This is a genomic window from Virgibacillus byunsanensis, from assembly GCF_042675965.1.
Classification (GTDB): Bacteria; Bacillota; Bacilli; order Bacillales; family Amphibacillaceae; genus Virgibacillus_R; species Virgibacillus_R byunsanensis.
This window is the reverse complement of the sequence record NZ_JBHTKJ010000034.1, coordinates 1-57,671: the sequence shown is the minus strand read 5'-3', so window position 1 is coordinate 57,671 and position 57,671 is coordinate 1. Positions and strand designations below refer to the sequence as shown.

58 protein-coding genes, 1 tRNA gene and 1 riboswitch are annotated in these 57,671 nt (G+C 36.8%); of the genes, 32 read left to right on the top strand and 27 right to left on the bottom strand.

The window, feature by feature from the left end:
• Positions 1–15: 15 nt before the first annotated feature.
• Together ACFQ3N_RS12980 and ACFQ3N_RS12975 are read right to left on the bottom strand one after the other, a co-directional pair.
• The gene (locus ACFQ3N_RS12980; RefSeq protein WP_390362959.1) at positions 16–1,245 is read right to left on the bottom strand and encodes a polysaccharide deacetylase family protein; all 1,230 of its coding nucleotides are present in this window, start codon (positions 1,243–1,245) and stop codon (positions 16–18) included.
• Between the two features lie 32 nt (positions 1,246–1,277).
• A complete protein-coding gene (locus ACFQ3N_RS12975) occupies positions 1,278–2,024 on the bottom strand; it encodes a hypothetical protein (protein WP_390362958.1) in 747 nt (248 codons plus the stop codon).
• 273 nt (positions 2,025–2,297) lie between these two features.
• Here ACFQ3N_RS12975 and ACFQ3N_RS12970 point away from each other — a divergent pair.
• Positions 2,298–2,372, top strand: a tRNA-Asn gene (locus tag ACFQ3N_RS12970).
• A gap of 85 nt (positions 2,373–2,457) precedes the next feature.
• Entirely contained in the window at positions 2,458–2,895 is a 438-nt protein-coding gene (locus tag ACFQ3N_RS12965) for a CBS domain-containing protein (protein WP_390362957.1), read from the top strand.
• Between the two features lie 57 nt (positions 2,896–2,952).
• Here ACFQ3N_RS12965 and ACFQ3N_RS12960 read toward each other — a convergent pair whose 3' ends face one another.
• The 4 genes from ACFQ3N_RS12960 to ACFQ3N_RS12945 form a co-directional block, all read right to left on the bottom strand.
• Positions 2,953–3,072 (bottom strand): DUF4023 domain-containing protein, encoded by a 120-nt coding sequence (locus ACFQ3N_RS12960; RefSeq protein ID WP_390362956.1) that lies wholly within the window; start codon positions 3,070–3,072, stop codon positions 2,953–2,955.
• A gap of 66 nt (positions 3,073–3,138) precedes the next feature.
• Positions 3,139–4,212: a sulfite oxidase gene (locus ACFQ3N_RS12955; RefSeq protein ID WP_390362955.1), complete on the bottom strand. Its 1,074-nt coding sequence runs from the start codon at positions 4,210–4,212 to the stop codon at positions 3,139–3,141.
• 264 nt (positions 4,213–4,476) lie between these two features.
• Positions 4,477–5,379 carry a TadE/TadG family type IV pilus assembly protein gene (locus ACFQ3N_RS12950; RefSeq protein WP_390362954.1) on the bottom strand — a complete coding sequence of 301 codons (903 nt, stop codon included), beginning with the start codon at positions 5,377–5,379 and terminating at the stop codon, positions 4,477–4,479.
• Positions 5,380–5,529: 150 nt separating this feature from the next.
• Positions 5,530–5,856 carry a DUF192 domain-containing protein gene (locus ACFQ3N_RS12945; RefSeq protein WP_390362953.1) on the bottom strand — a complete coding sequence of 109 codons (327 nt, stop codon included), beginning with the start codon at positions 5,854–5,856 and terminating at the stop codon, positions 5,530–5,532.
• 223 nt (positions 5,857–6,079) lie between these two features.
• Here ACFQ3N_RS12945 and ACFQ3N_RS12940 point away from each other — a divergent pair, with 223 nt between their 5' ends.
• The 9 genes from ACFQ3N_RS12940 to ACFQ3N_RS12900 are packed head-to-tail and all read left to right on the top strand — an operon-like array spanning position 6,080 to position 13,188.
• Positions 6,080–6,274 (top strand): Flp family type IVb pilin, encoded by a 195-nt coding sequence (locus ACFQ3N_RS12940; RefSeq protein WP_390362952.1) that lies wholly within the window; start codon positions 6,080–6,082, stop codon positions 6,272–6,274.
• A 55-nt stretch (positions 6,275–6,329) separates the two neighbouring features.
• Positions 6,330–6,839: an A24 family peptidase gene (locus ACFQ3N_RS12935; protein ID WP_390362951.1), complete on the top strand. Its 510-nt coding sequence runs from the start codon at positions 6,330–6,332 to the stop codon at positions 6,837–6,839.
• The gene (locus tag ACFQ3N_RS12930) at positions 6,836–7,216 is read left to right on the top strand and encodes a TadE family protein (protein WP_390362950.1); all 381 of its coding nucleotides are present in this window, start codon (positions 6,836–6,838) and stop codon (positions 7,214–7,216) included. Before ACFQ3N_RS12935 ends, ACFQ3N_RS12930 begins: the two co-directional genes overlap by 4 nt.
• Positions 7,216–8,148, top strand: coding sequence for a pilus assembly protein TadG-related protein (locus ACFQ3N_RS12925; protein ID WP_390362949.1), 933 nt, complete (start codon positions 7,216–7,218; stop codon positions 8,146–8,148). Before ACFQ3N_RS12930 ends, ACFQ3N_RS12925 begins: the two co-directional genes overlap by 1 nt.
• 24 nt (positions 8,149–8,172) lie before the next feature.
• Positions 8,173–8,778, top strand: coding sequence for a Flp pilus assembly protein CpaB (gene cpaB / locus ACFQ3N_RS12920; RefSeq protein WP_390362948.1), 606 nt, complete (start codon positions 8,173–8,175; stop codon positions 8,776–8,778).
• Complete coding sequence (locus ACFQ3N_RS12915; protein WP_390362947.1) at positions 8,778–9,965, top strand: AAA family ATPase; 1,188 nt, start codon at positions 8,778–8,780, stop codon at positions 9,963–9,965. Before cpaB ends, ACFQ3N_RS12915 begins: the two co-directional genes overlap by 1 nt.
• On the top strand, positions 9,965–11,296 hold the full coding sequence (locus ACFQ3N_RS12910; protein ID WP_390362946.1) for a CpaF family protein: 1,332 nt from the start codon (positions 9,965–9,967) through the stop codon (positions 11,294–11,296). The genes ACFQ3N_RS12915 and ACFQ3N_RS12910 overlap by 1 nt, the downstream gene beginning before the upstream one ends.
• Complete coding sequence (locus ACFQ3N_RS12905) at positions 11,296–12,255, top strand: type II secretion system F family protein (protein WP_390362945.1); 960 nt, start codon at positions 11,296–11,298, stop codon at positions 12,253–12,255. The genes ACFQ3N_RS12910 and ACFQ3N_RS12905 overlap by 1 nt, the downstream gene beginning before the upstream one ends.
• A 3-nt stretch (positions 12,256–12,258) precedes the next feature.
• A complete protein-coding gene (locus ACFQ3N_RS12900; protein WP_390362944.1) occupies positions 12,259–13,188 on the top strand; it encodes a type II secretion system F family protein in 930 nt (309 codons plus the stop codon).
• A 26-nt stretch (positions 13,189–13,214) separates the two neighbouring features.
• Here the strand turns inward: ACFQ3N_RS12900 and ACFQ3N_RS12895 are convergent, their stop codons facing one another.
• Positions 13,215–13,646 (bottom strand): hypothetical protein, encoded by a 432-nt coding sequence (locus tag ACFQ3N_RS12895; RefSeq protein WP_390362943.1) that lies wholly within the window; start codon positions 13,644–13,646, stop codon positions 13,215–13,217.
• Positions 13,647–13,660: 14 nt separating this feature from the next.
• On the bottom strand, positions 13,661–14,791 hold the full coding sequence (locus ACFQ3N_RS12890) for a cation:proton antiporter (protein WP_390362942.1): 1,131 nt from the start codon (positions 14,789–14,791) through the stop codon (positions 13,661–13,663).
• 199 nt (positions 14,792–14,990) lie between these two features.
• Between ACFQ3N_RS12890 and ACFQ3N_RS12885 the strand changes: the two genes are divergently transcribed.
• The 7 genes from ACFQ3N_RS12885 (at position 14,991) to ACFQ3N_RS12855 (ending at position 22,021) form a co-directional block, all read left to right on the top strand.
• Positions 14,991–15,194 (top strand): CDGSH iron-sulfur domain-containing protein, encoded by a 204-nt coding sequence (locus ACFQ3N_RS12885; protein ID WP_390362941.1) that lies wholly within the window; start codon positions 14,991–14,993, stop codon positions 15,192–15,194.
• A gap of 262 nt (positions 15,195–15,456) precedes the next feature.
• On the top strand, positions 15,457–16,308 hold the full coding sequence (locus ACFQ3N_RS12880; RefSeq protein ID WP_390362940.1) for a DUF1028 domain-containing protein: 852 nt from the start codon (positions 15,457–15,459) through the stop codon (positions 16,306–16,308).
• 71 nt (positions 16,309–16,379) lie between these two features.
• Positions 16,380–17,024, top strand: a complete 645-nt coding sequence (locus ACFQ3N_RS12875; protein ID WP_390362939.1) for an SDR family oxidoreductase — start codon at positions 16,380–16,382, stop codon at positions 17,022–17,024.
• Between the two features lie 261 nt (positions 17,025–17,285).
• Complete coding sequence (locus ACFQ3N_RS12870) at positions 17,286–18,338, top strand: fatty acid desaturase (RefSeq protein WP_390362938.1); 1,053 nt, start codon at positions 17,286–17,288, stop codon at positions 18,336–18,338.
• 100 nt (positions 18,339–18,438) lie between these two features.
• Positions 18,439–19,572 carry a sensor histidine kinase gene (locus tag ACFQ3N_RS12865; RefSeq protein WP_390362937.1) on the top strand — a complete coding sequence of 378 codons (1,134 nt, stop codon included), beginning with the start codon at positions 18,439–18,441 and terminating at the stop codon, positions 19,570–19,572.
• Between the two features lie 2 nt (positions 19,573–19,574).
• Positions 19,575–20,174: a response regulator gene (locus ACFQ3N_RS12860; RefSeq protein WP_390362936.1), complete on the top strand. Its 600-nt coding sequence runs from the start codon at positions 19,575–19,577 to the stop codon at positions 20,172–20,174.
• Positions 20,175–20,284: 110 nt separating this feature from the next.
• Entirely contained in the window at positions 20,285–22,021 is a 1,737-nt protein-coding gene (locus tag ACFQ3N_RS12855; protein ID WP_390362935.1) for a methyl-accepting chemotaxis protein, read from the top strand.
• A gap of 83 nt (positions 22,022–22,104) precedes the next feature.
• On the opposite strand, the gene pstA is transcribed toward ACFQ3N_RS12855, so the two are convergent.
• The 3 genes from pstA to ACFQ3N_RS12840 all read right to left on the bottom strand — a co-directional run bounded on the left by pstA (position 22,105) and on the right by ACFQ3N_RS12840 (position 25,054).
• On the bottom strand, positions 22,105–22,989 hold the full coding sequence (pstA, locus tag ACFQ3N_RS12850) for a phosphate ABC transporter permease PstA (RefSeq protein WP_390362934.1): 885 nt from the start codon (positions 22,987–22,989) through the stop codon (positions 22,105–22,107).
• Between the two features lies 1 nt (position 22,990).
• Positions 22,991–23,950 carry a phosphate ABC transporter permease subunit PstC gene (gene pstC, locus ACFQ3N_RS12845; RefSeq protein ID WP_390362933.1) on the bottom strand — a complete coding sequence of 320 codons (960 nt, stop codon included), beginning with the start codon at positions 23,948–23,950 and terminating at the stop codon, positions 22,991–22,993.
• 87 nt (positions 23,951–24,037) lie between these two features.
• Complete coding sequence (locus ACFQ3N_RS12840) at positions 24,038–25,054, bottom strand: PstS family phosphate ABC transporter substrate-binding protein (protein WP_390362932.1); 1,017 nt, start codon at positions 25,052–25,054, stop codon at positions 24,038–24,040.
• Between the two features lie 193 nt (positions 25,055–25,247).
• On the opposite strand from ACFQ3N_RS12840, the gene ACFQ3N_RS12835 reads away from it, so the two are divergent.
• The 5 genes from ACFQ3N_RS12835 (at position 25,248) to ACFQ3N_RS12815 (ending at position 28,766) form a co-directional block, all read left to right on the top strand.
• The gene (locus tag ACFQ3N_RS12835; protein WP_390362931.1) at positions 25,248–25,595 is read left to right on the top strand and encodes an ArsR/SmtB family transcription factor; all 348 of its coding nucleotides are present in this window, start codon (positions 25,248–25,250) and stop codon (positions 25,593–25,595) included.
• 16 nt (positions 25,596–25,611) lie between these two features.
• Positions 25,612–26,910 (top strand): arsenic transporter, encoded by a 1,299-nt coding sequence (locus tag ACFQ3N_RS12830; protein WP_390362930.1) that lies wholly within the window; start codon positions 25,612–25,614, stop codon positions 26,908–26,910.
• An 18-nt stretch (positions 26,911–26,928) separates the two neighbouring features.
• Positions 26,929–27,348, top strand: a complete 420-nt coding sequence (gene arsC, locus ACFQ3N_RS12825; protein WP_390362929.1) for an arsenate reductase (thioredoxin) — start codon at positions 26,929–26,931, stop codon at positions 27,346–27,348.
• A 56-nt stretch (positions 27,349–27,404) separates the two neighbouring features.
• Positions 27,405–27,506, top strand: a riboswitch (SAM riboswitch).
• Positions 27,507–27,574: 68 nt separating this feature from the next.
• Positions 27,575–27,781: a hypothetical protein gene (locus tag ACFQ3N_RS12820; protein WP_390362928.1), complete on the top strand. Its 207-nt coding sequence runs from the start codon at positions 27,575–27,577 to the stop codon at positions 27,779–27,781.
• 448 nt (positions 27,782–28,229) lie between these two features.
• Positions 28,230–28,766 (top strand): D-glycero-alpha-D-manno-heptose-1,7-bisphosphate 7-phosphatase, encoded by a 537-nt coding sequence (locus ACFQ3N_RS12815; protein ID WP_390362927.1) that lies wholly within the window; start codon positions 28,230–28,232, stop codon positions 28,764–28,766.
• 23 nt (positions 28,767–28,789) lie between these two features.
• Here the strand turns inward: ACFQ3N_RS12815 and ACFQ3N_RS12810 are convergent, their stop codons facing one another.
• Entirely contained in the window at positions 28,790–30,259 is a 1,470-nt protein-coding gene (locus tag ACFQ3N_RS12810; protein WP_390362926.1) for a potassium/proton antiporter, read from the bottom strand.
• A gap of 144 nt (positions 30,260–30,403) precedes the next feature.
• Between ACFQ3N_RS12810 and ACFQ3N_RS12805 the strand changes: the two genes are divergently transcribed.
• Positions 30,404–30,544 carry a hypothetical protein gene (locus tag ACFQ3N_RS12805; protein ID WP_390362925.1) on the top strand — a complete coding sequence of 47 codons (141 nt, stop codon included), beginning with the start codon at positions 30,404–30,406 and terminating at the stop codon, positions 30,542–30,544.
• 423 nt (positions 30,545–30,967) lie between these two features.
• On the opposite strand, the gene ACFQ3N_RS12800 is transcribed toward ACFQ3N_RS12805, so the two are convergent.
• From ACFQ3N_RS12800 to ACFQ3N_RS12790, 3 genes are read right to left on the bottom strand one after another with little or no spacing between them, the layout of a single operon-like run.
• Positions 30,968–31,705, bottom strand: coding sequence for a P-II family nitrogen regulator (locus tag ACFQ3N_RS12800; RefSeq protein ID WP_390362924.1), 738 nt, complete (start codon positions 31,703–31,705; stop codon positions 30,968–30,970).
• Complete coding sequence (locus tag ACFQ3N_RS12795; RefSeq protein ID WP_390362923.1) at positions 31,659–32,429, bottom strand: DUF1538 domain-containing protein; 771 nt, start codon at positions 32,427–32,429, stop codon at positions 31,659–31,661. Before ACFQ3N_RS12795 ends, ACFQ3N_RS12800 begins: the two co-directional genes overlap by 47 nt.
• Positions 32,426–33,118 carry a DUF1538 domain-containing protein gene (locus ACFQ3N_RS12790; protein WP_390362922.1) on the bottom strand — a complete coding sequence of 231 codons (693 nt, stop codon included), beginning with the start codon at positions 33,116–33,118 and terminating at the stop codon, positions 32,426–32,428. The genes ACFQ3N_RS12795 and ACFQ3N_RS12790 overlap by 4 nt, the downstream gene beginning before the upstream one ends.
• A gap of 523 nt (positions 33,119–33,641) precedes the next feature.
• Here ACFQ3N_RS12790 and dcm point away from each other — a divergent pair.
• On the top strand, positions 33,642–34,994 hold the full coding sequence (gene dcm, locus ACFQ3N_RS12785) for a DNA (cytosine-5-)-methyltransferase (RefSeq protein ID WP_390362921.1): 1,353 nt from the start codon (positions 33,642–33,644) through the stop codon (positions 34,992–34,994).
• Between the two features lie 55 nt (positions 34,995–35,049).
• Here dcm and ACFQ3N_RS12780 read toward each other — a convergent pair whose 3' ends face one another.
• The 7 genes from ACFQ3N_RS12780 to ACFQ3N_RS12750 form a co-directional block, all read right to left on the bottom strand.
• On the bottom strand, positions 35,050–35,781 hold the full coding sequence (locus ACFQ3N_RS12780) for a PmeII family type II restriction endonuclease (RefSeq protein WP_390362920.1): 732 nt from the start codon (positions 35,779–35,781) through the stop codon (positions 35,050–35,052).
• A gap of 88 nt (positions 35,782–35,869) precedes the next feature.
• Entirely contained in the window at positions 35,870–36,583 is a 714-nt protein-coding gene (locus tag ACFQ3N_RS12775; RefSeq protein WP_390362919.1) for a hypothetical protein, read from the bottom strand.
• 146 nt (positions 36,584–36,729) lie between these two features.
• Complete coding sequence (locus tag ACFQ3N_RS12770) at positions 36,730–37,182, bottom strand: hypothetical protein (protein ID WP_390362918.1); 453 nt, start codon at positions 37,180–37,182, stop codon at positions 36,730–36,732.
• A gap of 3 nt (positions 37,183–37,185) precedes the next feature.
• Positions 37,186–39,213: an AAA family ATPase gene (locus tag ACFQ3N_RS12765; protein WP_390362917.1), complete on the bottom strand. Its 2,028-nt coding sequence runs from the start codon at positions 39,211–39,213 to the stop codon at positions 37,186–37,188.
• On the bottom strand, positions 39,210–39,383 hold the full coding sequence (locus ACFQ3N_RS12760) for a hypothetical protein (RefSeq protein WP_390362916.1): 174 nt from the start codon (positions 39,381–39,383) through the stop codon (positions 39,210–39,212). Before ACFQ3N_RS12760 ends, ACFQ3N_RS12765 begins: the two co-directional genes overlap by 4 nt.
• Positions 39,370–41,409: a DEAD/DEAH box helicase family protein gene (locus tag ACFQ3N_RS12755; RefSeq protein ID WP_390362915.1), complete on the bottom strand. Its 2,040-nt coding sequence runs from the start codon at positions 41,407–41,409 to the stop codon at positions 39,370–39,372. Before ACFQ3N_RS12755 ends, ACFQ3N_RS12760 begins: the two co-directional genes overlap by 14 nt.
• The gene (locus tag ACFQ3N_RS12750) at positions 41,385–44,651 is read right to left on the bottom strand and encodes a sigma factor-like helix-turn-helix DNA-binding protein (RefSeq protein WP_390362914.1); all 3,267 of its coding nucleotides are present in this window, start codon (positions 44,649–44,651) and stop codon (positions 41,385–41,387) included. The genes ACFQ3N_RS12755 and ACFQ3N_RS12750 overlap by 25 nt, the downstream gene beginning before the upstream one ends.
• A gap of 295 nt (positions 44,652–44,946) precedes the next feature.
• Between ACFQ3N_RS12750 and ACFQ3N_RS12745 the strand changes: the two genes are divergently transcribed.
• The 4 genes from ACFQ3N_RS12745 (at position 44,947) to ACFQ3N_RS12730 (ending at position 51,238) form a co-directional block, all read left to right on the top strand.
• Positions 44,947–45,375, top strand: a complete 429-nt coding sequence (locus ACFQ3N_RS12745) for a cell wall hydrolase (protein ID WP_390362913.1) — start codon at positions 44,947–44,949, stop codon at positions 45,373–45,375.
• A 103-nt stretch (positions 45,376–45,478) separates the two neighbouring features.
• Entirely contained in the window at positions 45,479–48,943 is a 3,465-nt protein-coding gene (locus ACFQ3N_RS12740) for a hypothetical protein (RefSeq protein ID WP_390362912.1), read from the top strand.
• 359 nt (positions 48,944–49,302) lie between these two features.
• The gene (locus ACFQ3N_RS12735; RefSeq protein WP_390362911.1) at positions 49,303–49,875 is read left to right on the top strand and encodes a DJ-1/PfpI family protein; all 573 of its coding nucleotides are present in this window, start codon (positions 49,303–49,305) and stop codon (positions 49,873–49,875) included.
• Between the two features lie 430 nt (positions 49,876–50,305).
• Complete coding sequence (locus ACFQ3N_RS12730) at positions 50,306–51,238, top strand: fumarylacetoacetate hydrolase family protein (RefSeq protein WP_390362910.1); 933 nt, start codon at positions 50,306–50,308, stop codon at positions 51,236–51,238.
• A 230-nt stretch (positions 51,239–51,468) separates the two neighbouring features.
• Here ACFQ3N_RS12730 and ACFQ3N_RS12725 read toward each other — a convergent pair whose 3' ends face one another.
• A complete protein-coding gene (locus ACFQ3N_RS12725; RefSeq protein ID WP_390362909.1) occupies positions 51,469–51,993 on the bottom strand; it encodes a CBO0543 family protein in 525 nt (174 codons plus the stop codon).
• Between the two features lie 358 nt (positions 51,994–52,351).
• On the opposite strand from ACFQ3N_RS12725, the gene ACFQ3N_RS12720 reads away from it, so the two are divergent.
• Both ACFQ3N_RS12720 and ACFQ3N_RS12715 read left to right on the top strand, forming a co-directional pair.
• On the top strand, positions 52,352–52,837 hold the full coding sequence (locus ACFQ3N_RS12720) for a hypothetical protein (RefSeq protein WP_390362908.1): 486 nt from the start codon (positions 52,352–52,354) through the stop codon (positions 52,835–52,837).
• Between the two features lie 650 nt (positions 52,838–53,487).
• Entirely contained in the window at positions 53,488–54,375 is an 888-nt protein-coding gene (locus tag ACFQ3N_RS12715; protein WP_390362907.1) for a glycine betaine ABC transporter substrate-binding protein, read from the top strand.
• Positions 54,376–54,503: 128 nt separating this feature from the next.
• Here the strand turns inward: ACFQ3N_RS12715 and ACFQ3N_RS12710 are convergent, their stop codons facing one another.
• The 4 genes from ACFQ3N_RS12710 to ACFQ3N_RS12695 form a co-directional block, all read right to left on the bottom strand.
• Positions 54,504–55,442, bottom strand: a complete 939-nt coding sequence (locus ACFQ3N_RS12710; protein WP_390362906.1) for an aldo/keto reductase — start codon at positions 55,440–55,442, stop codon at positions 54,504–54,506.
• Between the two features lie 48 nt (positions 55,443–55,490).
• A complete protein-coding gene (locus ACFQ3N_RS12705) occupies positions 55,491–55,895 on the bottom strand; it encodes a hypothetical protein (protein ID WP_390362905.1) in 405 nt (134 codons plus the stop codon).
• A 127-nt stretch (positions 55,896–56,022) separates the two neighbouring features.
• On the bottom strand, positions 56,023–56,490 hold the full coding sequence (locus ACFQ3N_RS12700) for a hypothetical protein (protein WP_390362904.1): 468 nt from the start codon (positions 56,488–56,490) through the stop codon (positions 56,023–56,025).
• 108 nt (positions 56,491–56,598) lie between these two features.
• Positions 56,599–56,739, bottom strand: a complete 141-nt coding sequence (locus ACFQ3N_RS12695; RefSeq protein WP_390362903.1) for a hypothetical protein — start codon at positions 56,737–56,739, stop codon at positions 56,599–56,601.
• Positions 56,740–57,068: 329 nt separating this feature from the next.
• Here ACFQ3N_RS12695 and ACFQ3N_RS12690 point away from each other — a divergent pair, with 329 nt between their 5' ends.
• Positions 57,069–57,593, top strand: a complete 525-nt coding sequence (locus ACFQ3N_RS12690) for a CBO0543 family protein (protein ID WP_390362902.1) — start codon at positions 57,069–57,071, stop codon at positions 57,591–57,593.
• The last annotated feature ends 78 nt before the right edge of the window (positions 57,594–57,671 follow it).

Genomic DNA, 57,671 nt, shown 5'->3' with positions numbered 1-57,671 from the left:
CTCAACCCTCCTTGGTTATTTTAGGTTCACAATTTGTAGCTCTTGTTCATGCAAATACTCAATTATTTGTGGTAAAACATCTATTACAGCTTGGGATTCATGAAACAGAATAATGGAACCAGATATATCCGTGTTATGGACGTAATCAAATAGTCGACTTGCATCATGATCTTTCCAATCTTCTGGGTCCTTATCCCAAAGTACCATTTTGTTTTCATGTTTTTTTACTACGTCTAATGTTAGATCACTTTTCGCTCCATAAGGTGGTCTGAAAAGAGTCACTTTTTCATCCGTAATTTCTTCTATTAATTGTGTTGATTGCAGTAACTCACTTTCTTGTTTTTCATAAGAAAGGCCAGAAACATTTACGTGATTCATCGAATGACTGCCAATAGAAAACCCGTTATCATTCACAAGCCGCACGTAATCAGGATGTTTCTTCATATTAATTCCTGTAAAGAAGAATGTTCCTCCAACTTGGTATTCTTTTAACACTTCCATAATTTCTAAAGAATATTCGGAAGGACCGTCGTCAAACGTAAGTGCAACATTACCATCTGGAATACTGTAGGATAGTCCCTCATCAAGTTCTACAAACGGAAGATCAGGTTCATCAGATGTATTCTTTTCAGCTGCGGATTCTATAATTGGTGAAGTCTCTTTTTGTTCTTGTAAGGAAGCAACATCGATATTTACTATCTCAGCCTTGGCAAGTGTTTGATCATCATCGCTCTTACTCAAGTAAGCATGACCTGAATATCCAAGCAATATAGTGGAGGTAACACTAATTATAGCTACGGCTGACCATAAAAATCTGCCATTTAATTTTTTTGGTTTTAGTTCAACTTTCTCTTGTTTTGTATGTTCCTTTGGAGGTTGATGCACAGTTAAAAAAGATAAGTTTTGAATATCACTTATTTGTTGGATCTGCTTTATGGTATTTAATGCGTTTGTAAATTCCTCTGAACTTGGAAAATAAATCCTGTCACTTTTATCCCGGTAAGTTCTCGTTAAAAAACTAATATGCTGCTTTTTAACCATATCCCAGGAACTGTGAAAAGATAATCTGTATTTATAACTGCCATCAAATGTCGTTGCGGCTTGTAAATGATCAGCCGTGTCTTTGTCAATCTCCCAAAGCAATTCTACATCTTCTTCAACTGATAATCTACATCGTAAAAAGACTATATCAGATTTAATATCAACAGATAAAAGTTCAATTAGTTTTGTATAATAGACTGACATGACTACCCCTTTCTTTACTGAATGACGCCGCTTTACTCGGATGAATCAGAAGAATGAGAAGCAGTTGTCTTCGGTGAAAAAGAAAAGGACATTCGTTCTGTGAAATCGTTAATAGTCTGCATTAATTCATCTTTTTCATTAAGTATAGTGTGATTTTGTTCAGCGTATTTTTGATTTTCTATTTCAAGATCTCTAACTTTCTCTTCAAGTTCTTTAATCTTTAACATACCTTGGTATTGAGCTTTGGTGGATTCTTCATTTAGTTTATTGTATTTATGTGTTTCTTTGTCTAGTTGGTTTGAAATCTTTTGATATTCATTATTTGAAGTGGTCTGATATTCTTTATAATCTTCAAGAAGCTGATCATAGCTCATTTGTTTATCGGTAAGATTACTTTCAAGATCACGTATTTCCCTATCTCTTTCTTGTATAAGCTGATCCTTTTTCACCTGGTCATGCTTGAAACGTGTAATCGTATCATTCGCTGCATTTAATTGCTCTTCTAGATCGGTGTTTTTATAAACAATTAATTGACGATCCTTTAACATATTTTCCAAAGAAACAATCATGTCCAATGTTACTTTTTCCTGATTATCCTTTGTAAATAAATGGTTTTCACTTGTTGTATCCGCTTGCTCTGTCTCTTTTTCGTTAATGATTTGCTCATCTCTGCTTTCGGTTGAAATTTGTGGTTCTACAGTAGGCTGATCATCTTGATTCTGGTTGGAAAGAACGCCTTTAAACCAACCCATCCCTTTCTTCTCTGTTTCTTTGGTCACAATATCATCTCCCGTAGTTATAATGTATAAGTTAAATCTTGAGTAGATAAAATAAGTACAAAAAATAATCCCTTCCTCTTAAATCGGTTAAGTGGGGGATTTTGTTAATAAAAATGCTGTTTTTTCTTGAATTTTGTCAATTTAGTGATTAAATTGGAATATATCTGCTGCTTCATTTACATAAATGTGTATATTTTCTCATTAAAAGCATCATAATAATTTATGTTACATTCCATAGCTAAAGAGGTAAAAATATGTAAGCTAAAAAAACATTCCACAGTAGCTCAGAGGTAGAGCACTCGGCTGTTAACCGATCGGTCGCAGGTTCGACTCCTGCCTGTGGAGCCATTATTCATAAAAAGTTATGGGTGAATTTTACCACTAATATAATTTACCATAAGGACCACCCTAGAAGTGAAAGGGAGGTTTTTTTATGGATAAACAACTACGCAACATCATGACGACGAGTGTATTTACCGTTAATGAGACACAATCTGTGCAAGAAGCAGCTGCCATTATGAGTGACAGTAATATAGGGTCATTACCAGTTGTTAACAATAATGGACAAATGGTAGGTATTATAACGGACCGCGATATAACCTTGCGTACAACAGCTCAAGGCCAAGCTGCACAAACACCGATCTCTCAAGTGATGACTGCACAGCAAATTGTGCAAGGGGAACCAGGAATGGACATTCATCAAGCAGCAGAATTAATGGCACAACAACAAATCCGCCGTTTGCCAATTGTGGAAAACGGACAACTTGTAGGAATGGTTGCATTAGGTGATTTAGCTGTGGATAACCAGTATGATCACGATGCTGAAGTAGCACTAACGAGCATTTCGACACCATCTGCACCGCAAAAATAAGACGTACACAAAAAAAGAAACCCCAAAGGATTCCCTCCCTTTGGGGTTTCATTCTTATTAGTGGCGTTTACCAGGTAGTTTCTGAGCTGGATTTCTTTTGCCTTGACGCTTTTTATTACGTTCTGATTTCTTCTTATTTTCATTAAATCTCTCCACAAACTCATGCGTATCTTCCATCGGATTCGCTCCTTGTATAGAGTGTTATAGTTTATATTTTAACCAATCAGATTTTAAACATGCATATTATTCAACTTTTACCTTTATTTGGTCAATTGCGTTATAGCCATATCCTTTTTGATTCCAAAATGGATTGGGTGGTTGAACCCTGTCATATGAATCCCGAGCTCTGGACAAAATGGTAAATTCCCCTTTTTCAGAAACCATCCAGTCAAATGACCAGGTAGACCACGTATAATCATGAACACCATCAGTATGTGCAATGGCAGCATTTGACCAGGTTTCACCACCATCCGTACTAATCTCAACTGTTGTAATCTCGCCCTTTCCCGTCCAGGCAATGCCTTTGATCATGTGTCTGCCCGTTTCCAGCTTCTCCATATGTAACGGTTGTTGAATAGTGGAATTTACATTATTAATTGTAACTAGAAAAGATCCTTCATCATTTTCTTTCTTCGGATAATACACATAATCGACTGTTTGAAAGGGTCCTTCAAAGGTCGTATTAATAATGTTTATTTGCTTGATCCACTTTACCGAAGCCATTGCATACCAGTTGGGTACCACCAGTCTAAACGGAAAACCATGCTTGAAAGGAATGGGTTTATCATTGTATTCGTAAGCAATAATGGTGTCAGGATGTAGTGCTTTTTCCAAGGGTAAACTTCTTGTATACGTATATATCTGATCCAAATCAGTTCGATTTCCGTAATCATAGCCTTCCACAATTACTTCTTTCGCATCTTTTTCCAGACCTGTAATTTCAAATAAGGTTCCTAAGGACACACCTTTCCACTTTCCCATACTAGTCGCACCTTTTTCCCATTGCTCCCCAAATACGTTAGGTTCAAAAAAGTTACGTTTATTTCCTGCGCATTCCAGGACTGTGTTTACGGTTTTAGAAGGTAACTTCAGGAGATCATAGTTTGAAAAAATGGTCGGATTCAAAACAGAACCGCCTATGGGTATCCAAAAACGCGACTGATTTAATGTCGGATATGGAAAATGATTACGCCTAAAAAACAAATGGTCAGGTGTGTGATTGGAAGGAATAAAGTGAATCGGCGTTTCCTGATTTTCCGGATACAAGCTTCGGGTAATTAAATAAGGATTATTAAAGGAGAAGGGGTCTCTGGACATGTAAAGCCTCCTATATGAATTGATAATCATATATATGCAGGGTAAACATGTCCTACTTAAATTACACTTAAATGACTATATAGGTTATTTGGAAATAAATCGCGTATTGGAAGGGACGTTTCTTGGAGGGTGTTTGTTTTCTGGGAGAGAAGCGGGTCGAGGTGTTGTCGAGGAATTAAAAGAAAAAAACTATAGATTCCTATAAAGAAGAGAAGTCCTGCTAGTTGAGGACTTCTCTTCTTTTGGGAAATATGATGAGCTAATTTACAGGATTAACTTAGATGCATACGTTCCATATTCAGAAATTTCATCACCAATTTCACCTGGTGTGACTGTTTGAATGAATTTTGCTTGTATAGCATGACCGTCATAACCAGCCATTAGCTCGAATGCTGCGAATCCCTGCACAATTACCTTCTTAGGATCGTCTGGGTCCTGCTCAATAATCGGAACGTAAATGATTTCCCCTGCTCTTGCTTCAACTGCAGATGTAACATTATTACTTTTACTTGATGCCCCTTCTTGAACATGTAGTTCTTGACCAATGTAAACTGGTGCAGGTGACCCATCTTCAATATAGGACCCAAGAGCACTATTCCCACTATTGTCTGGTTCAGGGTCAATAAAAGAAAAGTCTAGAAAGTTATACCACCCCTGTTCACCTTCGCCAGGGTCGTCATTAAGTTCCCATATTTCACCGAATTCAAGAGGTTGATTTAGTCCAATTCCAATCGGTACGACTACACCTTCTCCAACACTATTTAATTGTCCTACCTTAACCTGTGATGCAGCACTAACCTTTGACTGATTTAATCCTAGAACTGGCATCAGCATTAACGAAATATTTTCTTCTCCGCTCACCTGAATAACATTACCTTCTCCTGGAAATGTTGTGACGTATGCACCATTATCGTAATTCGTTTCTGCAATTTCTTCAGCCAGTAATTTAGAGTCTGTATGATTATAGGTTTCACTAGCTATCACTCCATCCACTATTACATCTCCCCCAGCAAGTGCAGCTGCATCAACCGCCTTCTGGAGCTGAGACTTAGCAAGGTACAGCCTACCACCATCAATAGCTAAACCCGCAAAGCCTACCAATACTATTAAAAAAATCGCAACCATGATAAGTGATTGTCCACTTTCTTCTCTGATCAACTTCTTCAACAATACCCTCCTCTCGCTAAATTGTTCTAATTGAGATAATCATTTCGTTTTGTTCTTTATTGAGAATATTATACCTTTTTTACATCTTATATACAATACACAATGAATCAATTTTGGATTCAAATGTTCTCTAAGTTTCACCCGGACTTTCTATATAAGAATCTTGTCTCCCTCACAGATTTCCCTGTTTTTAATAGTACCAGTCGGTAATTCAAGAGCAGCATGTGCAGTGATTACTGGAAGAACGATTCTCCATGGTTTTAAATTTGGAACTACTTTTACGACGGTATTTGATTGATCTAGAAAAACAACATCAATCGCAAATCGCATAAATAACATGTGAACGGAGTTACAAGGTGTAATAAGTAGTCCTTCTTCTTTAATAGGATTCTTGTAAAACAAAAGACCTCTTAATCTTGCCCAGTAATTATCAGCGTGTTTTATCTTTAACCTCAAGCTTTTTTCATTACTTTTCATAAACAAACCCCTTTCCGCCTTTTTGTTCATTATATAGAATATAATATTCTTAATAAAAAACGAAATTGTACGAAAGAATGAGGAAAACGGCGATTTGGAAAGAAAATAGACCTTTATATAGAACAAACGAACAAATTTGGGATTTTAAAACGAACAAAGGACAAGATATAATCGGTTTATGTTCTTGATATAGAACGATTAAAACTTTAGGAGGAATTTATTTATGAATCATTTAGTTAGACTTTTCAAAGAAGAAGAAGGACAGGCATTAACGGAGTATGGGTTGTTGGTGGGGTTGATTGCAGTGGCGGTAATTACTGTTGTAATTTTGTTAGGTGATCAATTAACCGATGTTTTTGAGGCAATTACAGATAAACTTGGATTAATTGAAGGTGTTCAAGATAGTGGTGGTAACTAAACCAAATAATAGCCCTGCTTCGGCAGGGCTTATTAAATAAAAAGGAGATAGTTATATGGCTAATTTAGCAGTTTTCCTCATCTTAATCATCTCCACAATTACAGATCTACGTAACAGAAAAATATTGAACATGGTAACACTACCAGCTATATTGGTCGCATTAATTTACCATTGGTTTACGACTAGTTTAGACGGATTTATTTTCAGTGGTCTAGGATTTCTAGTTGGACTTGGGCTGCTGTTCATCCCATTTATAATGGGAGGCATCGGAGCAGGAGATGTAAAACTACTTGCAGCTGTTGGTGCTTGGAAGGGCACAATGTTTGTTCTCTATACAGGAGTTTATGCTGCGATTATTGGAGGACTTATTTCATTAATTATTTTAATCAAAAGAAGACAATTCGGTTTCACACTAAAAAGCATGTTGTTTTCCATATTATATCTAAAAGGAACAAAAGGATCGCTGCAAGTTCCTAGTGATACAAAACAACCTGTTTCCATCCCATATGCAATTCCAATTGCACTAGGTGCATTATTGACATTCTTAATGGAGGCAAATCTATGAAATCACAAAAAGGTCAATCATTAGTAGAAACAGCTTTAATTCTGCCGATTTTATTAATTCTACTATTCGGTATCACCGATTTCGGTAGAATTTTTCACGCGTATTTAACTCTCGACCATGCGGGTAGGGAAGCGGCAAGGGTAGCGACGATTGGAACGGAGGATGATGTGATTGAATCAAGGATTATAGATGCCACTAGTGGATTGGATGAAGATAAGTTAGAAATTACAATTTCACCGGAAGGTAAGGAAAATCGGGATAGTGGTAGTGACGTGACAATTACATTATCATACCCAGTTGACTTTTTAACGCCAATTATTGGTCAGATTATTGAAGAATTTGATTTGGAAGATACAACTGTTATGAGGGTGGAATGATGAAAAATAAGACTAAAGCTATTTTTAGAGAACAAAGTGGAATTGCGATGATCATGGTGGCTCTTAGTATGTTTATGTTAGTCGGGTTCACAGCATTTGTAGTAGATGTAGGTGGCTTATATTTTGAGAAAAGCAGCCTGCAAAAATCGTTGGATGCTGCAGTACTTGGAGGTGCGCAAGTGTTAACGGTATCAGAGGTAAAAGCTGAAGAGGTAGCAATTGACCTTGCATCGGATAACGGATTCACGATCCCGGAAGATGACGTAACAACTGAAGTAGACACTATTAAAATACATACGACAGTAAACAAAGAACTAATGTTTGCCAGGATATTTGGTTTTGAGAATTCTGATGTAAGTGCAATTGCTGAAGCTCAAATACAAAATACGTTAACTGCAGGTGAGGGAATAGTACCAGTAGCACTCGAAGAAGGAGAGTATTCCCCTGGAGCTGAATATCCGTTACATTTTCAGGCTGGGAATCCAAATAATTCATCCATTAGCGGGAATTTTGGATTTCTTGCGATTGATGGACCTGGTGGAAATGATTTAAAGGAAGGAATTATGTATGGGGCGAAGCGGGAAGTAAATGAGGAGTTTGAGTGGACGAAAACTGGTTTATCTTGGGGGAATGTGAGGTCTGGGTTTGAATATCGTATTGAAGAAGATAATGACAAACCACATTGTCAACAGTATTCAACAGCCGATAATACATGCAATCGAATCATAACTGTCCCTCTCGTGGAAGAGTTTGAAGTAAATGGAAAGTCAATGGTGAGGATAGTTGGTTTTGCTGCTATTTGGATTGAAGCAGTAAACCCAAACGGAAATGATAAGGGTGTAACTGGGCGTTTTATAGATTACGTCAGAGGTGGAACGTTCGAACCCGGGGGAGAAGACTACGGAATTTCCGGAGTAAAACTAATAAATTAAAACTAAAATAAAGCAGGTGAACGCATGAATACGAAAAAAATCTGGTTAACAGCAATTTTATTTGGTGTAATTGCTGCTGTCATGATGTATGTCTTGGTTACAGGGAGTCCGCAAGAATCTACTAAACCAGAAAGTAATACTATTTCTGAGGAAGAGAAGGAAGAACAACAAGATCAAGAGGAAGAAGGAAACAAAGCAGTGGCAGCTGAAGAACAAACAGAGGAAGAAATCGGAAATGAAATAATCCCAGCCTCAGAGGGTGCCCGTGCGATAACAATTACGGTTACAGATGTACAAGGGGTTGCTGGTTTTATCAAGCCAGGTTCATTTGTCGATGTTGTTACGATTATGCAAGTACCTGAAGAACAAGCGGAAGAACAGCATGATTCCGCCACACTTTTATTACAAAACGTTAAGGTGCTGGCAATTGGTCATGCAGCAGATGATGCAGAAACAATGAAGCGATATCATTTAGTTACGATTGAAGTGACACCTCAGGAAGGGCTTTCCTTAGGATTTGCTTCCAAAAATGAGTTGTATCTAATGCTTCGGGAAGAGGGCGACGATCAGCTTGAACCTGATCATACACATATGCATGAAGATGACTTACATGAAGGGGTGTTTAGATAATGGTAAAAGTATACGCTATTGCTCAAAATGATGCATTGATTTCTATATTAGATAAGGGGATAGAGGATCCTGCTTATCAAGTGAATTGGGTTTCAAGTGTATCCACGATCATGGAAAAGCTGCAAGCAGATGATCATAGTATTGTCTATTTACCTTTTGCTCCATCTTATGATGTATATGGTATTTGCGAAAAGATAACCAAGCAGTATCCGCTCACAACTACCTTACTCGTTTTTCATTCAGAAGAAGAAGTGGATATGAAGCGGGCAATTCGATCAGGTGCCTCAGACGTGATTTTTCTTGCCACTCCATTAACTAAAATTAGAGAAGATATTAAACACGCAATTGCAAAGAGTGAGAAGAAGATGTCACAACAGCCGCAAATGAAGTCTACCAAAAATGCAAAGGTCATTACCGTTTCCAGTACAAAAGGCGGGGTTGGGAAGACGACTGTTGCTGTTAATCTTGCTGCTTCCTATGGCAAGAAAATGCAGAAGGTAGCTGTTATTGATTTAGATCTACAATTTGGTGATGTTGCATTATTTATGGATGTAAAACCAAAGCGAACGATATATGACTGGATCAAGGAAGACCGCGCTGGAAAACAAATTGAAAGCTTTATGACGCCATATAAAAATGGTATTTCGATACTTGCGGCTCCACAAAGACCTGAATTTGCTGAAGTCATAACGGGGGATTATGTCCGTAAGGCAATTCATTCGCTGAAACAGCAATATGACGTCGTAATTATAGATGCGTCCAGTAACATGGATGAGACAGTTATTGTGGCATTAGAGAACTCGGATCATATTTTGGCAATGACCTACATGGATTTACCAACCTTAAAAAACAGCAAGTTGTTAGTAGATACGTTAGATTCCTTGCAGATGGGGGACCGCACAAAAGTTGTGTTGAACCGGAATATGAAGGTAAAGGGTATGAAAACGGAAACGGTTGAAAAAGTGATGGGCAGGGAAATCTTTATGACTATTCCAGCCATGGAAAAGTTGATGGTAACAGCGGTGAATGAAGGAAAGCCTGTAACGTATTCCAACCCACGTTCACAAGTGTCTAAAAAAATATTCCAAATGGCGGAAACGTTATATAACCCAGAAGTCCGTAAACCGAACAAAAGGAATAAGAAACAAAAAGTGAAACATGTCGCCCATGCAGGGGGGCACGCATAATGTCTTTGCTAACAAGGCTAGGTGGGAACCAGCAGTCAGAGCACGGTAAGGAAAAAGAAATAAAACCAATAAGCACTGTGAAAAAATCAGTTGAGCTAGAGGTACGCCTGCATAACTTTCTTGTCGAAGAATTAAAAAAGCCTGTCAACCAAGGAAAGGAATTAGAGCCATTAGTCGAAAAGCTTTCAGAGGACTTTTTTGAAAAGGAAGGAAAATACCTTACCTTGGAGGAAAAGAAGCAATTAATAAACGATACGTCCCATGAGCTTACAGGGTATGGACCGATATCGCCACTACTAGCCGATCCGGATGTTACAGAAGTAATGGTAAACGGTCCTAACGAAATCTATGCAGAGGTAAATGGAAGGATCCAACGAACAACAGCTCAATTTCGCGATGATCTGCATGTAATGCGGGTGATTGAGAAAATTGTAGCGCCACTCGGTCGGCGAATTGATGAAAGTGTGCCAATGGTTGATGCTAGATTACCGGATGGTTCTCGTGTGAATGCCATCATTCCACCTCTTGCGTTGAATGGTCCAACCATTACGATCCGTAAATTTTCAGAGACACCATTTACAATCTATGATTTATTACGGATGGGTACATTAAATCAGGACATGGCAGATTTTTTAAAAGCTGCTGTAGAGGCAAAACTTAATGTTTTTATCAGTGGTGGGACAGGTTCTGGTAAAACGAGCACATTAAATGTTATTTCATCTTTTATCCCGCGTCATGAACGGATAGTGACTATCGAGGATGCTGCAGAATTGAAACTTTCACAAGACCATATCGTTTCCTTGGAATCTAGGCCAAGAAATATTGAGGGTCAAGGAGAAATAACGATTCGTGATCTTGTCCGAAACTCACTCCGAATGCGACCTGATCGGATTATTGTAGGGGAGGTTCGTAGTGCAGAAGCGTTGGATATGCTCCAAGCGATGAACACGGGCCATGATGGAAGTTTAGGAACGGGGCATGCAAACACACCACGGGATTTATTGGCAAGGTTGGAAACAATGGTCTTAATGTCTGGGTTTGAATTACCAGTTCGAGCCATTCGTGAACAAATATCAAGTGCTCTCGATATCATTGTTCAGCAAGCACGTATGAAGGATGGCTCTAGGAAAATCACTCGTATTACTGAAGTGTTAGGTCTTGAAGGGGACACAATAGTGCTTCAGGATATCTACGTTTACAACGAACGGAAAAATATAGAAACCGGTAAAGTGGAAGGTAAATTTGCATCGACTGGCATACGTCCACACTGTGTGGAAAAGCTTGAGTTAGCTGGTCATAATCTGCAAAACATATTTAAGGAGGAATGGTAATGAACGATTTGCTCCTTTATGTTTTAATAGGTACATTTTTTACAGTAACGATTATTTTCAAGATAATCGTTTCCAGTCTGGTAAACAAAGGTAAGTATGAAAACCGGTTAAAAAAATATATTACACTAAACAACTTGGAAAAAAAGAAAAAAGAACGTCCTAAACAAAAAAATACAGCCTTAACAAAAGCAAGCAATGGAGTTGAAAAGGTCTTTAATCTAAAAAAACATCAAAAAGTGCTGATGCAATCGGGTGTAGGACTTTCCATAGGCGAGTTATTTATTGGACGTGTTATGTTAGCACTTATCGCCCTGTTCGTTGGCAATTTATATGAGTTCCACTTTTTATTTATTTTAATTGGATGCGTAATTGGTTTTCAGCTACCCGTTCTATATATAAAAAAGAAGCAAAAAGCACGTATTAATAAATGTTCGGAACAGTTGGGTGAAGCACTCGGCACGATGGCAAACGCACTTCGGGCAGGGTTTAGTTTCATGCAAGCTATGAAAATGGTTGCAAAGGAAATAGATGACCCTCTAGGCCCAGAATTTTTAAAAGCGTTAGAGGAAATTAATTATGGAGTGACTGTCGAGGATGCATTTACGAGCTTGCTGGAGAGACTGCCAGATAAAGAGCTTGAAATAGTATTAAACACATTAATTATCCAACGTACCAGTGGTGGGAATTTAGCTTATTTGTTAGAGACCATGCAAGAAACGATTATTGATCGGTCACGGGTAAAAGGTGAAGTGAAAACCCTGACAGCGCAAGGGAAAATGTCGTCAGTGATCATTACGCTGTTACCTATTGCATTAGCTTTTTATATAAGGCTAGTAAACCCAGAATATTTTCAAATGCTATTTACGCATCCTTTAGGCTGGGCTATGGCTATTGCTGGATCCATTAGTATTCTAGTGGGATGGCTGGTTATTAAAAAAATTGTCCATATTGAGGTGTAAGTTATGATTTCAATTTATTTCATATTGTTCAGCACTGTATTTCTAACACTTATTATCGGGGCAACGTTAACGCAACTGTTTAAAAAGCAATTGGTAATAGCTGCTCGTACCGCGGATTATTTTGGCATCGAAGAAGGAAATGCGAAGCGCGAAAATTCAAAAAAGGAACGAAACAGCGATCTTTTTATTGTGTTGAAAAAGTACACGAACAAAGCAAAGGCAATAATCGACAAGCGGATGCCATCATCCAAAAAAAAGGAATTGGAACAACGATTACGTGAAGCGGGTTACCCACTCAATATGTCATCAACAGACTTTCGATTTCTGCAGATCCTAATTGGAAGTGTGGTTTTCTTTACTGTATACGTATTACTGGGAAGCGGGGACGCTGGTATGTTTTCAAGTATCCTTTTAGCAGGCGTAATCGCTATGCTTGCTATGTATTATCCGTCCTTTTATTTAAGTTCCATTATTAAAAAAAGACGATTTGAAATTCAAAAAAAGATGCCAGACTTTTTTGATATGGTGAATCTGTCGATTGAAGCGGGGATGGGACTTGATTCATCATTACTAAAAGTTTGCAAGCAAACAAAAGGTGCTTTGTCTGATGAGTTTCTGCAAACGTTGGAGGATATGAAGCTTGGAAAATCAAGAAGAGAAGCCTTTTCAGACTTACGAAGTCGTGTTCCTGTCCACCAATTTCAAAGCATCATCACATCACTCATTCAGGCCGATCTGCTAGGTGTTGGTATGTCAAAGGTTCTCCGATCATTAACAATAAGGATTCGTGAGCAACGCACCCAATTTGCACGTGAACAAGCCATGAAAGCACCGGTTAAAATGGTTTTCCCAATGTTACTCTTTATTTTTCCAGCCATGTTTATAGTACTGTTAGGACCATTGATTATTTACTTGCTTGAAACAGTTTTGTAAAAGACAACATAACAAGTGTTGTCTTTTTACTGCTCTTCCTCCAACTCAACAAGTTTGTTCGTAATTAATTCATGTTCCTGTTCAGCAACTTCATTTGAAATAATGTCTTCCTTAAGCAAACGGTTAATTGCTTCATGTTGTGCATATAAAGCATATTTTTGTAAGGTAGTTTGTTGTTTTTCTTTTAGTTCAGGATGTTCTTGAAAAAGCAGTTCCATATCTTTGTGCAGGGATTCAAGTGTTTGCTCGTATTCGTCTACCAATTCTCTTGTTACCATTTCCGTTATTAACAGATTCTTTTTCGCTTTATTTATTTCTGTAATGGCATTTTCGAATCGGTGAGCACGTGCAAGGAGTTCTTCGTACGCTTTATAGCCTTTTTCCTTCTTCGTAACCCCTAACCATTCGATAAGTGGTTTAATCGAGAGCCCTTGACCAACTAATGAAAATAGCACCATGCTAAAGGCAAAAATTAAAATATCTTCACGCCAACAAAATCTCTTGGAAGACTTAGAACAAGCGCAATAGATAAAGATCCCTTTAATCCGCCCCAATTTAATATATGTTTCCATTTTGTTGGTACGCTTTTAACTAAGAACATACCCGCATATACGGCAATACTTCTCCCGATCAGAACAATTAAAATCGCTAGAAAAATTAATCCCCATTTATCTGCCACATCAATTTTCGTGATTTCCAGTCCTACCATTAAAAACACAAGGGAATTAGCAAGTAGTGTTACTACATCCCAAAAATTACTTATGTTTAATTTAGTTGTAGGGCTCATCCCGATTTTTGTTCCGTAATTCCCTAAAACAAGTGCTGCTACAACAACAGCGATTACTCCTGATGCGTGAACATTTTCAGCCAGTAAAAAAACACCATAAAAAAGGATGATACTAAAGATAATTTCCAATGGGTAATCATCAAAGTAACTGGTAAGACGTGAAATGACATATCCGGAAGCTCCTCCAATTAGAAGTCCCAGGAATACAGCTTGTACAAACTCCCATAATCCGTAACCTGCTCCTTGTATTCCTAAGTCTAAATAGGTTAGCAATGAGAAAGCGGATATGTTGAACAGCACAACTGCTAACCCGTCATTAAATAAACTTTCCCCCTCGATAATAGTGGCAAGCCTTTTATTAACTCCAACATTTTTAAAAATAGACAGAACACTAACTGGATCTGTAGCACTCATTACCGCTGCGAATACAAAGGCTGCAGGGATTGATAAACCTAATAGCCACATGGAAGAAAACCCAATAAGGATAAATGATAAAAAAGTCCCTAAAAATGCTAATGCTAAAATGGGTTCTTTGTTTTCGTTTAAATGAGAAAAAGGGAGTTTCAATGCAGCTTCACCTAGCAATGCTGGTAGGAACAATGTAATGACGGCAAAATTAAAAACCTCTCCCTCTGTAATGAAGTCCTTTAAAGGCTCCAACATTGGAATGTTTGTTAGACCAATGATGGTTCCAACTATAACAAGAGCAATTGGGTACGGCTTATCAAACTTTTTAGCAATAGCCGTTATTCCAGCAGCAATCATGACTAAAATAAGTCCAAGTGTAAAAATATGGTGTAAATCTAAATCATGCACTATTTAACCTCCTTAAATGGCCAATAGTTTCATTTTTACCAAAAACAAGGAAATTACAATCAAAAGGTTGCATTTAGTAAGGTGTTATCCGTCTTATTCTACTATTGGATATCTGTTATACTAAATGCAGGTTTTATTTGCGTTGCTGGCGAATAAAATATAATAAGCATACATAAATAAGATTTTTAGGGGGATTTTCATGAATGAGAAAGCACAAATTAAAGTGATGGATAACGGTTCTTTACGCGTTACAGGGGATGTAGAGTTGGTCGATAAAGAGGGAAACGTTTATGAAACGAAAAAAGCCTTTTCCCTATGTCGTTGTGGTCAATCATCGAACAAACCATTTTGTGATGGAACACATAAAAAGATAGGGTTTGAGGATCAATCAAGAGTTGAATAAGATTGGTAATAAGGCTGTTTCGAAGTAGATAATCTACTTTAAAACAGCCTTATTGATAGGAGAATAATGGACCGCGTGCTATTCCTGCTAAGTCGCTCGGTACATCCCTTAAACTCGCGCAATAAAAAGTAAACTAGCGCGGGATCAATTAAAAGGAGCGCCACATACGATGGAGCCCGCGCGGTAACTACACAAACACGCGCATCAACTACTAAAGTTGCGCAGCATGAGACTAGGAAGCAATAAAAAGGAGTAGATATACATGACATTTTCAATCGTCGGTTTTGATCCAGAAACAAAGGAACTAGGGATAGCTGTACAGTCTAAATTTATCGGAGTAGGTACCGTTGTGCCGTGGGCTAAAGCAGGTGTTGGTGCGGTTGCAACGCAGGCTTTTGCAAACCCGGCATACGGACCTGATGGCTTACGTTTAATGGAGCAGGGGAAAACTGCACAGGAAACGATCACCATCTTAACGGAAAATGATGAAGGAAAAGAAGATCGCCAAGTAGGTGTTGTCGATGCAAATGGTAATGCAGCTACATTCACTGGAAATAGGTGCTATGACTGGGCTGGTGGAAGAGCAGGAAAGCATTATACCGCACAAGGAAACATATTGGTAAGTCAGGAAACGGTAAATGCGATGGCAGACACATTTGAAAAGACAACTGGAACTCTCGCTGAACGACTTTTAACGGCCTTAGATGCGGGACAAGAGGCAGGAGGAGATAGCCGTGGTAAACAAGCTGCAGCTATTTATGTTGTGAAGGAAAAAGGTGGCTATCTAGGTGCGGATGACCGATATATTGATTTACGTGTGGATGAGCATCCAGACCCAATCAAAGAATTGATCAGAATCTATCATCTGCATCAGCTTTATTTTGGAACAACTAAACCGGAAAATATATTAGAAATTAAAGACGACATTCGGGACGAGATCCAGAACCAATTGTATAGACTAGGGCTTCTTGCGAATAATGATGTGGATGATCAGACACTTCATGAACAGTTGACGGTATTTCTTCATGTGGAAAACTTTGAAGGTCGTGAGCTGGAAAAAGGGAAAATGGATAAAGAAGTGCTCGATTTCATGAAAAGTAAAGAAACAGTATAATTGCGATAGATTTTCTACTTTGCAATAATGAAAGGGAGCAATTATAACCTTTAAAAAAGGAGATATGCGAAATGAAAGTTCTTTTAATTGGAGCAAACGGACAAATTGGTAAACATCTCGTTGACTTACTGCAAAATAGCAATGAACATACAATAAGAGCAATGGTGCGCAAGGAAGAACAGGCTTTAGCACTTAAAGAAAAAGGGGTAGAGGCAGTTGTTGCTGACTTAGAAGGACCTGTCGATTCCATTGCAGAAGCTGCTAAAGGCTGTGACACCGTTATTTTCACAGCGGGTTCAGGCGGTAAAACGGGATCAGATAAAACGTTATTAGTGGATCTAGATGGTGCTGTAAAAACCGTCGAAGCGGCTGAAAAGGCTGGTGTGAATCGTTATGTGATGGTGAGTGCATTCCAAGCACATAACCGTGAAAACTGGAATGAAAAAATTAGACAATACTACGTCGCAAAACATTATGCAGACAGAATGCTTAGAGCAAGCAACTTGAATTATACCATTGTGCGTCCGGGTGGATTGTTGAACGAACCAGGTACAGGAAAAGTCTCTCTAGCAGAAAATCTGGAACGAGGGTCTATCCCACGAGAAGATGTGGCCCGTACCGTTTTTGCTTCACTGGGTGAGAAAAATACGTATAAACAGTCATTTGACCTTATTTCAGGTGAAGACTCAGTAGAGGAAGCTTTGAAAAATCTATAAAGAATATGAAAACGCCAAAAGTAAACCAGTTGCTTTTGGCGTTTCCTATATCAAAAGTTAAATTAAATCAATGACTTCCAACAAATATAATTGGAAACTTATGTATATTGCCTGCATGTATAGCGCTGTAATCACAATTAAAACTTCAAAATATATGACATTTGTCATGTCCAAGCATTGACGTTTATGACTATTTTTACTCGTATAATTTCTATAGTATAGGGTTTATCCTAAACGTAGATTAACTCTAGGAGGAAGCTTATGAGTAAACAAAAACAAGCACAATTAAAAAAGAGCGTTGCACCATTTGCAAGTTCAGATACGAAAGCTAGCATTAAACAATTAATAAATACAATTTTGCCGTTTTTCCTTTTATGGTTTCTGGCATATCAAAGTTTGTCTGTATCCATTTGGTTAACGATTCCATTAACCGTTGTTGCATCAGGCTTTGTCATACGAATTTTTATCATCTTTCATGATTGTACACATCAGTCGTTTTTCCAAAATAAAAAGGCGAACCGGATTATTGGGACAATAACCGGGATTATCACATTGTTTCCGTTTGAACAGTGGAAGCGGGAGCATGCAATCCATCATGCTACTAGCAGTAACTTAGATAAACGTGGAACTGGAGATGTATGGGTGATGACGGTCGATGAATATATTGCCGCATCATTTTGGGGTAGATTAGGTTATCGCTTGTATCGAAATCCACTTGTGATGTTCGGACTTGGGCCAATTTATCTATATTTAATATCGAATCGTTTTAACCGAAAAGGTGCAAAACGAAAAGAACGTTTGAACACCCATTTCATTAATGCCTCAATAGTTGGTATTTATGCGTTATTAATATGGGCGATTGGGTGGCAGGCATTTCTGATTATACAACTTCCAATTCTCTTTATAGCAGGTTCACTTGGAATTTGGTTATTCTATGTACAGCATCAATTTGAAGATTCCTATTTTGAACATGAGTCAGAATGGGACTTTGTAAAGGCTGCTGTTGATGGGAGCTCCTATTACAAGTTGCCGAAAATCATGCAATGGATGACAGGCAGTATTGGATTCCATCATGTGCACCACTTAAGTCCAAGAGTTCCTAACTATAAGCTAGAAGAAGCCCATGAATCTACACCGCCACTGCAGCAGGCAACCACAATAACGCTTGCTTCTAGTTTGAAATCTATTCGGTTTCGATTATTCGACGATACAAATAAACGGTTTGTAGGTTTTAAAGAGGTAAAAGAACTTATGAAGAATCCAAAGTCTAATATGCAAGTGAATACGAGAAGGACAAGTATGCAAGAAAAATAAATAGGTTTTATAGATATGGCCCTTCAAATTACATTGGAGGGCTTTCGGTTTGTTATACTTAGAAAAACACCTACAATAATTGAAAAAAGGAGGGATAAGGATGCAAAAGTGGTATCACATTATCCCGAAAAACACCGGACTTAGCGTTTATGCATGGATTATATTTTGTATTCTGCCTTTCTATTTTATTTTCCGAACATCATCACCAGTAGGAATCATTTTTGGGATTTTAATGATTTTATTATTTTTCACGGTGTACAGAGTATCGTTTATTTCAAAAGGTTGGACCGTTTATTTGTCCGTTAGTATTGAAATGGCGATTAGCATTATAATGGCACTGTTCCTAGGTTATGTTTATTTCGCATTATTTTTAGCGTTTTACATAGGTAATATCCAGCAAAAAAGCGGTTTTGTAACGTTGTATGTTGTTCATCTAGTTACGACACTAGCCGCAGTGTCTATAGGTTTTTTTATACAAAGTGAAATATTCTATTCCCAGTTCCCGTTTATTGTCATTACGGTAATTGGCGTCATTTTGTTACCTTTTACCATGTACTACCGAAATAAACGTGAGAAATTGGAAGATCAATTAAAAGAAGCTAATAAAAAGCTATCTCAGTTAGTGGTCATGGAGGAACGCGAGCGCATTGCGCGTGACTTACATGATACATTAGGCCAAAAGTTGTCACTTATCGGATTGAAAAGTGATTTAGCTGGTAAGTTAATAAACGTTGAACCTGATTTAGCAAAACACGAAGTAAATGATATTCATCAAACGGCAAGAACCGCATTAAAGGAAGTACGTGAGATGGTTTCCGATATGAAAGGTGCAAAACTATCGGATGAAATTGTACGTGTACAACAGGTCTTGAAAGCAGCTCAAAAGGATTATCAAATAGAAGGAAGTCCTAAACTTTCAAACACCCCGCTATTAGTCGAAAATGTGCTTAGTATGTGTCTGAAGGAAGCAGTTACGAACGTTGTGAAGCATAGTCAAGCATCCTCCTGCCATATTTATATAACAGAATCCTCCAGTGAAATACGTTTAACCGTAGAGGATGATGGAATTGGTCTCCCTGACAAGGCGGATTCGTTACAAGAGCACGGTTTGAAAGGGATGAAAGAACGGTTGGAGTTTGTAAATGGAAGTATGAATATTGAATCATCACAAACCGGGACTTCACTCACAATTGAGGTTCCGAAGATCGTACAACAAACAAAACAGGAGGGATAGTTGTGATTCGCATTGTGATTGCTGAAGACCAACGGATGTTACTTGGAGCTCTTGGGTCTCTGCTTGATTTTGAAGAAGACATGGAAGTAGTTGGTAAAGCAAGAAATGGAGAAGAAGTACTGGATTTAGTTAGACAGCAAAAGCCTGATATTTGTATTATGGACATTGAAATGCCGCAAAAAACAGGACTAGAAGCAGCAGAAGAATTAAAGGAAGACCCTTGTAAGGTAATCGTATTAACTACTTTTGCGCGAACAGGATATTTTGAACGAGCTCGAAAAGCCAATGTAAATGGATATTTGTTAAAAGATAGTCCAAGTGAGGACTTGGCAAGTTCTATTCGCACAATTATGGATGGCAGACGTGTCTATGCACCAGAATTAGTCGATATGGCCTATGACAATGAAAATCCTTTAACTGAACGTGAAGAACAGGTTCTTAAATTGATTGCAGAAGGTAAAACGACGAAAGAAATTGCTAATGAGCTTTATCTTACAAATGGTACTGTCCGAAATTATGTTTCTATCATTCTTGATAAGCTGGAAGTGAGTAACCGAATTGAAGCCATATCTCGTTTTAAAGAGCAGGGTTGGTTTAAATAATAGTAATTGATCGCAAGAAAGTTTAATCGATTTTTTGCATTACGTTTACAGTAACTTAATATCCCCTTGATATACTTTAAACAGTGTGCAGTTTATGAGGGGGATATATATTGGAAAAAAATTCCGAGACATTAGAAGGAAAGCTAAATTCGAGTCACAAAGTTAAGAAACTGTATAAAAATGTAATGAAAAAATTCAGTTTACAAAACCGTTTATTAGCTCTTTTTATTTCGTTATTAATTATTTCCATTCTTGCAGTGGGGATTGGTTCGTATGTAAAAGCTAAGGATATGATGATGAGTTCAATTGATAATAGGCTTGTTCGCGAAGCAGAATTAATGGGGCACATAGCAGATAACCTAAAATTCACATATGTCAGTGATGACGAATACTTTGAGCAACAGTTAAATGCAAATATACGTTCACAGCGTGAAAATCTTCAAGACGATGGAATTTCATCAGAATATTTTTACATAACTAACGACGAAATAACTCCTTTTAAGGTCAGTAATGAATCCATTCCTTCAATACCAGAATCAATAGTAGGTACTATTACAGAAACAAAGAATGGAATCATACATGAAACAATCAATAAAGAGGAATTTACCCTTTCATTTCAAGAGATGGACGAAATTAGTGGGACTTATGTGTTGCTTGTTCCAACTGAGTCCTATATGGGACAGGTTAAGGAAGTTGCCCTTTTTACAATTGCTATTATTAGTGCAAGTATTATTATTTCTATTATCGTCTTAATCCTTTTTGTAAGAAGTCTAACTAAACCATTAACAGTTTTACGTCAAAAAATGAAGGAAGTTCGAAAGGGGAATTTGAATCACTCAGCACCTATAATGACAACGTTACCCGAAATTACTTCTTTAGATAAAAGCTATCACGCTATGATTGGGCATATGAGAAGTGTGTTAAACGAACTTAGGGAGACAACCATAAATTTAGAACAGACAGGTGGCGAGCTTCAAGGATCATCTGATGAAACGCTTTCAACTAGTCGTCAGTTAATTGAATCTATTCATGTTGTAAAGCAAGGAGCAGAACAAACGGCAAGTAGTTCAGAAAATAGTGCTGAAAGCTTTAAATCAATGAAGCAAAAAACTGAAAAAATGATTAAAAATATGGATATCGTCTTTAGTAGTTCAGTAGATATGAATCATTCTGCTAAACGAGGTGATAAACAAATGACGGAATTAATTACAACGGTGAGCACATTTGAAAAAGATTTTGAGCATTTAACTACTACTATAAATGAAGTACAACATTATTCTTTTTCCATAACTAAGCTAGTTGGATTAATTCAAGGCATTGCTGAACAAACCAAGTTATTATCACTTAATGCCACGATTGAAGCTGCCCGAGCCGGGGAATCTGGAAAAGGTTTTGCGGTAGTAGCCAATGAAGTAGGAAAATTGGCTGAACAGTCATCAAGCGCCGCAGAACAAATAGTTCAATCCATATCCAACATGGAAACTATAACAACGAACGCAACTCAGGAGTTTGGTCAAATGCTGGAAAAAACGAAAACAACTTTAAAGACATCTATCGACTCTAAATTTTCGATAGATAAACTGATGCAGGAAATTTCTGAGGTAAGTGATAAACTGCAAGGGTTGCAGGTGGAATTGAAAGATTTGGAGAGTATATTACCTGAGTTAGAACAAACAGCAGTAAGTTTTTCATCTGTATCTCAAGAAACATTAGCAAGTGCAGAGCAGATGCTTTTGAGTAGTGAAGATCAAATACAGCAAGTGGAAAATACGCACGAAATTGGTCTGAAACTCACAGATATCTCGAATTCTCTTTCTAAGAATACAAGACGATTCAAAATCAATTAAACATATGGAGAAGGAAATAACAAAAAGACTGGCTCCATAATGTAAGCCAGTCTTTTACAATATATAAAAGGGGGATTGTAGAATCAGTATTTTTTCTGAAATTTGTTACGAATAATAATAGCTGTTGCGTTGAGTACGAATAAGACGATTAACAACACAACAATGGTGGCAGCAGCCAGGTTTGCATATTCTGCTGTAAGTGCCGAATCAAGTGTCCAATAATATATTTGCATCGGTAGTACGGTGAATTTATCCATAATATTTCCTGGAAAGGGAATTAAAAGTGCTGGAATTCCAATCACAACTAATGGAGCTGTTTCCCCGATTGCACGAGATAGGGATAAAATGGCCCCCGTTAAAATTCCAGGTAACGCTGCAGGAAGCAGGATTTTTTTAATCGTTTGCCATTTCGTTGCACCCATTCCATACGATGCTTCACTTAAATGCTGTGGAACTGCTCGAATAGCTTCTTGGCTGGCAACAACCACGATAGGCAAAACCAGTAATGACATGGTTAAACCACCAGCTAAAACGATATTGCCAAAATCCAAGGCTCTAACAAAGATTGTCATACCTAAAATGCCATATACAATCGATGGGACACCAGCTAAATTTGCAATGTTAGTCTGAATGAACGATTGCAGACGTCCTTTTTTCGCGTATAGTTCTAGATAAATGGCTGTTCCAACACCCAAAAACATCGTAACTGGGCCAACAACAACCATTAGCCAGAATGTCCCGAGTATCGCACCCATAATTCCTGCGCGTTCGGGTTGTGTTGATAATTTACCCGTAAGAAAATCAAAATTAATCCAATTTAATCCATCTGAAATTACACGATAAAGTAGAATAACAAGTACTATAAGACCAAATAAAGTAGATAATAAGAATAATATTTTGGCTAACGTATTGGTTAGCAAACGTGCATTCATTTTCTTCTGAACTTGTGCTGTATCAACATGTTTCATGTTAATATTCCTCCCTAAACCTACGAGAGACGTATCTTGCAAGTAAGTTCATCATAAAGGTAAAGACAAATAATGTCATAGCAACCGCATATAAGCTGTAGTAAATCGTCGAACCTGCAGGTGCATCTCCACCAGTAACTTCAACAATATAAGCAGTCATCGTTTGCATGGATTGGGTAATATCAAATGTGAAATTCTTGGAGCTTCCACTGGCAATGGTAACAATCATAGTTTCACCAATCGCACGGGATATCCCAAGTACAAAAGAGGCGATAATCCCAGATAAAGCAGCTGGAATGACAATACGTAAGGAAACCTCCAATTTAGTTGCACCCATTGCAAAAGCACCTTCTCTCATGGAGTTAGGAACAGAAGTCATGGCATCCTCGGACATCGAAGCAATCATTGGAATAATCATAATCCCCATTACAAGACCTGGACTAAAAATATTGGTTGCTTCAAGGCCGGGGATTATTTCTCGTAGGATTGGCGTTACAAATGTAAACGCAAAAAATCCATACACAATGGTTGGTATGCCGGCAAGTATTTCTAACAAAGGTTTTACTGTCTTCCTCACTTTATCGGATGCGTATTCACTTAGATAAATGGCTGACATTAATCCGATTGGAGCAGCTACGAACATCGCAATCACGGAAGAAAGAATAGTACCATTAATTAATGGCAATATACCGAACTCTGGATTTTGACTTAATGGTTTCAGTACGGTTCCTGTGAAAAATTCACTAAAGGCTACTTGTTTAAAAAACTCAATTGTTTCTTTAAGCAATGTGTAGATTATTCCAACTGTAGTCAGTATAGATATAGATGCAATAAGAAAAAGAAGCACCGGAATGATCTTTTCCGTATAATTGGATAAACGCTTCGAATTCTTCCTTTTTTCTATCAATTCTCTAACATTAACAGCAGTATTTTTGTTGTTTAGATCGCTGTTTGTTATCATTTATTGGACCTCGCTTTCCCTGCTGATAACTCATAATAAGACGAGAGCATTTAGGTAGCTCTCATCTTATCCTAGAGTACTAGTTTGTTATTTTAGTCCTTCTAGAAAGTCAACATATTCTTGAACTTCTGCTTCTGGAAGTGGTGCAAATCCAGTTTCTCCAGCAAATTCATTAACATGATTTGCAACGTAAAGTGCGTAATCTAAAACCTGTGGCTTTTCTTTCGCCATATCAACATTTAAATAGGTGAACACCGGACGAGTGAATGGGGCATAATCACCATCTTCAGCTATTGTATCAAGGGTTGGTTCAACAGGCCCTTCACCAAAGTCAACGTTAACTGCTTGTAATTGATCCTGATTGTTCACATAGTAACCAAAGCCAAAAAACCCAATTCCGTTAACATCTTCTGATACAAGTTTCACAAGAGTTGAATATTCCTGCTGTAGATTTACGGTACTAATTAAATCCTGTTCTTCAAGGATATTTTCATAAAAGAATTCATACGTACCGTGGTTTTCATTTGGTCCATATGTTTGGATCTCTTCATCAGGAAAGTCAGGATTAATGTCTGACCACTTCGTTACTCCTCCATCAGCACGGAAAATGTTTAGTAGATCTTCTTCTGTAAGCTCACTAGCCCAGTCATTATCTTTGTTAATAACAAATGTTAAGCCGTCTAAAGCTACTTTCATTTCTTTTACTTCGATGCCTAATTCATCTGCTTTCGCTTGTTCCTCATCTTTGATCTTTCGTGATGCGTCGTTAAAGTCTGTACCGTCTTCTACAAGAAATTTCCCAAACCCAGCACTAGAACCTGCACGACCTACTTCAACAGACACGCCTTCTTCCTCCGTAATCATATATTCTTCAGCTAATCTAGCCATTAAAGGGTAAACAGTTCCAGAACCATCAATGACAACACTACCTTCTAATTCGGTTGGTTCAGTTGTTTCACTATCGTCTGTTTCTGCACTTGCAGAAGATGTGTCGTCTGAATCATTATTATCGGTCTCTTCTTCCTCTGAATCTGTTCCACAAGCTACCATTACGATTGTTAGAGCAGCCATCACAAAAAATAGTAGATACGTTTTAAATTTCATAAAAATTGTCCTCCCCTTTGTAACTTTTTATTTGTTAAGAGATTTCCTCTCTCAAATTCTAGTATAGTAGGTGAGTGTTAAGAGAATATGGTCTGAGTGTAAAGCTTTTGTAAAGAATGAATAGTATAACTTTAAAATATAAGTGAATTATTATATACTAATGTGCGAATGATCATATAGGAGGTGTATGTTTATGCTACAAGCAACAGAGATTACGATAGACAAGGCGGCACTGATTTTGAAATTGCTAGGTGATAAAACGCGGTTGACGATGGTTAAGATTCTTGATCATCATGATTGCTGTGTTTGTGAATTTGTTGAAATCTTTAAGGCGAGTCAACCATCTATTAGTCAACACCTTCGTAAATTAAGAGATGTTGGGTTGGTAAAAGAAGAGAGAAGAGGGCAATGGATCTTCTACTCTATAAATAAAAACAATGAACATTATCCGTTTGTGGAGCAAATACTCCATCAGCTACCAAATCAAGACCATAAGTTAAAAGAATTAGAAGATCAAGGTACACGAATTACATGTTGTTAATTGGAGGGGAAGAGTCTTGTCATCATCGGTTATACTAGCATCGTTAATATTTTTGGTCACCCTAATCTTAGTTATTTGGCAGCCAAAAAATTTATCGATTGGATGGTCCGCATGTGGTGGAGCTATCCTTGCTTTATTAGTAGGAGTAGTAGGGTTTAGTGATGTAATAGAAGTAACACAAATTGTATGGAACGCAACATTAGCTTTTGTTGCTATTATCCTTATTTCATTAATTTTAGACGAAATTGGATTCTTTGAATGGGCCGCACTTCATATGGCAAGGGCGGCAAAAGGTAATGGAATTAAAATGTTTGTTTATGTCAGTTTACTAGGTGCCATTGTTGCAGCCTTCTTTGCAAACGACGGGGCTGCTTTAATTCTGACACCTATTGTGCTAGCAATGGTACGCAACTTAAATTTCCAGGAAAAAATGGTGTTTCCATTTATTATGGCTAGTGGATTTATCGCAGATACCACATCACTTCCACTAGTAGTAAGTAACTTAGTTAACATTGTATCAGCGGATTTCTTTGAGATTGGGTTTGTAGAATATGCAACGCGAATGATTATTCCAAACTTCTTCTCGCTAGCTGCAACTATCATTGTACTTTTAATTTATTTTAGAAAAAATATACCCCAATCATACGATTTATCTCAGTTAAAGGAGCCTGTTGAGGCAATCAGGGATCCTAAACTGTTTCGTCTGTCATGGTATGTTCTTGCTGTTTTACTGATTGGTTATTTTGTAAGTGAGTTCATCAATCTCCCTGTTTCGATCGTGGCAGGAATTGTAGCGATTTTCTTCTTACTAATGGCAAGAGGAAGTCAGGCAGTTGATACGACAGCTGTCATTAAAGGCGCACCATGGGCAATCGTATTCTTCTCGATTGGCATGTATGTTGTCGTCTACGGTTTAAAAAATGCAGGGCTAACAGATTTGTTAGCACAACTCATCCAAGCAAGTGCCGAACAAGGCCTGTTTATAGCAACCATTTCAATGGGCTTCATTGCTGCTATCTTGTCATCAATCATGAATAATATGCCGACCGTAATGATCGATGCGTTAGCAATTGCTGAAACAGATACATCAGGTGTCATGCGGGAAGCACTTATTTATGCCAATGTAATAGGGTCTGACTTAGGTCCGAAAATCACACCAATCGGTTCGCTAGCAACCCTATTATGGCTCCATGTTTTATCCCAAAAAGGAGTTAAAATTTCCTGGGGGACTTACTTTAAAACAGGTATCATTTTAACGATTCCAATCCTGTTTATTACGTTATTAGGACTGTATGTAACATTAGTTGTATTCTAAAAAGGAGAGTGAACTACTATGGCTAAAAAAACAATTTATTTCTTATGTACTGGGAATTCATGCAGGAGTCAAATGGCAGAAGGGTGGGCAAAGAAGCATCTAGGAGACGAGTGGGAAGTAAAAAGCGCAGGCATTGAAGCACATGGTTTAAACCCAAATGCGGTAAAAGCCATGAATGAAGTCGACATTGATATTTCTGATCAACAATCAGAAACGATTGATACGGATGTTTTAAATAATGCAACACTTGCTGTAACCCTTTGCGGAGATGCAGCAGATAGATGCCCAATGACCCCACCACATGTAAAACGAGAACATTGGGGGTTTGATGACCCAGCAAAAGCAGAAGGAACAGAAGCGGAAAAATGGAGCGTATTCCAACGGGTACGTGATGAGATTGGTGAACGAATCAAACGGTTTGCAGATACTGGAGAATAAGCCAGGTAAAATCATTTGAAGTTTCAACAAGGTACGATATAATACATGTAATTGAATAGTTATCAAGAGTGACCGAGAGATCTGGCTCAGAGACGTCACAGCAACCTGCTGTAGTAAGGTGCTACCACCAGCAAAGCAATTGCTTTGGATGATAAATCGGTAAAAACCCCTTTTTGTATATCCAATGCAAAAAGGGGTTTTTAATATTTTAAAGGAGGAATAGGAAATGGAACATTTTATTGTGAAAAATGGTGAGGTAGTCGAACTGACGAAAGAGGAATTTGAAAACCTTCCAGGTAGACATGTATCTGAAATTGTAAAGGATATGACGCCGGAGGAACTGGATCGTTTCAAAAAGGAGCGCCAAGAGAAGTTTATCAACCCACTCATGAAGCATAATATAGTAGAATTGAACAAGAAAAAACAGGACTAAAACGGAAGTGTTCTAGGAGGCTGTCCGACGAAGTGAAATTGCCGAATATTTATTCAAAATATGGTGGATTATACATTAATAATTCAGTGTGAATGCATATATATTCACAGAAATTATTCCATCGGACAGCCTCCTAGGTGTGATACGCTGGTGTCACACCGTAATTAACTTGGATGTATACATATGATGGAAGAAAGAAGCATTACTACTATTGCAGTTGTGGAAACGGAGCACTATATATTAAACAGGTAACGCTTGGCTTAAATTCGAATAGTTGGCGATATTTTTGCTGATAATAAAGGTTCTCAGAAATGGTTATATAACTAAGGATGTAGAAAAGAAGGCGTGCTTAGACAAACTGATTTTGACGGGGAAACATTTCATGATACAGTTGTCTATTCCTTATTAAAATCAGAATATGAAGCCCTATAGACGAGGTGATATCTAAATGGAAAGAGGAATGTTTTTAGACCGAGACGGCGTGATCAATGAAGTGTTAAGTGATCGGGTAAAATTCGTGAACAGACCGGAAGATTTTTATTTACTCGATGGAGTGGGAGAAGCCATTAAGCGTTTTAATGAAGCAGGTTTTAAAGTCTTTGTTGTCACCAACCAAGGAGGAGTAGGTCTTGGTTTTATGGAAGAATCCGCATTACAAGACGTACATAACAAAATGGAGGACGACCTAGCACATTATGGTGCTTCCATTGATGCTGTAGCTTACTGTCCACATAAACCCCATGCAAAGTGCGCCTGCCGTAAGCCTATGCCACAGATGATTTTAGATTTAGCAGACAACCATGACATAGATTTATCGGAAAGCTACATGGTAGGTGATCGTGTACCAGACATAGAGGCCGGAAAAAAAGCCGGTACGAAGACTGTTCTAATTAGTGATCGTGAAAAAGACAAAGCGGATGCAGACATGTATTTCCCAGATTTAATTTCGGTTGCTGTTTGGTTATCTGATTTGGATGACCAATAATCGCCCAAGTTTAGGTTTTTCTATTAAGTCTCAGAAATCTTTTTCTTTGGCTTTTTACCGAGCAATGCTTCCTTAACGCGTTCCCTTGCCTTTTTGTTAATCAGGACATAGAGTGTATCATCATCTTGTATAACAGAATCCCCATTTGGAGTAATTACTTTTTCATCACGGATGATCCCGATAATCAGCGTATCAGCAGGTAACTCCAAATTAAGTAAGGATACCCCAGCAGCCGGAGAATTCTCTGTCATAGACACTTCCAAAATTTCAGAGTCCGTTTTACCAAGTGTCATTAATTCCATACTTGGCAACGTGTCACGACTTTTTTCACCGGTCAAACCTAATTTAGTCGCTAGCCATGATAATGAACTTCCTTGGATCAATGCAGAAATCATCACAACGAAAAAAACGGCATTAAATATCACTTCACTGTTTTCAATACCAGCTACAATAGGGTAGGTGGCCAAAACAATTGGAACTGCTCCCTTTAGCCCTGACCAGGAAAGAAAGACCTGTTCCTTTACATTGTATTTCATGAAAATAAGACTAATAAAGACCGCAACTGGACGGGCGATAAACATTAAAATAACAGATAATAGAATGCCTTGCCAAAAAACGTCCAATAATTGTCTTGGAAATACTAACAGACCTAAAAAGATAAACATCAAAATCTGCATCATCCAGGCGAAACCTTCATTAAATCGCATAATGGAGAATCGGTATAACAATTCATTATTTCCAACAAATACTGCCATCACATATACAGCAAGGAAACCACTACCACCTGCAAAGTTTGTGATCGCATATGTAAAGATTGCACTTCCCATAGCAAGAATGGGATATAACCCAGCAGTGTCCAGCTCGATTCGGTTGATGGCTTCCACAGTTACTTTTCCCAATACGAGCCCGAGCACTAGGCCCAGTCCCATCTGTATGAAAAAGTCACCAAAAGCAGCCCAAATAGAGTTGTCCGATAGTTGAATCCATTCTATTAAGGTTATGGTTAAAAATACAGCCATAGGATCGTTGGAACCGGATTCTGCCTCCAATGTAGATGTAAGTTTCTTTTTAATATTTTTATTACCTAATACGGAAAAGACAGCAGCAGCATCGGTAGAAGCGACAATAGATCCCAAAAGCATCCCTTCCAACAAGGAAAAGTTAAGGATATACATAGCAGCAAGCCCAGTTAAGACTGCAGTAATCAGTACACCAATTGTTGCTAATATACTTGCAGACCCTATGATAGGGCGAACATGATTCCATTTAGTTTGAGTCCCACCCTCAAATAAAATAATAATCAAGGCCAATACACCGATTAGTTGTGTAAGTTGCACATTCTCAAAGAATAAATAATTATTAAAAACCATGCCAACTAAGAGGAATAGAACTAGTGCAGGTAATCCGAAACGAGTAGAAAATTTGGTAGCAATTACCCCGACAATAAGCATGGAGGAAAGTAAAAATATCGATGTTCCAACAGATATATCCAATAATAACAATCCTTCCAAGTAAAATCTTAGCGTTATTCGTTTAGTATACCAAATGATAATAAATTTAAATATCTTCACGCATGTATAAAGAAAGCCTACATTTCAAAAACTAACACCATCCAAAAATTAAAAAGGAGAGAAATAATGGCCGATAAAAATAGACAATTTAAGGAAAACAAACAACACGGGGAACATAGAAACGGACGAAAAAGCCAGTTTAAAAATAACAGTATCCATGGCGGGGACGAGCCTAACGAGTATATTAGCAAGAAGGAAAAAGAGTGAATAACATTAGAAAACGTGGTTTATCGCCAAGCCTTAATGGCGAAAGACTTAGTTGCACTTATGTAGATAGGAAAGTATATCTTTCCTATCTACGAACAAAAGCGCAAAGTGCCCGTTTAGTGACGTATGGGCTGCGCCCGCACATCGCGGGTGGGTCGAGTTGCTGCGCAAAGCGGCGAAGTTAGTCGATCTTCCAAATCCGCATGAGATTCACTCCAAAGTGAATCTAAAGGAAACACGAAGAGCGTTAGCGAATCAATGTTGACTTATCGTAAGGAGGAGAAGGAAGTCCACTAGTCACTGGGTACTGGAGCTGGACGTGGCTGATTCTGTAGATAAACATACCTGACTGCAAAATTATACTTTCTCTACTAACACAAAAAAGGTGTCTCGAGTCGACCTCGTTGACACCTTTACTTTATTTTAGTTATCATCCAGTTTCTCATTAACCATCTTGTTTAACACATGATTAATGCCTACGGTTTGATCAACATCCAATACGAAGGCAATGCCTTTTCCAGGTTTATTTAACTCAGCATCTTCTTCAATCGAATTTAGTACTTCCTTCGTTCTATCTTTACTGATAAGAGTTAAAACGACTTCTTTTTCTGGTTCAATCAATATATTGAACAGTTTTGCCTGTTCATGAATTCCAGTACCACGGCCACTCAAAACAGTACCGCCCTCAGCACCAGCCTTTTTAGAAGCATCAATTACATCGTCAGAGTCGCCTTTGTTAACGATCGTAACAATCAAATCATACATCACTTTTTGCTCTGCCATTTTAACATCAACACCTTCATCACTGACTTCTTCACTTTCAGTTTCATCCAAGCCTAACATATGACAAATTCCAGTCACTTTTTTCGTATCTATAACAAAACCAATCCCTTGTCTTGGTTTATTCAATTTTACGGAGTCAACAACAGCATTCATCACATCTGGATAAATAGATTCAGGAACAAGTGTTAATATGATTTCTCTTTCTCGTTCCACTGGTACGCCAAGGAATCTTTTCTTGTCATCAAGTCTGTAACCTTTGCCTAAGAGTGTAGTACCACCCCTTGCGCCAGCCTTTTTGGACGCCTGTATGACCTTTTTGGCTTTTTCTTTCTTAACGATCGTGATGATTAACTTTTGCCCTTGTTTCGTCTTTGCCATACTGACCCTTCTCCTTTCTACTGTACAGAATACCGAGTGTTAATACAGATAATATAGGAGCCAACGCCACCAGTGCAACCATACCGAATCCGTCAAGAAGCGGATCACGCCCTTCTGTAACGGAGGCAATACCAACAAATAAAGCTAGAATAAACGTAGCAGTCATCGGTCCAGTAGCCACACCGCCAGAGTCAAAGGCAATGGATGTAAAGGTTTTAGTTGAATACTTTATCATAATCAGTGCTATTATATATCCTGGCAGTATAAAATACCATAGGGAAATGCCATAAATAATACGAATCATGGACAGTGCGATGGATAAGCCAACCCCTATTGATACGGTATACAGTAAAACCTTCTGCGGAATATACCCACCAGACACCTTTTCTACCTGATCAATAAGAACTTGAACGGCAGGTTCTGCATAGGTCGCAAAGAATCCTAGAACAAATCCAATCGGCAGCAGCATCCATGTATACTTGATAGCACCAAGTTTTTCACCCATCAGTTCCCCAATCGGTAAAAACCCAATATGTACACCTTGTAAGAAAAAAGAAAGACCTAAAAATGTTAAAACAAACCCAATACTTATATCGATTAATTTTCGCCGTTTTAATTTCAAAAAGAATAGCTGGAAAAACGCAAACAGTCCAATGAGTGGCAATAGGGCAATAGCAACCTCCGATAGTACATCACTAAATCCCTCAAATATGTGTAGTGTCATCCGTAAATCACTCCTAAAATCAGCACCGACAATATAGGGCCAATCGAAGCAAGTGCCACAAGACCAAACCCATCACTTGAAGCGGATTTACCTTTCATAACAGATGCCACACCAACACCTAATGCTAATATAAATGGCACAGTTAATGGGCCTGTCGTTACACCGCCTGAGTCAAATGAGATCGGAACAAAAATCGAAGGTGTGAATGCAGCTAACGTAAAGATCATGCCATAACCAATCGCTAATATATAAATAATGTTAATACTAAATATAATGCGCACCAAAGCCAGTGCAACAAAAATGCCTACCCCAAGTGCAACAGCAATAATCAATATACTTTTAGGAATTGCCCCACTCGAAACCGCGTCAACCTGTGAGGAAAGCACCCGAACGTCAGGCTCTGCAATCGTAACAACAACACCTAACAAAAAACCAAAAAAGACAATCATCCAAACCTTCTTCGTTTTCGATAACGCAGAACCAATCATTTCCCCAACAGGAAGAAGACCAACATTTACGCCCAATAAAAATAGAATAAGTCCAACACTTACCATCCCGACACCTATCAGAAATTGTATAAACGTCTCCATAGGAAGCCAAATCAATGTAAACTGCAAAATCGTGATAACAATTGTAATTGGTACAATAGATAAAATAACTTCTAGCACGGTTTCTTTTATATTGTCCATGTAAAACCACCTTCTATGTAAGTATGAAAAACCGAGAGTAACCTATGTGGATTGAGAAAAAGGATCAAAAATAGTGTTGATTCATTGGTGTCGATGATGTTTGAAAACCTAAAAGGAAAAACGCAATTAGTATTAATTGTTTCGTAGAATAGTAGACTTGAAATGAGGTTAAAACTACAAGGTTTAATAGTAATTATAGCACTAATTTTGATAAATCGGAAATGTTTATGGATGAACTGTTTATTAATAGTTGTTAAATAAATTAAATGTAATGATTAATGTATTAACCATAAAAACTGAATGAATATAAGAAACCAACATTATCAGATTTAACTAATGGCTCCAATTTTTGGTGAGATAAATCGATATAATTTTCTTGATGTAAGTTATAGTTGTTGTAAATAAGAGATTTAGGAGTCAAGAGGATAAAACAACTGTAATTATTTGACGAAAATAGAACGTATGTTTATAATAACCCTATAATAAGTTAAAAAAATATTTAACTTATAAGGGAGGGTTTGAAGTGTATTTGATCAGTAAAGAAAAAGTAAGAAAACAAATGAAAAATCTAGGAATACATACTCAAAAAGAATTAGCAGAACAATTAGGGGTAAGCAAGAACCAACTTTCAATGCTACTCTCTCCTAATTATAGCCCGATTAAATCTAATGCTATGAAACTATGTGAAGTTCTTGATGTTGACCTTGATCAAATAACTGAACAACTTGAATTTGATTTAGATTTGAATGAAAACCGATCTACTAATAAAGTAATTTATAGACACAACAATAACAAAAATATAGAAAATAACAAGGATCATGATTTTGTCGAAGTAAGAGATACTGTAGCAAGTAAAAAATATAAAGTTTTAGAATTATTTGCAGGAGCAGGAGGCTTAGGGTTAGGTCTAGAATATGCAGGATTTGATTCTGTTGGAAATATTGAAATAGACAAACAAGCTTGTAAAACACTTAAAAAAAATAGACCCAATTGGAATATAATAAATGAGGACATTGTAAAAATAAATGAAAATGGTATTGAAAATTACATTGATGTCCCTTCTATAGGTGAGCTTGATTTATTATCAGGCGGCTACCCTTGTCAGGCATTTAGTTATGCAGGAAAAAAGGGTGGTTTACAGGATGCTAGGGGAACTATGTTCTATCATTATGCTAAAATATTAGGCGAGTTAAAGCCGAAAATGTTTCTGGCTGAGAATGTTAAAGGATTATTAAACCATGATGGTGGAAATACCTTAAAAGTAATGCTAGATGTTTTTTCAGACATGGGTTATAAAGTAGAATATAAAATACTTAGGGCATTGGATTATGATGTAGCTCAAAAAAGAGAGAGAATTGTCATAGTAGGAATTAGAAATGATTTAGTAAATATTTATGATGAATTAGAATATTTATTCCCAAAACCATATGGCTATGAGCTAACTTTAAAGGACATCCTTCAAGATATACCGGAATCTGATGGTACAAGATATCCTGATTCCAAAAAAAATGTGCTTGATCTAGTTCCGCCGGGAGGCTACTGGAGGGATCTACCTACAGAGATAGCAAAGGAATACATGGGAAAGAGTTACTATTCAGGTGGAGGCAGAACAGGTATGGCTAGAAGGCTATCATGGGATGAACCGTCATTAACACTAACCTGTTCACCTGCTCAAAAACAAACAGAAAGATGTCATCCAGATGAAACCAGACCCTTTACAGTAAGAGAGTATGCAAGAATTCAGAGTTTTCCAGATGAATGGATATTTGACTGTTCTACTTCTAATGCTTATAAGCAGATAGGTAACGCTGTTCCAGTTAATATGGCCAAGGCTATTGGTCTATCTATTGTTAAAACTCTTAATAAAATAAACTAAGGTTAAAAATATAAAAGAGAGAAGGATATAAATCCTTCTCTCTTTTAATTTGATTTTAGTTCTTATTATCAAATAGTTTTTTCTCTATATCTTTTGCTAAATCCACAATAACTTGTTCTATTAGCTCAGATGAATCGTATTCTAATGCAATATCTCCCATAGTATCACTTAAAATATGATAAAAATCAGCATGACCTGTTAGTCTGTGCCAAAATTCCTCACCAGCCAATACAGGATAGTCCTTGTTTATTGTTTTATAATGAGTGCTCAATTGTTCGGTACTACCATAAAATACTCCCACTACTAAATCATTTAAACCGATATTAAGATTATTCGTCCTTGCTAAGTTTTTAACACCAGCAAAGTGATCTTTTATAGTAGTTACATCATCACTATTAATTGTGTTAGGGCCAGCTTTAATTTGACAGTATTTTCTTCTCCCGTCTAGTTTATCAATAAATTCAATATCAATCCCGGAAGTGGTCGATGCAAAACCCTCTAAAATTTGACTGCAGTATTTTTGCAATTGTTGGCCAAAGCTAGTGTTTATAGATGTGCCTAATACTCTTGGGTATACTAATGCTTTTGCAATACTTAGTGCATCATCATTTCCAGTTAGAAATCTGGCTTTATATGTATCCAAGAAAGGGTTTGGGTTAAATTGATTCAACTTAGTAAGTTTTGATGTATTTTTTAAATGATTCTTAGCAATTTCCTCTCTAAAAAATGTTTTGAAATTTTTTATTATGCTATCAAGGATTTCTTGTTCTAATTTTTCCTGATTCATATAAATTAATTTCGCCCCTTTTTCAAAAAATTCTGCCTCATCACTTACTTTACCACTATTATCTTAACATTTATAGTTTACTCGTTGATTAATCCTCTATTGGTATTAATTTAACTTGAGCAGCAGTTTCAATGAAATCACCATCTTCTGCCCAAAATACATAGTCACCGTCACCCCAGTCATCTCCTAGTATGGTATTAACCTTAAGTGATCCACCAGAACTGTACACAACAAAGTTTGAGCCTCGGCCTACGTTGGTAGCTTGATAGCGACCTGCTGGGACATCACTACCAACAATATATTCACCTGATAGTAGATCAATTGGTTCTGCTTTCTTTTTAACTATTGAGTTCTCTATTTTTTCCAATTCTGATTGTTTAACCTCGATTAAAGAAGATATTTCATCTACTTCTGTACTTTTATTATCCAATTCTTTCTGTAATGCCTCGATATCGCTACTAAATACTTCTTTTTCATCAATTAAAGAAAAGATTTCATCTACTTCGTCTTTTTTACTGTTTAGCTTAGATTCTTCTTCATCTAATTTGTCATTAGCTTCCTGCACTTTACCTTCAACTTCATCTAATACGTTTTCCTTATCTTCTATTGTTGATTCAACGTTTTTTATAGTTGATTCTAGTTGTTCTATCTTTGATAGTAACGCTTCATAAGATACTTTGCCCTCGTCTAAGTTCGCTTTAGCACTTCCAGAACCCACTGCATATCCTAGTATTAATATAATAAATGCTACTAGACCTATTAGTATCTTTTTGTTTGATAGCAATTTTTTAAATTTCGCCATCTCTGTACCCCCATAAAGTTTTATATATTATATGTTTATTTTCATAATATCAGTACTTGAAGAGGCCTCAGAATAGCTTAACTTGCCATATAATTTATATGAAAACAAACAACCACTCTCAATCAAGAGTGGTTGTTAAGTAACTTTTAAAACGGCACAGCCTTAGAATCTGCATATATATACCCCAATAGATCAATTTCATATTCTGTATAGTGGGGATCTAGTTTATTACCGTCCCAGCGACTGCCGAATACTTCTTCAACGAGTAGTTCCATTCCACCTTCTGCATAACTTTGCAGTAGTTTTCTAGCATTTAGACGGAACTCACTGTCTTCGAATAGTTCCAGGTTTTTACCTAGTTCTGGGTCGCTTAGAATGATCGAGTAGGCAGTTGCCTTTTGACTGGTATTGAAATAGTTGGTTCTGAATTCTCTACCTCTGTTTTCAATCGTTGTCTTTCTATTGTTTTTGAAACCAATACTTGCACAGATGATGAATAGATCCTGGTACTTCATGTCAAAGTTACTATTAAAATGAATATATATTTCTTCATATTTTTGGCTTGTATAAATAAGTGCTTGTTCCATTAAAAAGTCCATGATTTACCCCCTTGTAGCCATTGCTTCATTAATATTTAGCTCTACTATTTCTGAATGACCGTTTGCTATTTGATCTAATTTATACCATTTACCGAGTTTGTCAGTGGACTTGAATTTCATTTCTTCAGATCTGGACAATTCAGTATCTGTTAGTAGTAATATCCACTGTGATGCTAGATTAGGGATGTTTTCGATCAATTGATCCCTGTTTGTACCACTGATTCTACCAAATGGTGTATCCATGAATAGTGGGAAGTTAATATCCATTGAGTCTCCTGCTGCAATTTTTGCAAGTGCTGTAATAAACGATAAAGCTACTACTTGGCGCTGACCTTGTGAGATGTCTTGTGTAATATTCACTTGATCCCAGCCAATAATATCTATTTCGTAGTTTTCATTGATATGGATCTTATGAATAAGGTCTTTGTCTTTTCGGTCAATTAGAACTTTGAATATAGCAGTGGATTCTTCAGTTAGTTTCCTTCTCATTTCGTCACTGTATTCTTTAAATACTGTTTCGAATTGTTCGCGTAGATCTTCAATGTATTGAAGCACTTTGGAATCAATTTTCAGACTTTCGTTTTGACGGAGAAGTCTGTTGAGTTCTTTGTCTGCTGCTTTCATCGTTTTATCTTTTTCACTAGCTTTATCTCTCATTTTTTCAATATCTACCCCAAGGTCATGCAAGGTTTGTTTCTTATCTTTCAATGTTGCTTCAAGGTGTCGTAAGTTCTCTTGTTCCTGTGCCTTATGCTGTATTTCAGATTGGTAGTTCTGTAGTTGCTTATTAATCTCTTCCACATTATTTTTAATGCCACGAAATTCGGTTAGGTTTTCATTAATAGAATGCAACGTATCTACTTCTGTTAATTGAAAATCATGTACATTAGATGTAATTAGAGAAATAAGTGGCGTTAAATTGGAACGTTTAAAATTATTTTTTAAGTATTCCACTTGTTTTTGGTGCTCTGGATTACTTGCTAAATCTGTTCCACAACAGGCACATATCGCTTCATTTAATGAACGTTCAATAACTTCGATCGGAATTAGGTCTTGTTGATCGACAAGTATCTGGTCTAAATACGTTTTAACCGATTGATACGTGTCTTTCATAATTAGGTTAGGCCCATTTGCGACTAAGATGTTTTTCATCTCGTCTTTCTTTGTTTTAGATAGACGTAATTCATAGTTTTTCTTCTCTTTAACTTCGTTGTATTTCTCTTGTATTCTTCTAACGCCTTCGTTTTCTGCAAGCTTTGCCTCTATATCTTCAATTTCATTAGCGCAGGATACTTTGTTTTCTTCTTTTAATGTAATTAACTCTTCTAGTTTTGAAATATCCTCTGAAAGTGTATCGATTTCATATTGCTTTTGGTTTAGATCAAGGCTTTGTGAGTTTTGCAGTAATCGTTTCTTTTCTGCCGTGTGTAGCTTTTTTAACAACGTAATCGCTGTTTCCAGTTTATCAATGTGCAATAGTTTTATAATTCCTGTTTTTACTTCTTCTTTTACTTTTTTATCGGTTTTAGCTAGTGTTTCAATTTTTTCAGCATCAAACAAGAAGAAATCTTTAATGCTCTCGTGCAGGATATCGTTCATAATTCGGTTAATTTCGTCTTCATCGTCAATTGGTTCTGCCCCGTAGTTTCCAACTTCATCTACCATGTATAGCTGTGCGGTGTTAATCCGTTCTTTGATGAGCTCCCCAGACTTGATACCTTCTACACTTCGTTGTAATTCATATTTGATGCCTTTGTGTTCAAACAAAAGACGAACCGTTCCTTCAACCGGCATGTTCTTAGATTCATCAAGAGCGATAAAGTTGACTAAGTGTATCTTTTCTTTAGAATTATCTTGTTGAATGTGTGTGCTTCCATACAAACCAAACATAAGTGCCCGGAAAATACCGGTTTTTCCTTTACCATTTTCACCGAAAATAATGGTGATGTTCTTGTCTCCACTTGCAAAGGTAATGTCCTGTTTTCCGTAAAACTGTCTGAAATTTTGAAGTGATATTTCTATTAGTCTCATTCTTTAACATCCTCCAACACAAGCTCTTTGATTTCCTGGCGTATTCTTTCTTCTATTTGATTGTTAGATAGATTCCCACCTTGAATATCATCCATTAGCAGTTTAGCTAATTTAGATAGCTCTCCTGGGAATTCATTTATTTTTTGGTCCAATTCTTTAGTCGTTTTCATTCTGTACCTCCATGTTTTGAAATTCTCTGTATACATCCCATGGCTTTTTATCCATGAGGTATTCCAGGTAATAAGGCTTTAAATACTCCCCAATAACCTCTCTTGCTTTATAGTTGTTGATTGCATATTGCGAGAACTCAGCAAATCGAGGTAATTCTTTAGCAGCTATGGCTTTAAACATTTGATCATTAGCAAGTGTTGGTAATACGATGAAATCGTGTATCGTTGCCACCGTTTTATTCGGGTGTGCACGTAGGATTCGTCCTCTTCTTTGTACGAATTCCCTGGGGTTTGACGTACTAGCCAAAAAGTAGGCTTCCTTTGTACTTGGCACATCCACACCTTCATCTAAGCATTTAATAGCAATTAATACTTGGATCGAACCTTTATCAAATGCTTCTAATATTTTCATCCGTTCAGAAAGGCTCACCTCTGAATCGAATCGGTGTACTTTATACCCTAAATCAGCAAGGTCTTTTGTGATAACCTCGACTTCACCAGGTGCACAGTATACTAATGTGTGAGAGACGTCCGCGCGCTGTTTATTTTTAAAGATGGAATAAAGGAGTTCCTTTTTCTGTTCGGCTTTACTAATGATGAGACTGCGCTTTCGGTTCACTTCACTGATCTCATCTTTATTGGCTTTCTCATCACTATATAAATGGATCAGTCGCTTCGTTAGTTTTTCGTATCTATCCAATTCATCATCGGTAAGGTCTACTTGTAATGGATGATAGGAATATTCTGTTAGTGCCCCATTTTCTATTGCTGTTTTCATATCATATTCATAGACTACAGGGCCAAAGAAAGATTCTATATAGGCACTTCCTTCCTCATCCCACCATCGTTCAGGTGTAGCAGACAATCCAATCTTAGCGTCCATTCCCCATAATTTATGCTGACGCAAGCTTTTGACACCAAAGTAATGGCACTCATCAGCGATTAAAAACGATTTCCCTTTTATTTTACCAATTAGATCATTAAAGTCAGTTGACGCAGCTGTTTTGTACGTCGTAATGGCAATATGCTTCTCAACGATCCCGAGATTAAAGTCTCGTACATCGGTTTGTAGCTTGTTTTTCCAGGATTTCTTGGACCCAAAGCATTTCGTCACGTTTGTATATCCCATCATCTGACAGTTTTCAATCCATTGTTCAACTAAATGGGTGAAGGGAACGATAATAACTAAGAAAATTCTTCCCTGTTGTTTAAAGTACTCTTCTGTTACCAGTAAACTAGTAATTGTCTTTCCAGTACCAGTGGCCATTTCTAAAATACCGTGCCAGTTATTGTCTTTTATAGCCTGGATCGCTTCTTCTTGATATGGCCTTGGCTTAATCGCTTGTTTTTTAGTAGATGGTCGTTTGCTCTCTATCCGGTAGCTGGCAAATTTCTCTTTTATAATAGTAGGTACTTCCATGACAGTAAGGCCAGGAGTGGAATCATTCCACAGATCCTCAAAATCATTGGACATGTCATCTATTCGTTCGCTATCATTCGCATTCCAAAAGACATCTATTTTTTCGAAATTATCCCTTATCCCACCAGCGGTTTCATTAGCAGATCCTGAAAAAGCAATCTTCCCACCAGCATCGTCATAAAAGATGCCAAACTTCTCATGATAGAGACTGTTGTTTTTAGTAAAAGCAATCTTTATTTCCAGTTTGTCGTTATATATTAACCATGCCAGTGTATTAAAGGCATCTTCTTTAATAGTTGTTTCACTCATTTCAATTTGTCTCAGCATGGCTTGGGTAATGACATCTTGCTTGGCTTTGTAACCCAACTCAATAGCATCGACATCCTGCTTCGTTAGGTAGGGGTTAGCAATAATTCGAATCACACCGTCTTTTTCCAAAAAGACATCAAGGCCATTTGCAAGAACACTTAAACTATTACTGGTAAAATAACCAACAGCCCGATCATACTGGTTTGCTTCACGCAGACATTTTTGATAAAAGTCCGAATAGATTTGATCGTGTGACGAACGGTATTTATATTTTAAATCGAGTTGCTGGAATGACATGGTTCCACCTGCCTTACGGTTACAATTCCTAGTTCATCAACGTTAACAAGCTTACTTTCTTTCCTTACTTCATACGGTAACGTTTTTTCATGAATGTAATCTTTTTTCCGCACAATCCCTTTTGTAGCTAAAAAGTCATAAACTGTAGATTCATGCATGTTTCCCTTATATTCATTCATTAAAATGTGGTGAATAAGTTCCTCGAAACGATCGATCTTACTTTCGTTTTTCACGAGAATGATTTGATCATAGCGATAATCATGATGTTCTTTTTTAATATGGCGGTAACCATGGTTTAATAGAATACTCTTCATCAAATACGGGTTCCATCTAAATGAGATAGAAGGAAGGTTACCTTTATAACCTTCTAGATTACTTAACGAAATAAATCCATTTTCACCCATACGCGATTCGATTAGAGAAGTAAGGCTTGTTACTGCTTCTTCCGGAATGGTAAAGTTGTTTGTTGGATAGTAGATACCTAAATCTATTTCTACAAAATAGTCTTGTTCTACGATCCTTTCTAAGAAGATAGAAGCCATCAATTCTTTATATCCGTGCTCGATTATAAATCTCTTTATTTCCTCCCGTGGTGTTTCTCCTGTGAAACGGTATGCTATAGCTTCTTCAAAGCTCGTAATGGTGCTGTCTTTGTGATATAGGAAATTCATATGGCCACGTATCGTTGGATTTAATATTTTGATAATCGCAGACAATTTACCATTTTCATCAATTCCCTTTTCATGAATTACAGGTGAGAGCTTTTTGTTAAATAACATTTCTTCAAAAATAATAGATGTAGTTGTATAGCCTTCCTTTAAGCTGGATTCTACCAATTTACTTAATTCCGATACCTGCTCATCAGATAATTGTAGATCATCAAACAGCTTAACTTTATTTGTCCCCCAAGGGATAAGCTTATCGGAAGAGGAAATAGCTAAGTCGATTTTGTATCGCTGCCACCTTAACATTTTTTCAAGCTCTTCTTTTGTACATGTACCACCCAGATTTTTAACGGTAGCAATTACCGTATCTTCTATATTCAATTTGTTCTCATCATCAAGGAAGATATTAAGTGTATTTCCTTTTCCAATACTGTACTCATCACCAAGATAATATCTGATCAAGGAATACAGGTGGAGTTTATTCGTTATCTTAAAGGGTGCTAACTTTTCCGCAAACACCTCAAATATTTCTGCAACATTTATAGTTGGTACATACTCAAACTGCTGTTTCATATACGTGTCTATGTCTTTCATTAATGATTCATCAAAATGATCATGATCGAACCATTGAAAGGTATTTTTTCCAACTAACAAAACGTCCCGTGAATATCTAAGCCTCGCTTCAATTGCCCTTGCCGAATCACCTAAATTGGAGTCAAAGTATCGTTTAGATAGTTCATTTAATGGAACAACAGCGTCATCATCAATCCGTAAAGAACCTTTGATATGTTTTTTGAATAGCTGTTCAAGGATATCAAGCATGGTTATTTTACTTCTTGAAAAGGCCTTCCCAAACTTTTGAAATCCAAAGTTTTCAAGAATAGTTTTCCAACCTGTCTCATCAATATTTATTCCGACATTTTCAAGTGACTCTTCTAATAAATTTTCATATTCATGAAAATAAAATATATCTGGCAAGTCAGTAAAAATTTCTTCTAGCTTGTTAATGATTTTGTCTTTTTCGGCTTCTGGGAAAAAGAAGACGTCTAGTTCCTCGTAATAGGAGAATAAGTCGTTTTGGGCTTTAAATATATTAAGCAAATAAGCGTTGTCTGTACCAATAAAGTCAATAAATTCATTCGATGTTATAAAGGACTTATTTGGTGCTAGTAGTTTTATAATAAAGACAAATTTCTGAGCGGTTAAATGATTACTAACTTTCCGAATCGCTTTTCTTTCAATTTGCCTAACTCTCTCTCGTGTAACACTAAACTGTTGACCAGCAGTTTCAAGCGTTACCTTATCAATAAAGCGTAATTCAAGTACTTTTAATTCTTTCTCCGTCAAAGCATTTTTAGTATCGCTAGCTATTAACTGAGGGCTTTTTTGATTCTTAAGCTTATTAGAAAGCTGTATAAGCGTGTGCGGGTCGAAAACATCTACCAGATCTGCAAAATATTCTCCCTCGATGTCTACTATTTTTAGTGCTGAATTACTGCCACTGTTAAAACCATAGCTTTCAAGTAAATCGACTACATCCATGTATTGAATGCGTTCCAATAAATTACCAGCAGTAAAGAAAGTTGGTACGCTTGAGTCAGCAGTTTTTGCAAAATCTGTTAACGCATTTTCTACATCCCGAACTTTCTTAGCTCCAACTTGAGGGCGGTTGGAAAACGCTGTAATATGTTTCTTTTTTATTTCATTGATCGTTTTCAGTCCGTTTTCCTCACAAAACGTAACGAACAATGTAAATTTATTTTCGAATAGGATCTGTTTCGGTTCCACTTCTCCTGCAATTTTGTTTTCCAGCTTTACAACACGATCTTCAGGATCGGTGGGCTCTACTTCACCAATCTGATAAGATTTTAATCGTTCTTTAACCAGTTGGAACTTTTGAACACCTACCCCTTTCGCATTTTTATACGTGTTAATATGATCTGGGGTTAATTCACCTATGGTCTTTAATTTGTTTTGATAACAAAAACGTCTGAATGTATTGTACTTGCTATCTTCAAACGCTTGGTCTATACGTACATTATTATCGTAAGGCCTTGGTTCGGGATCAGATGTTGAACTGTATTCGGTTTGGGGTTTGTCTGCTGGTGATGCTTGAGTTGTTTTTATTTCGAACCCTGCACTTTTTAATTCATCCATAAGGGATTCCTGATCAATGGAAGCGTTCATAAAGGTGAATCCATTTAATGGAATCTTATTAAAAAACAAATCATTATCAATGTTAAAACGTTTTATAAAACCAGAGATTCCTAAACGGTGCAGCTTCAGGTTTTTAAAATAATCATGGTTACTTTCAACTTCCATATAACTAGAAAAATCAGGCGTGAAGTTAGGCAGTATATTATTTGGTTTTTCAGTGAAGAATTGAAATCCTCTAAGAGATAGCTCATCAACTACTTTAAAGAATTTTTCCGGATTCTCCTTGTAAAGCAACCTAATGAAGTCCAGGGGAATTTTATTTCCCTGGACCTCACTTTTGGATAAGATATCCGCTAAATGTTGACTATGTATATATGCAATATCATTAATGATAGATGGAATTAATATAAAATCTTTCATAGTTACCTCCATTAAAAATTCAACGAGATTGTACATAACTAGTATTCTAGTTATTCTAGTACACTATATTAATTTTGAAACAAGTTTATCAAATTGTCAACATTCATTTATAAATTTTGAAATATGTAAAATAAGGAAATTGTTTTCCAATAAAGTGATCAGCAACCTATGGTGGGCGGTATTTGGGAAATACATAAAGTTGTTATAAAAATACATGTTATTTTCGTCAGTACAGGCACTATATTAGCTGATAGGTGATATTTATATAGGAAGGTCGATAAACGGAGGTGAAATTATGGCAGTTGTGAAGCATACAAACCAAGATATCAACCTCTTGGCAAGACTGCTTAGAGCAGAAGCTGTAGGAGAAGGAAAATTAGGTATGATGCATGTTGGTGCTGTAACCGTAAATAGAGCTAGGGTTGTTTGTTCGGATTTTGAAGATGTACGTACCATACAGGAAGTGATTTTCCAGCCAAGGGCTTTTGAAGCGATTGAATTTGGAATGTTTTATCAAAGAGCAAGAGAGAGTGAAAGAAGATTGGCACGTAGAGCTATTAAAGGGGAAAGGCGCTGGCCTGCTAAGTATAGTTTATGGTATTTCAGACCTCCTGGTGATTGTCCGCCTACTTGGTATGACCAACCCCTAGTGGGAAGATATAAACTACACTGTTTTTATCAGCCAACCGGAGAAGAATGTGAAGATGTGTATAATACGTTTTAACTAATTGTAACTTATAAAAGTAATCAGATAAGTTTATCAAAGACTGGCGATGGGTTTATTGCTGGTCTTTTTGTCTTTTTCACCAGATAAGTTTGAAATTTTGATGAATCTTAACACAAATATTGATATGATAAAAGGTGATTGTATTTTTACAAATGAGGTGATGATTTTGGAACAAGATGAACACCGACGAAGAATTGTAAAAGAAGAACTAAAAAAACTAAAAGAAAAACAATACATAAAAGAAGATACATATAAAGACGTTTTACAAGCTCATAGTCAGTACGTTGCTGATCTGAATCTAGAAAATGAACAAGAACATGATGAAAAAGGAAAAGCTGAACAGGTAAAAGCAGTACTTCCTGAACCGAAAAAAGTAAAGAAAACATTATCACCACAGGAAGTCCGTGAACGTAATATTACGTGGTCTCTAGTTCTTGGTGTTGTCTTATTATTGATCGGAGGTTTAGTGCTTGCTACGAGCACGTGGGATACGCTGACAGACTGGAAGAAAACAGGACTTATCGCTCTTGTTTCACTTCTATTCTTCGGACTTGCTTATTTTACGACACGTGTTTTAAAAATAGCGAAAACTGCTTTTGCCTTCCATGTACTTGGAAGTTTATTTCTTCCTATCGTTATTCTATCGGCGGGTTATTTTGAATTATTTGGTTCTTATTTCTCCATTGGTAAGGGGAAGTATCTATATGGAGCAATAGGCAGTTTAGTCATTTTACCTGTATATCTTCTTTTGTCTGTGAAATTGACTGCCAGGTTATTTGTATGGTTTTCGTACATAACCTTTACCGTTTTTGCAGGGTTTACGATTGCTTCTTTACACTTACCTGTAGATGGGTTTTATTTGGGAATTATGGTATTTAATGCAGCACTTGTAATAGGGTATCATTTTCTGAGAAAACAGGAACGATTTAAGCTGTTCACACAAGAATTTGTCCTGTATATTCAGGCGAACTTAATACTTTCCACATTACTGATGCTCGTGTTTTATGAACATGAGTTGATTTACAGTTTTAATTTGTTACTTACGGCTATTATTTACTTTGCCATGATCTTTGTGACGAATCACAAGGGATATCACATGGTGTTTAGTGCGATGTTAGTGTATGGTGCATTTCAATTGATCGAGTTTTCTATGTTGAACGAGATTGGAGCGATTGCGTATGCGTTGCTAGGTTTTGTATTTATAGCTTTACCGGTATTTTTAAAGGATAGCCCTTCATTACAGAAAGCTTTTCAGTATACAAGTGCTATTGTTTCTTTCTTTGCCTTTCTTTATATAAGTTTTGAAGGAATTCTTCTGAACTTTAACGAGCCTTCTATTGTGTTGTTGATTGCTTATGTCATTATTGCATTAAATTTCGCCTATTTAGCAAATAGTGTAAAACGAACTCTATTTATTTATTTGAGTCCACTGTTTTTGATGGCGGCATTATACGAAACGGTCTTAATAGCTCAGGATTGGTTTGGGTATGTGAATTTAGGCTTACCATTATTTATAGCTGGCTTTTTCCTATACGTCGTTTTCGGGTGTTTGATGACGCTTGGTTTCTTCCAACAGATCAAACGGAGTTCAAGAGACGTGGGTGGCATTGTAATGCTATTTAGTATTCTTGGTAGTTATGGATTCACAAATAGCTGGCAGGTTGGCACTATGTTTCTGATGCTAGCTGTAGCTACATTATTCATGGAACCATTTGAAAAACGTTCCTTTTTTACGGGTACAGCATTTGCATCGTGGGTACATGCGTTGTCGATTGGTCTTGCTGTAACCACATATACTTCCGGGAGTGTAGTAGATAATTTCGCTCACTACTCATATCCAATGGAAGCTGGGAATTTTGTTTTTGCGGGAATAATCGTACTTCTTGTAAGTCTTTTATGGAGGCAGCTCAAACGAAGACCCTTTTACGATCATTCGTTTTTTGTTGCTCATGGCTTTTACGCTTTAGGAATTTGGAGAACCTTTACATTTGGTTTCGATGCCCTGATACGCTCACTAATTGTGCTTGGTGGGATAGGAATGGCCTATCTATTATATAGAAAAACCAAATGGATTTTTATGCCTTATATGATAAGTAGCATTTCGCTATTATTTTATCTTACAATATTATTCGCGGTTTTTACTGAATTCAACATTCAATCAGAAGTATATGAGTCGTTGCAGTTTGTGATAGGGGCACTGCTGCTGTTAGGCACAGGGTTGATTATCGGAAATCTGGACAGAAAGCTCATGAAAAGTTTCTGGTGGACAGGTCACATTTATTTACCTTTTTCATTACTAATTAGTTTACTGATCTCTGGTGATATGGCAATCTGGGCATTTTTTGTTGCTACTGTTATTTATGGCGTGAGTGTACAAAAGGCAACTGTTGGCTGGATGATTAGTACCTTTTTATACGCAGGTTTCACGTCTTTGTGGGTCGTCATTAGTCTGGCACTGCACTTATTGGAAGTAACTCATCATATTCCGTACGCATTCTTATTAACTAGCGCAATGCTTATAGTAGCATGGTATATTAGTAAGGGATCATGGACACGAAGGATTGCCTATTATGTTGTTCCATTTTCTGTAATTGGTATCATTACCTTTTTCTCGATCTACCCGTATAACTTGGTTCCATTTGTGGTTACAACGCTTTATGCCATTGCTATATTAGTGGTGATGCATAAAGAAAAGTGGGACATTTTCAATGTAGTTCCGCTTCTTATCATCTATTATGGGATGAATGTATATATTCCAGGTTTGGACTGGGCATATTCCATGCAGACTACAGGACTTGTCTTTGTTGTGATCGTTACGATCGTTGGGATGTTGATTTATCCTTCTCTTATTCAGAATGTAAAAAAGAAGATGCCAACTGTTGATTGGTACACCATTGTAGGTTTCCTAGCAATATGCGGCTTGTATCTCTGGTCCACTGAAGCGTTATGGACAATGGTACTGCCGGGACTACTTATATCTGGCAATCTAGTATTGCAACGAAAGCGGATTTTGTTTGTTGCGCCAAAATGGATTGTATTTTTAGCATGTATCTTTATACTCCAGCCTTATTACACCGTACTTGTTCAGAGTGATATACCAGCGTTATTCGAAAGAGAACTGTTTGTGTTGACTTGGGTAGTTCTGGTAATCTACCTGAAGAAGATTACTGATAAATCACTTCAAGCAATTGTTCACCATATACAATGGGTCATATTGATTTTAGTTTCCTTACTCCTGATCCAGGATGGAATGGCGAGTTCAACTATTTACGATGCGCTGATTGTAGGGGTACTCGCGCTTCTGTCTGTTCTTGGTGGGATGAAGTATCAAATTAAGTCGTTTTTCTTTGTTGGATTTGGGGTATTGCTATTAAACGTATTTTTACAAACAAGACCATACTGGGGGAATCTCCCATGGTGGATGTACTTGCTAATTGCGGGTTCTATATTAATTGCTGTGGCAAGCTATAATGAATGGCATAAGCAAAAAACGTCGGATGGAAAAGATACATGGCTGTCTATCGTTAATAAAAAAGTCATTCAGAAGATTAAAAAGTGGGAATGAAAGATGTTGTAAAATCTAAAGTATACGAAATATGAAAAAGGTGGTTCTATAAATGTCAGTTGTCGATTTTTAAGCTGCAAAAAAGTGGTCAAAAATCCCTAAGAATTTTCAAGAGCAACTTATTCATAATGTTTTCTGTTCAGATTGTGGAGAAACCACCATTGTGGATTACTCGCTTCAAAATGACGATCATGGAGTTATCCTCGAAGGAAAATGTAAACATTGTGGAGAAGATGTAGCACGGTTTGTTGAGGATGCAGAGTAAAACATTAATAATTTTATCGTGATATGGACTATCCCTGTCTAAACTGGAATATAGTATATAACGTAAATAATTCTAGATTCAGGAGGTAATTTTCATGTCTAAAAAAGTCTTAATTCTCGCTGGTGATGCTGTAGAATCGTTAGAAATTTATTATCCTTTTTTTCGTTGTTTGGAAGAAGGTTATGAAACTACCATTGCTGCATCTTCAGTTAAAAAGCTCCATACAGTTGTTCACGACTTCATTGGCTGGGAAACATACACAGAAACAGGTGGCTACATGATTGAAGCGGATGCTAGTTTTGAGGACATTAATCCTGAGGAGTACGATGGATTAATTATCCCAGGAGGCCGTGCACCAGAGCATATACGCTTGAACGAACATGTACCAGCGATTGTGGGTCACTTTTTTGAAGCGAACAAACCAATAGCTGCTGTCTGCCATGCAAGTCTAGTGCTAACAACGGTAAAAGAGCATATGAAAGGTCGCGAATTAACGGCATATATTGCCTGCAAACCAGAGGTCGAAGCAGTAGGTTCAACCTATATTAGTGAATCCAACCACATAGATGGGAACTTAATATCTGGTCATGCTTGGCCTGATTTACCAGGACTAATGAAAGAATTTACTGATCAAGTAAATCGTGAAGCAGATAAACACGTTCTATAGAGGAGCAATACATTAAGATAGCGAGTTGGATCACATACCAACTCGCTATTTTTGTGTTTAAATGCTGTTTTCTTTCCGCCGCTGGTATAACGCCCATCATTAAAGAACTGCTATCATTTCGTTTTTATAACACAGACTACCACTTTTATGATGGTTGATTGGAGAGGAGGGCAGTCGACTCCTGTGGGAACAGCACGTGTCTGAAGACCCCGCAGCGGTGGTTTTCCGCTTCGGAGGGCTGAAGCCGTGCCCGCGGAAAGCGACTGCCCGTAGCGGAAATCAACCAAGCAGTTACGTCACAGTTTATATCTATTCTCTCAATAGTAACAATCTTTACCAAAACAGCTATTTAAAAAGAGGATAATTCACCAGTTTGATAGAATAGGTAATAAAAGAAAACGTTTTTAAACGTGTTATGGAGGTTATAATCATGAAACTAATTAGCTATAAAATAAAAGGAAAACCAAGTCCACTTCGAGTTGGCTTTATGTTGAATGAGAAAGTAATTGATCTTCAGGAAGCATATCGTCAATTACTTCTCTCTAAGCAAGAAAAAGATTTAGCTAATAACCTACAAAATATATTTCCAGCTGATCCAACACAATTCTTTACTGCAGGGAATGATGTATTCGATAAAGCAAGGGAAGCATACACGCTTGTAAAAAGACATAATACAGAAGGTATCAGCTTTGACGTGGAGGAAGTATATGTATCCACTCCAATTCCATCACCATCAAAGATTATCTGTGTCGGGAAAAATTATGCTGAACATGCAGCTGAAATGCAGAGTGATGTACCTGATTTTCCAGTACTATTTTCAAAGTTTTCTAATGCACTCGTTGGCCCTGAAGATGCGATTGAGAAATCAGATGTTACTCAGAAACTTGATTATGAAGTTGAACTTGCAGTGGTTATTGGAAAAGAAGCGTCTCACGTAAAAAGAGAAGATGCCCTCGGCTATATTGCAGGCTACACGATTGGCAATGATATATCTGCCCGTGACTTGCAAAAAAGAACGCCTCAATGGTTACAAGGAAAGACGCTTGACAACAGTACGCCGGTTGGCCCATGGATCGTTACAGCTGATGAAGTGGGTGACCCTAGTAATTTATCCATTCGTTCACTTGTAAACGGGGAAGAGCGCCAGTCATCCACTACAGATCAGTTGATTTTTGATATTCCTTTTCTGATTGAATTCATTTCAAACCTTATTACGCTAAAGCCTGGGGATCTAATTCTTACAGGAACTCCTAATGGCGTTGGCGTTGCCATGAAACCTCCGCAGTTCTTACAAGATGGGGATGTGGTAACACTCGAGATCGAAAAAATCGGTCAGATGGAGAATAAAGTAGTAGAACGGTAGATAAAAAAAGACTGGTAACATTCCTAACGGGTTCACTTGTGAGGTGCCAAAATAGTGAATCACAAGTTAAATCACACCTATAATCACATTATTAAATTCAAAGTAAAAAATGGCATTGGATATTTCTCCAAGCCATTTTCTACCTAAATTTCTGTTGTTAAACTAAATCATCAGTTGACTTTAAGTGTATAATTTCAACAAACATTAATTCATAAAGTAAGTACATGGTTTTACTTTAGTGTTTCAACTGGAATATCAAATACAATCCACAAAATGAGAATGAAAATTACAGATAACCCCCAAGCCAATAATGGATTTTTATGATGAATTTTTAGCATTAAAAACATTACAATCAGAAACAGGAACGACCACCACATATTCCAATCATTATGATGGTTTATCAAATCTAAATATGTTAGATTGATGTACTCCACAATCCAATAGATCAATATCCATAATGAAAACCAAAAAATTTGTTTTCGCCTTTCTTGTGGAAAGCGACCAAGGTATATTAAAACAGTCGAAGGGTACACTATAGCCATAATCACAAGATTAATAAAAGTGTGATTTTGTAATATATTCTCACCAAAAAAAGTTTCTTGGTACGTCCACATCCGATAATCATAAAGCAGGAAATTTTTTAGCAAATCTACACAAATTAAAAAAAGGATAGTCGGATAATAATATCTCCATCTTTTCCAATCTCCCCATTTGAACCCTGCTAATAAAAACAAAACATTATACAAAAAGTGCATACATACGCCTCATCATCATTTTAGCTATTACTATTTCCAGTTTAATGGATAATTATCAAATAGAACTACACCCTCATTACAAAAAAACTGTAAAAATATACACTTCTTTCACTTAATGCCTCTTTAGCAAACAAGGAGCTGCCACATCGACAACTCCTTGTTCCACTCTTTTAATAAGTTTAATGCCAAACATACTCAATATTCTCTCTTGTTTCTCTTTTTACATAATCCCATTCAATATCGATATTGGACCAAACCCCTTCAATAAGTTTAACAATGTGTACCTTTTATTTTTATATTTCACATAATAATTTGGTTTTTTGAGAAAATAAAAATAAATAAAGGAGGGGACATATAAATGCTAGGTTTTTTTCGTATTGGATTGATTTTAATATCATGGGGCACTGTTTTATTTCTCCCTAAAAAGTCGTTTTTTAAATACCTACCGGTTACACTTTTTTCATCTATAATTATTTTAACAGAATATCTATTAGGGGCTCCTCGAAACTGGTGGAAAGCAAAGGGCGGTATTAAAACGATAGCCAATAATGGACTAACTTTTACTTTTGGACCTTATTTTATAGGGTGCCTTTGGATATTTCGTCTAACTTATGGGAGATTTTGGTTATATACTCTTCTTAATTTAATATTGAATTATTTACTTGCGTATCCATTAAATACATTTTTTGAAAAAATAAATCTCTATAAATTAAATAAAATTAAACCGATTCATATTTTTTTACTTTCGTTAGGTTATGCATTTGCGAATTATGGGTTCCAATTAATTTTAGATAAAAACCAACCAACCGAACAGAAATTACACCAAACACAGAAAAGGACCTAGAGATATATGGACAATAATAGAAAAGATAAAAAGCAGAAAAAAGGTAAGAAAATGGAAGCTAAATTGCTCTGGTACTACTAAGGCTGAGCAATTACAGTTTAGCTTTTTCTTATTGTTTCTTACTCAGTTTTCATTTTATGACCTACTTTCAAATGTATTTTATATCATTTAACATACTTGTATAACAAGCATTTGGAAGCTCAATACTTTCCTTTCTTTATTAACCTGCTAGATAGATAAATGGTGCTATCCTTTATTAAGATAAGCCCCCGTTACTTTTAGGTACAAATTTCACAAGCAACTTGTTGTCAAACATACAAAATCCTCCTCCTAAAACCGGTTCATTTTTTATCAAAAACAAAATCAACTAGCTTAGAAGGGTGTAAGATAGAGAAAAATGAAAGAATCATCCGTTATACCCTTTGAGAGGGTTGTAAATCTTAAACTTTTATACTATAGAACAATAATAGCGGTTTTTGCTGTTTGGGTATTACGTAAAGAAGATATATCATTTATAATAGTTGTGTTTTTTAAGGGCTTTCTATAGGGGGTACTGTTAATCTCGGTGGCATAGAACATTAAAGACAACTGAAGAAATTGCTACATAGCAGAAAAATCGTAGCAATAGTAACTAAAGGAGTGTATTACACATGTTTAACTGGAACAGATTAGGGATAATTGCTGGTTTATCTTTATCCCTTGTAGTAGCTGGTTGTGGAGAAGAAAAACAACAAAGCGCTAGTGAACAAATGGATTATACAATTACTGGTCTGGAACCTGGTGCCGGACAAACGGAACTGAATAACCAGGTTATAGCCGAGTATGAAAATCTTGATGGTTGGCAACAACAAACATCGTCAACAGGAGCAATGTTATCATCCTTAGCTGAAGCTATTGATAACAAAGAACCAATTATGATTACAGCATGGTCACCTCATTATATGTTTGCCAAATGGGATCTAAAATACTTAGAGGATCCTAAAGGTATCTTTGGAGAGGAACAACATGCTGCAACAATTGTAAGAAAAGGCTTAAAAGATGAACTGCCAAATGCTTATACGATTCTTGATCGATTCCATTGGGAAGTATCAGACATAGAATCAGCCTTGCTAACAGCTAATGAAGAAGGATTAGAGATGGATGCGTTAGCACAGCAATGGGCGGATGAAAATCAAGAAGCAGTTGCAAAATGGACAGAAGGAGTAGAACCAGTAGATGGTACACCAATAGAATTAGTTTCAACTCCTTGGAGTTCAGAATTATTTACAGCAAACGTAGCTAAAATTGTATTGGCACAACAAGGATATAAAGTTACGCTTACTCCAATTGATCCAGCTGTTTTGTTCGAGTCAATTTCAACAGGTGATGCTGACGCTTCTCTTTCTCCTTGGGTGCCTACGACGCATGGTGCTTTATATAAGGAACATGAGGGTGGATTTATAGATCTAGGACCAAGCTATGAAGGTACCAAGATTGGATTAGCTGTGCCAGCATATATGGAAGTTGATTCCCTTGAAGATTTTGAACCTGCAGAGTAAGTACATTGAATACTAAAAATGATATGCTCCCCTTTAATTAATTTGGTTACTAAAGGGGAGCATTTATTATGTTTAAAAGATATCTAAGTGCAACAAAGGCTTGGCGATAAGCCAAGTTTTCTAATAGACTAATTGTAATGTAATGGATATACTTGATCAATTGTTTCCATATCTTCTGAAGAAATCTCTACATCTGCTGCTTTTAAGTTATGGATTAGTTGCTTTGAATTTCTTGCACCAGGAATAACGGAATCAATCGGGTTCTTGGTTAAATAATACGCAAGAACAACATGAGCAACTTCTACATGGTGTTTGTTGGCGATACCTCTAATTTTTTCTACGTTCGCCAAGTGTTTAAGGTATTCATCTCCCTGAAATTGTGGCTTTTTCTTTTGACGCTCAGAAAGTATTGTATCTTTGTTGTATTTCCCTGCTAATAATCCAGAAGCTAACGGGAAGTATGGGACAAACGAGATGTCATTTTCTATTAGATAAGGAAAGAGTTCTTTTTCCGCAGAACGATCAAGCAAATTGTAGTTCCCCTGAACAACTTCAAGATAGCCGTCCTGATTTGCTTCTTTCAATTGGTTCATAGAAAAGTTGGAAACACCTATCGCCCGAATTTTTCCGGCTTCTTTTAATCGCTGCAGTGCACCGATAGATTCATATTTTGGTGTACCTTCATCAGGAAAGTGTATATAGAAAAGATCAATTACATCGGTTTGCAGCCGTTTTAGACTTTGATCGACTGTTTCATTTAGAAAATCAGGTGAATTATCGACAATTACGTCATCCCCAACATACTTATGTGATCCTTTTGTTGCTATTACAGCACTGTTTCTCCATTTGTTTTCTTTCAATGTTTTCCCAATAATCTCTTCTGATAGTCCTCTTCCATATAAAAAAGCAGTATCGATAAAGTTTAACCCGTTTTCCATTGCAGATTCAATAATTTTACCACCATATTCGGTGTTCGTTTCTTTATTTTCTTCCCCAATCTTATTGGCACCTAATCCAATTGGGTGAATATGTAATCCTGTTTTTCCTAACTCAATCTTTTGAACCATTGTAACCCATCCTTTTTATAAGTTTTCATTTAAAATATGTAATCCTGATCAAATCCTGCTTTGATCAGGTTCTATCGGTCTATCATTATCTACCATTTTTGCTTCTCTTATGGAAAATATGCCAGCTGTAATTAACAAAATGCCAGGGAGTAACTGAAATAAATTTACTAAGCTATTTCCTATTCCTACTACTAGTAACCATGTTCCCGTTTTCTTCAGTTCGTTATCCAAATGATCGGGTGTTGACTTTACTAATGTGACAATAAAAAATGATATCGTTATAGCGCTTTGAATTACTGCAATTAGTAAACCAGTTTCTAAAGCATCATCTGTAAGGTTTGAATCAATCTTTCCACCTAAAAAAGAAGGTCCTAGAGCAATCCAAATAATAGAACCAAGGATTCCTATGATAGAACCGATTAATCCCATAAGATAAATATATGTTTTATTCAAAGCAAAGTCCCCCCCATTCAAAATCCAAAAATGTGTGCTGTTTCTATTATAATGGACGTCGTAATTTTCTTACAATTATTTTAACATAAAAACCCATTTGCTTTTATAATTTTTGGTTGGAAATGAATTAATTCAAATCTTCTTTAAAAATGCCTTCTTGCCAACGTTGGTAAAGATAAATAATGACAGCCAGTGTGAGCATTATTAAATATACACCCCAGTTTGATATCTTAATAAGCTCATTTATACCTAACCAATTTGTTAATGGTAGGAAAACAAATGCAAACATGGCATCAATAATGATATTGGTTATCATATAAATTTTGAAATTGTGATATGTAAAATAAAATATCCAGATTGTTCCAACTAAAAACAGACCATAAGCAAATGAACCATGCGTTATATAACCCCAAGGTAAAATATATTCTTTTAGTTTCCACCAATCATAGGTATAAGCTATTTCATAAATGATCATGAGTAATAACGTAACAAATATAGCAACTGGCATAAAACGCTTAATTGCTCCAGTTTTCATTAGGAACAGAGATAGCCAAGGAGCAATTAAAGACATCCATAGTAAGATTTCATTTAGCAAAATTTCCACCACCTGAATTTTTTGTTAGTACAAAAAAGTATCAATTGAACGTTATTGCTTTTTATTCACTAATTCCTCACGACTTATTATTTGCGGGGTCTTTTCCATTCACTTATTTTTAACCATCAACTCACCCAAACCCTCTGCATATCTTCCAAGTTTAGCTAATAGCCTGGCATAGTAAAGTCCTAGGCCCTTTCGTAAACTAACGGCTATGGCTGCACCGTAATTACTTATACCGATCCCCATCATGTTTTCTACCTAAATAAATCGAAAATCTGTTTTTGATGCGTAGTGGAACATTTAAGGGCATAGGAGATGATCGGGTCTAGATCCGTTTCTTCCTTTGTTAAATGGAAATGCTTTAGCAATCTTGGATATATGTGGTCCATAAGAGAGTTATTTCAGTTCTACGAGCATGGGATGATGATTAGTCATAATTCTCACTTTCCATTTTTAAGTAGTGTTCACTAAACCAGCTAAATTATATATCTTATTAATTTCTTGATTACATAGTATTACTAATCCACGGAAAAGATAGTAATAGCTTTAAAATAAGTGACTATAGAGGAAATAATATGACTATTCTATTTTTACTAATATATGTGTTTATAGGTTGGAAATTTGGTGTGTGGAAAGAATTCAAAAGGCTTTACCCCACACTTCTGTTTTTTATAATTGGAGATCTACTTTATCAGTTTCTGCTTTTTGACTATACGATGTGGATGTTTCACCCAGTAGGCACAGTTGATGAGGGGTTAGGGTTAAACCATACGCTGATTGCAATAGGAAGAATGTCCATTCAATATCCGGTCACAATTGCTGTGTTTCTTGGCAGGATGACATCTGAGAAAAAGCAACAAATACTTTCTATTATTTTGTGGATAGTTATCTATAATATGTCTGAGTTTTTCTTTAATTATGCTGGCGGACTTACCTATCATAATGGCTGGAATTATGGCTGGGATATTGCATTTACGTTGATGATGTTTCCGATGCTATTGATTCATTACAAAAACCCTATAGTAGCATGGCTTCTTGTTATCCCAATCGTATTCGGATTGTGGTGGATTTTCGATGTGCCATTCTCGGTACTTAAATAACCAAATTGGAGAGTGAACTACTCCCACCACTTACCACCCTTACGGGTTGCTTGAAGTGGGGGCTTCTTGGGTAATCGT

What these genes read in the sequence shown, in the direction of transcription:
- ACFQ3N_RS12935 (WP_390362951.1), top strand. Translation starts at nt 6,330, where the DNA reads ATGGCTAATTTAGCAGTTTTCCTCATCTTAATCATCTCCACAATTACA.
- ACFQ3N_RS12910 (WP_390362946.1), top strand. Translation starts at nt 9,965, where the DNA reads ATGTCTTTGCTAACAAGGCTAGGTGGGAACCAGCAGTCAGAGCACGGT.
- ACFQ3N_RS12740 (WP_390362912.1), top strand. Translation starts at nt 45,479, where the DNA reads ATGAATCTTAACACAAATATTGATATGATAAAAGGTGATTGTATTTTT.
- ACFQ3N_RS12730 (WP_390362910.1), top strand. Translation starts at nt 50,306, where the DNA reads ATGAAACTAATTAGCTATAAAATAAAAGGAAAACCAAGTCCACTTCGA.
- ACFQ3N_RS12795 (WP_390362923.1), bottom strand. Translation starts at nt 32,429, where the DNA reads ATGACACTACACATATTTGAGGGATTTAGTGATGTACTATCGGAGGTT.
- ACFQ3N_RS12875 (WP_390362939.1), top strand. Translation starts at nt 16,380, where the DNA reads ATGAAAGTTCTTTTAATTGGAGCAAACGGACAAATTGGTAAACATCTC.
- ACFQ3N_RS12905 (WP_390362945.1), top strand. Translation starts at nt 11,296, where the DNA reads ATGAACGATTTGCTCCTTTATGTTTTAATAGGTACATTTTTTACAGTA.
- ACFQ3N_RS12895 (WP_390362943.1), bottom strand. Translation starts at nt 13,646, where the DNA reads ATGGTGCTATTTTCATTAGTTGGTCAAGGGCTCTCGATTAAACCACTT.
- ACFQ3N_RS12965 (WP_390362957.1), top strand. Translation starts at nt 2,458, where the DNA reads ATGGATAAACAACTACGCAACATCATGACGACGAGTGTATTTACCGTT.
- ACFQ3N_RS12755 (WP_390362915.1), bottom strand. Translation starts at nt 41,409, where the DNA reads ATGTCATTCCAGCAACTCGATTTAAAATATAAATACCGTTCGTCACAC.
- ACFQ3N_RS12765 (WP_390362917.1), bottom strand. Translation starts at nt 39,213, where the DNA reads ATGAGACTAATAGAAATATCACTTCAAAATTTCAGACAGTTTTACGGA.
- ACFQ3N_RS12820 (WP_390362928.1), top strand. Translation starts at nt 27,575, where the DNA reads ATGGAACATTTTATTGTGAAAAATGGTGAGGTAGTCGAACTGACGAAA.
- ACFQ3N_RS12885 (WP_390362941.1), top strand. Translation starts at nt 14,991, where the DNA reads ATGAATGAGAAAGCACAAATTAAAGTGATGGATAACGGTTCTTTACGC.
- ACFQ3N_RS12900 (WP_390362944.1), top strand. Translation starts at nt 12,259, where the DNA reads ATGATTTCAATTTATTTCATATTGTTCAGCACTGTATTTCTAACACTT.
- ACFQ3N_RS12775 (WP_390362919.1), bottom strand. Translation starts at nt 36,583, where the DNA reads ATGGCGAAATTTAAAAAATTGCTATCAAACAAAAAGATACTAATAGGT.
- ACFQ3N_RS12915 (WP_390362947.1), top strand. Translation starts at nt 8,778, where the DNA reads ATGGTAAAAGTATACGCTATTGCTCAAAATGATGCATTGATTTCTATA.
- ACFQ3N_RS12880 (WP_390362940.1), top strand. Translation starts at nt 15,457, where the DNA reads ATGACATTTTCAATCGTCGGTTTTGATCCAGAAACAAAGGAACTAGGG.
- ACFQ3N_RS12955 (WP_390362955.1), bottom strand. Translation starts at nt 4,212, where the DNA reads ATGTCCAGAGACCCCTTCTCCTTTAATAATCCTTATTTAATTACCCGA.
- ACFQ3N_RS12800 (WP_390362924.1), bottom strand. Translation starts at nt 31,705, where the DNA reads ATGGCAAAGACGAAACAAGGGCAAAAGTTAATCATCACGATCGTTAAG.
- ACFQ3N_RS12945 (WP_390362953.1), bottom strand. Translation starts at nt 5,856, where the DNA reads ATGAAAAGTAATGAAAAAAGCTTGAGGTTAAAGATAAAACACGCTGAT.
- ACFQ3N_RS12805 (WP_390362925.1), top strand. Translation starts at nt 30,404, where the DNA reads ATGGCCGATAAAAATAGACAATTTAAGGAAAACAAACAACACGGGGAA.
- ACFQ3N_RS12865 (WP_390362937.1), top strand. Translation starts at nt 18,439, where the DNA reads ATGCAAAAGTGGTATCACATTATCCCGAAAAACACCGGACTTAGCGTT.
- ACFQ3N_RS12840 (WP_390362932.1), bottom strand. Translation starts at nt 25,054, where the DNA reads ATGAAATTTAAAACGTATCTACTATTTTTTGTGATGGCTGCTCTAACA.
- pstC (WP_390362933.1), bottom strand. Translation starts at nt 23,950, where the DNA reads ATGATAACAAACAGCGATCTAAACAACAAAAATACTGCTGTTAATGTT.
- ACFQ3N_RS12770 (WP_390362918.1), bottom strand. Translation starts at nt 37,182, where the DNA reads ATGGACTTTTTAATGGAACAAGCACTTATTTATACAAGCCAAAAATAT.
- ACFQ3N_RS12690 (WP_390362902.1), top strand. Translation starts at nt 57,069, where the DNA reads ATGACTATTCTATTTTTACTAATATATGTGTTTATAGGTTGGAAATTT.
- ACFQ3N_RS12815 (WP_390362927.1), top strand. Translation starts at nt 28,230, where the DNA reads ATGGAAAGAGGAATGTTTTTAGACCGAGACGGCGTGATCAATGAAGTG.
- ACFQ3N_RS12870 (WP_390362938.1), top strand. Translation starts at nt 17,286, where the DNA reads ATGAGTAAACAAAAACAAGCACAATTAAAAAAGAGCGTTGCACCATTT.
- ACFQ3N_RS12930 (WP_390362950.1), top strand. Translation starts at nt 6,836, where the DNA reads ATGAAATCACAAAAAGGTCAATCATTAGTAGAAACAGCTTTAATTCTG.
- ACFQ3N_RS12750 (WP_390362914.1), bottom strand. Translation starts at nt 44,651, where the DNA reads ATGAAAGATTTTATATTAATTCCATCTATCATTAATGATATTGCATAT.
- ACFQ3N_RS12925 (WP_390362949.1), top strand. Translation starts at nt 7,216, where the DNA reads ATGAAAAATAAGACTAAAGCTATTTTTAGAGAACAAAGTGGAATTGCG.
- ACFQ3N_RS12710 (WP_390362906.1), bottom strand. Translation starts at nt 55,442, where the DNA reads ATGGTTCAAAAGATTGAGTTAGGAAAAACAGGATTACATATTCACCCA.
- pstA (WP_390362934.1), bottom strand. Translation starts at nt 22,989, where the DNA reads ATGAAACATGTTGATACAGCACAAGTTCAGAAGAAAATGAATGCACGT.
- ACFQ3N_RS12715 (WP_390362907.1), top strand. Translation starts at nt 53,488, where the DNA reads ATGTTTAACTGGAACAGATTAGGGATAATTGCTGGTTTATCTTTATCC.
- ACFQ3N_RS12780 (WP_390362920.1), bottom strand. Translation starts at nt 35,781, where the DNA reads ATGAATCAGGAAAAATTAGAACAAGAAATCCTTGATAGCATAATAAAA.
- ACFQ3N_RS12980 (WP_390362959.1), bottom strand. Translation starts at nt 1,245, where the DNA reads ATGTCAGTCTATTATACAAAACTAATTGAACTTTTATCTGTTGATATT.
- ACFQ3N_RS12835 (WP_390362931.1), top strand. Translation starts at nt 25,248, where the DNA reads ATGCTACAAGCAACAGAGATTACGATAGACAAGGCGGCACTGATTTTG.
- cpaB (WP_390362948.1), top strand. Translation starts at nt 8,173, where the DNA reads ATGAATACGAAAAAAATCTGGTTAACAGCAATTTTATTTGGTGTAATT.
- ACFQ3N_RS12790 (WP_390362922.1), bottom strand. Translation starts at nt 33,118, where the DNA reads ATGGACAATATAAAAGAAACCGTGCTAGAAGTTATTTTATCTATTGTA.
- ACFQ3N_RS12695 (WP_390362903.1), bottom strand. Translation starts at nt 56,739, where the DNA reads ATGGGGATCGGTATAAGTAATTACGGTGCAGCCATAGCCGTTAGTTTA.
- ACFQ3N_RS12745 (WP_390362913.1), top strand. Translation starts at nt 44,947, where the DNA reads ATGGCAGTTGTGAAGCATACAAACCAAGATATCAACCTCTTGGCAAGA.
- ACFQ3N_RS12940 (WP_390362952.1), top strand. Translation starts at nt 6,080, where the DNA reads ATGAATCATTTAGTTAGACTTTTCAAAGAAGAAGAAGGACAGGCATTA.
- ACFQ3N_RS12725 (WP_390362909.1), bottom strand. Translation starts at nt 51,993, where the DNA reads ATGCACTTTTTGTATAATGTTTTGTTTTTATTAGCAGGGTTCAAATGG.
- ACFQ3N_RS12960 (WP_390362956.1), bottom strand. Translation starts at nt 3,072, where the DNA reads ATGGAAGATACGCATGAGTTTGTGGAGAGATTTAATGAAAATAAGAAG.
- ACFQ3N_RS12735 (WP_390362911.1), top strand. Translation starts at nt 49,303, where the DNA reads ATGTCTAAAAAAGTCTTAATTCTCGCTGGTGATGCTGTAGAATCGTTA.
- ACFQ3N_RS12720 (WP_390362908.1), top strand. Translation starts at nt 52,352, where the DNA reads ATGCTAGGTTTTTTTCGTATTGGATTGATTTTAATATCATGGGGCACT.
- ACFQ3N_RS12760 (WP_390362916.1), bottom strand. Translation starts at nt 39,383, where the DNA reads ATGAAAACGACTAAAGAATTGGACCAAAAAATAAATGAATTCCCAGGA.
- arsC (WP_390362929.1), top strand. Translation starts at nt 26,929, where the DNA reads ATGGCTAAAAAAACAATTTATTTCTTATGTACTGGGAATTCATGCAGG.